The organism is Butyricicoccus porcorum (assembly GCF_002157465.1).
Taxonomy (GTDB): Bacteria; Bacillota; Clostridia; order Oscillospirales; family Butyricicoccaceae; genus Butyricicoccus_A; species Butyricicoccus_A porcorum.
Genome location: NZ_NHOC01000001.1, coordinates 172,314 through 229,984, shown reverse-complemented (window position 1 = coordinate 229,984; position 57,671 = coordinate 172,314). Strand labels below are relative to the sequence as shown.

Below are 57,671 nucleotides of genomic sequence, written 5' to 3'. Positions count from 1 at the left end.
GGGGAAAATCCGTTTGGGCAGGGCCCGTTTGGGAATCAGCCGCCAAAGAAAAACTGGAAGGAACAGCTCCGCCAGTTCCGCGACAAAAAGAAGAACCACAAAAAACCGCAGGAGAAGACCAAAGCCAGCCGCATTGTGCTGACAGCCGTGCTGTTTGTCCTCCAGTTGCTGGTGCAGTTCTATGTCTCGCTGCCTGCGATCAATATTCAGAGCACAGGCTTCTGGGCGTTCGCAGGGGAAAACCTGCTTATCCTGATGGTGCTGACCAGTGCGCTGTGTAGGGGTTCGTTTGCGTCCAACCTGCGCCGGGTGTGCACGGCAGTGATCGGCGTTGGCGTTGTGGCCTTTTTTGCGCTGGCCCTGCTGTCCAGCCCGATTTTGCAGTCACATCAGTATGCATCGCTGATGCAGGATTCGATTGAACAGAAGCAAATCGAGGAATATACGCCGACGATTGACAATGTGCCGCTGCTGGACAAGGACAGCGCATCGCGTCTGGCAAACCGTGCGCTCGGTAATCTGGTCGATGAGGTCTCGCAGTTCGAGCTGTATGATACCTATCAGGTGACGGTTGCGGGTGCGCCGGTGCGCGTCCAGCCGCTGGATTATGTCGGCTTTGTCAAATGGTTTATGAACCGCAGCACCGGCATTCCGGCCTATATTACCGTCGATATGAAAACACAGAATACCAAAATTGTCCGGCTGGAAGACGGCAAGGGCATCAAATATTCCCAGCAGGCATATTTCAATGACAACCTGCTGCGGCATGTCCGGTTCAACTATCCATGTGACATGCTGGGCGACCCGCATTTTGAGCTGGATGAATCGGGCAATCCATATTGGGTTTACCCGGTGCTGGAGCATAAAATCATGCTGTTCAGCGGAACGGATGTCAAGGGTGTCATTACGGTCGACCCGGTGACGGGTGAATGCACGCGCTATGAACGGGGCGATATCCCCGACTGGATTGACAACGTATACAGCCCGCAAATTATCATGCAGCAGTATGACTGGTATGGCAGCTATCAGAACGGCTGGATCAACTCGGTGGTCGGTCAGAAGGGCGTTGTGCGCACGACAGAGGGTTATAACTACATCCCGAAGGGCAATGACCTGTATATTTACACCGGCGTGACTTCGGTTGTGAGCGATGAATCCAATATCGGCTTTATCTTTACCAATTTGCGCACGCGCGAAACGGAATTTTATGAAATCGCAGGCGCGGAGGAATTTTCCGCAATGGAGAGCGCAGAGGGCGTCGTACAGCACCTCAATTATGACGCGACCTTCCCGATTCTGCTGATGATCGAAGGCCAGCCGACGTATACCGTCGCGCTCAAGGACAATGCGGGACTGGTCAAGCAGTACGGCATGGTCAACATGGCACAGTATCAGATTGTCGCCACCGGTTCCACCATCAAGGACTGTCAGGCGAATTACCGCAAGCTGTTGGAGAGCAATGGCGCAGAGGTTACACAGTCCGCAACGGAGGAAATGACCGGCGTGATTGACGATGTCCGCACCGCGGTTATCAGCGGCACGACATATTATTATATCCGCTTGCAGGGTGGGGATGTGTATTATATCCTCAGCGCGGCGGACAACGAGCAGGCTGTCCTGCTGGGTACGGGCGATACCGTTACACTGAATGTCGAAACGGCAGACGAGGGCAAGCAGCTGCAAAAGGCAGGGCTGAAGGGTGCGACAGCGTCCGAGGCCGCACAGCCCGACCCGGAAGAAGAGAGTTCCGCCGAGCCGGACGAAACCGCAGGCGAAGCACAGCCGGAGGCATAACAGACGCGAAAAAAGCAGAGAATGGAGCGCTCCATTCTCTGCTTTTTGTATGTGCGGGCAAAATTATTTTGCCTTGACTTTAATCCACAGCTCGGAGAGCTTTTTCCGCAGCACTTCATTGTCGCGGAATACTTCATCCTTGTCGTAGCCGGAGCGCGGGATATACGCCTCATTGCCTTCGTAAATGCCGCCTTCGCCGTAGGCATCCGCCATGACTTCCGCATTGGAGGACGTATAGCCGACCGTTTCCGTGTTGTCCATCGACGCGTCATACGTCAGGACATAGTTGATAAACAGGTTGGCAAGCTCGGGATTGGAGGCATTTTTCGGAATAACCATCGCATCACTCCAGATGTTTGTGCCCTGGTCGGGACAGTAATACCCCATATCCGGATTTTCCGACAGGATATAGGCTGCATCGCCGCTGTAGACAATGCCGATGTCCTTGATGCCGTTAATCATGTTGTCGATGATTTCATCGGTGACATAAACCGGCTTCATCGTGTTGTTGACGTTGCACAGCCATTCATATGCCGCATTGATCTCATCCTCGTTGTCGGTATTCATCGAATAGCCGAGCGCCTTGAGCGCCATCATGAAGGAATCGCGCTCGGAATCATAGAGATACAGTCTGCCGGCATATTTGGTGTCCGCGAGGATGTTCCAGCCTTCGCGCTCGAGGTCATCGCGGGAGACTGTGTTTTTGTTGTAGACGATGCCGACCGAGCCCCAGAAATACGGGATGGAATAGGTGTTGTCCGGGTCGTAATCCAGCCCGCGGCAGTCATCCGCCAGCAGATCGATGTTGGTGATAATCTCTTTGTCGAGCGGCTGGAGATAGTTTTCCTTTATCAGGCGTTCGATCATATAGTCGGACGGAATGAGTACGTCATAGCTGTCGCCCGCGCTGATCTTGGTGTACATCATCTCATTGGAATCGAAATATTCCATGATAACATGGCAGTCATATTCGTCCTCGAAATTATCAATGAGGTTTTCTCCGGTGTATTCGCCCCAGTTGTAAATTTTAAGCGTGTCGGAGCTGCCGGAGGTCTGGTTGGTGCCGTCAAATTCCGTGCCCGGGCCGCCGCAGCCGGTCAGCAGGCCGAGCAGCAGTGTACCGCTCAGGGCGGCGGAAAGCCATCTGTGTTTCATGCGGTTTCCTCCTTTTTGCGGCGCCCCATGGCGCGGTCGCGGATGATCGGAATCAGGTTGAACAGGATGAGCACCGCCGTGATGATGACGATAACCAGCGTGGAAATCGCATTGATGGACGGATTGATGCGCTTGGACATCGTGTAGACGAGAATCGAGATGTTCTGCACGCCGTTGCCCGTGACGAAATAGGAAATGACGAAGTCATCGAATGACATGGTGAAGGCAATCAGTGCACCGGAGACAATGCCCGGCATCAGCTGCGGGATAATCGCATGCCACAGCGCCTGCCAGGGATTTGCACCGAGATCGAGTGCCGCATCCGCGAGATTTGGATCGAGTGTGCGCAGCCGCGGCGTGATGGACAGCATGACATAGGGCGTACAGAATGCAACATGTGCGAGCAGCAGTGTGACGAAGCCCTTGCTGATTTCCATCGTTGCGAAGAACATCAGCAGACCGATGGCCGTGACGATATCCGGGTTCATAATCGGCAGGTCGTTAATCATACTGACAGCTGAGCGCAGCGGGCGGCTGCATTTGGACAGGCCGATGACTGTAATCGTGCCGATGATCGTCGAAAGAATGGTCGCCAGAATTGCGATGACAAATGTCATCCAGATTGCGTTCATGGTCGTGGACGAGGCGAACATCTTTTCATACCAGCGCAGGGAAAAGCCGGAAAAATGGGTCAGCGAACGCGATGAGTTGAACGAAAAGACGACGGTATACACAATCGGGATATAAAAGAACGCGATCACAGCTGCCAGAATGACGCGCGTCAGCGGAAATTTTTTCTTTTTCATACTTCAATCCCCCTGTTGCGGTCAAGTCGGCGGGTCAGGAACATGGACAGCATGATGATAATCGCCATGATGAGCGACAGTGCACTGCCGAAGCTCCAGTTGCCCGAGGTGAGAAACTGTGATTCAATGACATTGCCGATGAGGACATATTGTCCGCCGCCCAGCAGCTTCGGGATAAAGAAGGAGGATACAGCGGGCAGGAATACCAGCGTGATGCCGGAGACAATGCCCGGCACACTCATCGGCAGCGTGACCTTGAGAAATGCCTGTGTGCGGTTTGCACCGAGATCGCTTGCCGCCTCTAAAAATGACGGGTCCATTTTGGACAGCGAGGTGTGGATTTCCAGAATCATGAACGGCAGGAAGTTGTAAACCATGCCGAGTACAACGGCGAAATCGGTGTACATCATCTGGAGCGGGCCGATGCCGAACAGCCCGAGCAGATGGTTCAGCAGACCGTCATCCTGCAAAATGCCGACCCATGCATACGTGCGCACGAGCATGTTGATCCAGGTCGGCAGTGTGATGACGAGGATGAGGAAGGTGCTGCGTTTGCCCGCGCGCGCAATCGCATACGCCGCGGGATAGCCCAGAAGCAGACAGACAATGGTGGTCAGGATGGCGACGCGCAGCGAACGCAGCAGTACCTGGATGAACACCGCATCGCTGAAAAAGCGCGCGAAATTTGCCAGCGTGAACTGTCCCTGAAAGAATGCCGTGCCCTCGACGGTGAACGCATATGCGATAATCAGCAGCATTGGGACGACGATGAGGACGGAAATCCAGGCGACATAGGGATAGGCCATCGAACGGAATTGTTTCATATGCTCACCCCTTCTTCATGATGTGCAGATCATCCGGTGTAAATTGCAGGCCGACGATGTCACCCGGCTCGGTGCGGTCGGTGGTGTCCACCTTGTATTCCATGCCCTGCGTGGCGAAGGTGATGTCATAGACGCCCGGCGTGATGGTTTCCCAGTCGAATGTGTAGATGACGTCGGTGATGCGGATGCGCGCGCCGTCGTCCTCCGGGGCGAGGCTCCATGCCGAAGCGTCCGCCCATACCATCAGGTCGTTGTCCAGCGTCATCGATTCCTTGATGTCATCGACCGATTTGGAGAAGTTTACGGCGTAAATTTCCTCCTGATATTCCTCCGACTGCACGCGGTTTGCATCCTCGACGATCATATCAACCGTGATGGAGGTGCCCGCCGCCGTGCGGAATGTCACCGGATAGCGGCCGTTTTCCGGGCGGATGGAGTAGGAAATCTTGCTGATGGACACGCCCCCTTCGGTGTCCTTTTTCCACGCCTGTGCATTTGCACGGGCGATGATTTTTGCGTCCGTCAGTTCCTCGACGTCCTCCGCGTCCAGATAGAAGCTGTCCGCATCGATCAGTTCGCCGGCTTCTTCGTTGACAACCGGCTGGTCGGTCGAGACATTCATCTTGACGGTGATCGATGTGCCGCGGCGTGTTTCAACGATGGTCTCATAGTGCACGCCCTTGAACAGGACGGATTTGACCGTGCCGCGCAGCTTGCCCTGTTCCGGCGGGACGATGTCGAGATCCTCCGGACGGATGACAACCTCGACCTCTTCGTTCGGCGCAAAGCCGGCGTCGACGCATTCAAATGGATGCCCGTCGAAAATGACGCGGCGGTCACACGGCATGACGCCGTCGACAATGTTGCTCTCGCCGATGAAGTTTGCGACATAGCGGTTGATCGGTTCGTTGTAAATATCGACCGGTGAGCCGATCTGCTGAATCGAGCCTTCCTTCATGACAACGATTTTGTCCGACATGGTCAGCGCCTCTTCCTGGTCATGCGTGACAAAGATGAACGTGATGCCGACCTCCTGCTGGATTTTTTTCAGCTCGCGCTGCATGTCCTTGCGCAGCTTGAGGTCGAGCGCGCCGAGCGGCTCGTCGAGCAGCAGCACCTTCGGCTCGTTGACCAGTGCGCGCGCAATGGCGACGCGCTGCTGCTGTCCGCCGGACATCTGGTTGATGCGGCGCTGTTCAAAGCCCGCAAGACCCACGAGGCGCAGCATACGGCTGACCTTCTGCTCGATGATATCCTTCGGTTCCTTTTTGAGATTCAGGCCGAAGGCGACGTTGTCATATACGTTGAGGTGCGGGAACAGCGCATATTTCTGGAATACGGTGTTGACCTCGCGCTTGTACGGCGGCAGGCCTGAAATGTCCTGGCCGTCAAAAATAACCTGCCCGTCATCGGCGTCCAGAAAGCCTGCAATGATGCGCAGCAGTGTGGTTTTGCCGCAGCCGGACGGGCCGAGCAGCGTGACAAATTCGTTTTCATAAATGTCCAGCGAGATGCCGTCGAGCACGCGCTGGCCGTCGAATTCCTTGACGATGTTTTTGATTTCAATCAGTTTGTTCATATCCCTCTCCTAACCCGGGCGGAAGGCTGCCCTAGAATAGCGGCGGGGTGCTGACCCACAGCACCTGTGCCGTTGTTTTTCTGTCGTTGCGAAGATAATGACCGCGTTTCCCGTCCAGATAGAAGGTTTCCCCCTTGTGGACGGTATAGGCGGCGGTATCGGTGACCAGTGTGACCGTGCCGGCGATCACATAGCCGAATTCCTCGCCGCCGTGCGGGCCGGACGGGAACGATTGTCCGCCCTGCGGCAGTTCGACGAGGATGGGCTCCATTTTATTTTTCTGGGTATTGGGCACGATCCAGCGGATGGTGCAGGCGTCGCGCGCGTCTTCAAAAAAATCCGCCTGCCCGAACACAATCTGTTCCTCCGGCGTGTCACTGAAAAATTCCGACAGCGATGAACCGAGCGCTTCGAGAATATCTGCGAGCGTGGCGATGGACGGACTGGTCAGGTCGCGCTCCAGCTGGGACAGGAAGCCTTTGGTCAGCTCGCAGCGGGAGGCAAGCTCTTCCAGCGTCAGCCCCTGCTGTGCACGCAGCCGCTTGATTTTTGAACCGATTTCCATTTTTTTGCCGGCATGCCGCCGGCGCGCCTCCTTTGCCTGTTCTTTACAAATACTAAACTTTTTATGCTTGTTTATCAAACTCGCAATACCTATTATACACATCCTGTGCGGGAGCGCAACAGTTTTTTACACCGAAACAGAAAAATTTCGGAATGGACTGCAAAAAATTGGTATAGCTCCGCGCATTTTGGGCCATACTGGGGGTACTGGAGGTGCTGAGATGAAAAAAACGAACGAAGCTGCGCGGTGGTGGAGTGAGGACAGGGGCTTTTACATGATTCTCCTGCTGTGTGTGCTGGCGGTTGCAGTGGCGGCCTATGTGCTGTTTGCGTCGCCGCAGACGGTGGAGGCAGATCCGATGGACGGATACCTGTATGAAGCGGATGACAGCGTGAGCGCATCCGAGCCGCTCGACCGCGTCCCGGCGATGGAAACCGAACCCGCAGAGGATACAGACGACAGTGCCGACGCGCAAGCTGCGGAAGCAGCTGCCGACACGGAGCAGGAGAAGGACGAGCCTGCGGAGCAGACCGCTGCCGCACCGACCTTCACGCCGCCGATGGATGCGGATGTATCGCATGCCTTTTCCGGCGATACACTGGAATACAATGAGACCACGCGCGACTGGCGCACACATGAGGGTGCAGATTATGCGGGCGAGGAGGGCGATGCCGTGCGCGCGATCGCCGACGGCACAGTGCTCCGCGTCGGTGACGACACCATTTATGGAAAATATGTCATCCTCAGCCATACGCAGGATATGAATAGTTTGTATGCCGGACTGGACAACATTACCGTCTCCGAAGGCGACAGCGTGAAGGGCGGCGATCAACTCGCGGAGCTGGGCAGCCCGATGCCATTGGAGCAGGCGCTCGGCGTGCACCTGCATCTGGCTGTCACGAAGGAAGGCGATGCCGTTGACCCGGCAGGGCTGTTTTAACCGCCTTTTGTGCGCTGATACGTGGCAAATGAAAAATATTTTGCGGATGTATTGACTTCTTCCGATACAATGCGTTATAATAATGCCAGAATCGTTCAGAGATGGGCGGTTTCAACAAAATCCAATTTTGTTTAAAGCACGGTCACATCCCCCAGATAGTGCTTTATATCATCCCCAATTTTGCATGTTGTGTTTATCATCCCCCAAAACTTCCACGACATGCAGAAACGCCGAATGCCTCCCCGCGTTCGGCGTTTCTTCTTTTCCCCACGTGGGGGAAAAGAGCAGAAAACAGCCCCTCCCATGCGGGAAGGGCTGTCGCTGTTTTATCGGACGATTATCTGCTCCATGACCGCGCCGATGGGCGCGTCAATCGTCAGGTTTGCGCCGGTCGAACGCTGGGTCTGTCCCTTGTTGATGACGACAAGGTTTTTGCCGTTGAAGTAGTGGATCAGGCCCGCGGCGGGATAGACGGCGAGCGATGTGCCGCCGATGATGAGCATATCCGCTTTGGCGAGATGACGCACGCTGTCGTTGAGTGTCTGTTCGTCGAGCGATTCCTCATACAGCACGACATCCGGCTTGAGTGTGCCGCCGCATTCGCATTTGGGCACGCCGCCGCACTGTTTGACATAGTGTGCATCGTAGAACTTACCGCAGCGCTGACAGTAGTTGCGGTGTACCGAACCGTGCAGCTCAAGCACGGTTTTGCTTCCGGCTGCCTGATGCAGCCCGTCGATGTTTTGGGTGATGACGGCGGTCAGCTTGCCGGCCTGTTCCAGTTCCGCCAGCTTGCGGTGCGCGGCGTTCGGCTTCGCGTCCAGCGCGAGCATCTTATCCTGATAGAACCGGTAAAATTCCTCCGGCTGCGACACGAAAAAGGAGTGGCTGAGGATGGTTTCCGGCGGGAATTTGTATTTCTGGTTGTACAGGCCGTCAACACTGCGGAAATCCGGGATCCCACTTTCCGTGGAAACGCCTGCGCCCCCGAAAAAGACGATGCGCTTTGATTCGTCAATCATCTGCTGTAAGGCAGCAATTTGCTTTTGAAGATCCATAAATAGCCTCCTTTTCCGAAACATGTGTTGGTTTACTTGACGATGGAAACGGTATTTTCCGCGCGCTCGTGCACATTGGCCGGTGCGGCAGCATAGCCGAGCGAAGCGGCGGCGTTGACAATATGTGTTTCCGGCACGCCGAACTCCGTCAGCAGTGCACGAACCTCGGGCGCGTCACAGGTGTCGCGCACCTGATTGATCCAGCAGCTGCCCAGGCCGAGCGAGGTGGCAGCCAGCAGGACATTTTCCAGTGCGGCCGCGCCGTCGAGCATGCTGTTGCGGTTGTCGCGCTCGCCGGAAACAATAAAGAATGCAGTCGGCGCGTAGAAATTGTAATTCGCCGGACGGTTGTCCGCCTTGCGGATGGCAGCAGCGAGCTGCTGAATTTTTTCGGTATCGGTAATCAGTGTGAAATGCCAGGTCTGTTTGTTCATGCCGGACGGCGCCCAGACAGCGGCAGTAATCAGATCGTCCAGCTTTTCCTGTTCAATCGGCTGGTCGGTAAAGCTGCGGCAGGAATGGCGGTCGAGCATATTCTGAATGATAGCGTTCATGGAAACAACACTCCTTTGGGAAAAGTTAATTCTGCTTTCAGTATAATGCACTGCGCCGCCGGATGCAAGGGCTCAGACCGGCATCGCCCTCCGCACGCTAAAATTGCGGGCGCAACCATGCGGAAAGCCATTGCCCGCCGATGTGCCGCGTGATATAATAAAATACTGATATGGCGGCACGGATTGTCCACCGTGTTCCGGTCGGACAGGCGCGCGGCAGCCGCAAAATCGGACAAAATTTCCGAAATATGACGGATTTTTTTGATTCGGCCAGGTGTCCGCCATATTTCCGGATATGTAAATTTATGAGATCATGCGGCAGGCAGCCCACCCTGGACTGCCGGGCGCGGAAAACGAGGGGATTTCACGATGTATCAAAAGGTGTTCAAACGGCTGCTCGATATCGTGCTGTCGCTTTGCGGGTTGGTCTGTCTGTCGTGGCTGTATCTGATTTTAATCGTTGCGGTCAAAATCGACGATCCCGGCCCGGCTTTTTTTTCACAGAAGCGCGTCGGCAAAGACGGGACATATTTTCAATTACATAAATTCCGCAGCATGAAGATGAGCACGCCGCACGATGTACCGACCCATCTGCTGGAAAACCCGGAGAGCTACATCACCCGGGTGGGCGCATTTCTGCGCAAGTCCAGCCTGGATGAGCTGCCGCAGATTTGGGATATCTTTGTCGGGCATATGTCAATCATCGGCCCGCGCCCGGCGCTGTGGAACCAGTATGACCTGATTGCGGAGCGCGACCGGTACGGCGCAAATGCCGTCCGCCCGGGTCTGACCGGCTGGGCACAGATTCACGGCCGCGATGAACTGGCGATTGACGAAAAGGCGCGGCTGGACGGCTATTATGTCGAGCATCTGAGCTTTGGCATGGATGTGAAATGCTTCTTTGGCACGATTTTCTCCGTCCTCCGACAGGATGGCGTTGTGGAGGGCGGCACGGGTGCCATCGGGGACAGGGAGAATGGAAAATGAAAAAAATTCTGATCCTGACCAACCATTCGTATATGCTGTGGCGGTTCCGCCGCGAGCTGATTCAGGAGCTGGCAAAGGAGCATGAGGTCGTCCTCAGCATGCCGTTTGTCGGGCATGAGGACGACTTTCAGGCGCTGGGCCTGCGCTGTATCGACACCAAAATCGACCGGCGCGGCATCAATCCCGCGACCGACAGCCGGCTGATTGCGGCATACCGCAGGCTGCTGCGGCGCGAGAAGCCCGATCTGGTCATCACCTATTCCATCAAGCCGAATATCTATGGCGGGCTGCTGTGCGGCGCGATGGGTATCCCGTTCTGCGCAAACGTACAGGGATTGGGTACCGCTTTTCAGAAGCCGGGACTGGCGCAGTTCGTGACGCTGCTCTATCGGCTGGCATTCAAAAAAGTCCGCACGGTATTTTTTGAAAACACGGGTAACGCGGCGGAATTTCAGGCGCGCCGCATTATTCCGCAGGAAAAACAAACTATTTTGCACGGCGCGGGCATCAATCTGGAGCAATACGCTGCACAGCCGTATCCTGCACAGGAAATGGTTCATTTCCTGTATCTGGGTCGCATCATGAAGGAAAAGGGCATGGATGAGCTGTTCGCGGCGGCGCAGAAGCTGCATGCGGAGCAGCCGGGGTTTGTACTCGATCTGGTCGGCTTTTTTGAAGACGAATACAAGCAGCAGGTGACACAGTTGGAGCAGGAAGGCGTCGTGGTTTTCCACGGCTTTCAGCGGGAGCCGCGCCCGTTTTATGCGGCGGCAGACTGCGTTGTCCTGCCGAGCTGGCATGAGGGCATGAGCAACGTCCTGCTGGAGGCGGCAGCCACCGGCAGACCGGTGATTACCAGTGATATTCCGGGCTGCCGCGAAGCGGTGGATGACGGGGTATCCGGCATTCTGGTGCCGGTGCGCGACAGAGAAGCGCTGTATCAGGCGATGAAGCGCATGCTCGGCATGTCCGCAGATGCGCGTGCCCGGATGGGGCGCGCGGGACGCCGGAAGATGGAACAGGAATTCCGCAAGGAAGCTGTCGTTGCGGAGACCATCCGCGCGCTGGGACTGGGGATCCGGGAGGAAGTGCGATGAGGACGTACAGGAAACTCTGGATTGCCGCAGCGGTGGTGCTGGTGTTTGCCGCACTGGCTGTCGCCTGCGCGGCGGAGCTGAACCGGTCGGCGCACAGCCTGACGGTGACGAATTACCGGATCCCGACCCGGAAGCTGGACACGCCGGTGCGCATTGTCCAGCTGACCGACCTGCACAACAGTGTGTTTGGAGAACACAACGCGGAGCTGGTGGACACCGTAAACGCGCAAAACCCGGATCTGATTGTCATTACGGGCGATTTACTCGATGCCGGCAGTGCGGATACGGACATTGCCACGGATCTGATCGCACAGCTGTCTGTCATCGCTCCGGTCTATGTCTCACTGGGCAATCATGAACTGGAACACGAACAGACTTACGGGACGGATGTGACGGCGTTGTATGAAAACGCCGGTGCGATTGTGCTCGACCTTTCATATGCCGATATCACGGTCAACGAACAGTCCTTTCGACTGGGCGGTATCTATGGCTACTGCCTGCCGGAGCAATATCTCGACACCGGGGAGGCGGACGAAGAGGAATGCGCGTTCCTGCGCGATTTTCAGGACACGGATTTGTACACCGTCCTGCTGTGCCATATGCCCGCCTGCTGGATTGTCAACGACGGCATCAACGCATGGGAGATCGATTGTGTGTTTGCGGGGCATGCACATGGCGGACAGATTCGCCTGCCATTGATTGGCGGCCTGTGGGCACCGGATCAGGGCTGGTTCCCCGGACAGGAAGCCGGTTTATATTACGCTGACGATCAGCAAAAGGTCATGGTGCTGTCCCGCGGACTGGGCAGCACGGAAAAAATCCCCCGGTTCAACAACATCCCGGAGGTCGTCACGACAGAATGCATTCCCGCGGAATAGGAGCTGTATGAATACAAATGAAACACGCTTTCTGCACGCACTGAAGGCGTCCCTTGAAAATCAGACCGTCGAATGGACGGATGAACTGTCGCCGCAGGACTGGGCTGCCCTGTTCCGGCTGGCAGATGCGCACCGCGTCCTGCCAATGGTCTATGAGGCGGTATACCGCAGCCCAACGGCACAGCAGGCCGATCCGCAGCAGTTCCGGGCGATAAAACGGCGTACCGTGCAGGCAGTTATGCTGCAAACCATTCGGACAAGTGAATTCCTGCGGCTGTCTGTGCATCTCGCGCAGGCAGGGGTTACGCCGTGTGTAGTCAAGGGGATTGTATGCCGCAGCCTGTACCCGAAACCGGACTGCCGTATGTCCGGCGATGAGGATGTACTCATTCCGGCAGAGCAGTTTCAGCTGTGCCATGAGGCGCTGCTGGCATATGGCATGACACCCTGTCAGCCGGAGCAGGTGCCGGACGATGCATATGAGGTGTCGTATGCAAAGCCGGGCAGCCCGCTGTATCTTGAAGTGCACAAAAGTCTGTTCCCACCGGATTCTGAGGCATATGGCACGCTCAATCAGCTGTTTGCCGGTGCGTCAGAGCGGATGACGGAGTTGACCGTACAGGACACAGTACTCACCACCATGGGGCATACAGACCATCTGTTGTATCTCATCTGCCATGCCTTCAAGCATTTTTTACACAGTGGCTTCGGCGTGCGGCAGGTGTGTGATATCGCGCTGTTTGCCAATGCCTATGGCGCGGACATCGACTGGCAGCGGCTGCTGCACAGTTGTGAGCAGATCCATGCGGTACCGTTTGCCGCAGCACTGTTCCGCATCGGGCAAATGTACCTGACGTTTGACCCGGAACAGGCATGTTACCCGGCGGCATGGCAGGCTATTTCCGTTGATGAGACCGCCATGCTGGAGGATATGCTGGCGAGCGGCATTTATGGTGATGCCAGCATGAGCCGTAAGCACAGCAGCAATATGACGCTCGATGCAGTTTCTGCCGACCAGCGCGGCAAAAAAGCCGGTCAGACGGTGCTCAAATCGCTGTTTCCCGCGCCGGGCAAGCTGGAACGGCGCTATCCATATCTGAAAAAACACCCGTATCTTGTGCCTGCCGCGTGGGCAGACCGTCTTCTGCATTACCGAAAGGAGATCAAAACAGGTGCGGACAATCAGGCGATGGAGGCGGTGCGCATCGGCAACCGGCGCATCGCGCTGCTCCGACAATACGGCATTATCAAATAGGCAAAAACAGATACTCCCGGCGTGCAGCGCCGGGAGCTTTTTGTGTGCGCTTGTCATGTCCGCGCACATGCACTATAATACTATCATATGATACTTGAATCAGACGACAGGAGGAACGGAAATGAGCATGGATCAGCAGGCGCGTGCGCTGTGGCAGCGGGTGAAAGCGCCGCAAAAGGCCGCGTTTTTCAGCTGCTTTGTGACGGGCTATCTTGTGCATCTCTATGCATTTACCAATACCATTCCCAATTCGGACGGGCTTGACCGCGTCTATGACACCCAGCAGATGACGATTTCCGGCAGGTGGTTCCTGCATTTCGTATCGGCACTCAATGATTACACACAGATGCCGGCGGCAATCGGATTGCTGTCCCTGTTGTTCCTGAGTCTGGCGGCGGTGTTGGTGACGGCGCTTCTGTCGTTCAGAAGCAGCGTACTCGCCGGGCTGGCGGGCGCACTGATGGCGGCATTCCCGTGCACCGGGTACATGTTCCTGTATATGTTCACAGCATCCGCGTACAGCGTTGCGATTTTCCTCGCAGTGTTGTCAGTCTGGCTCGCCGCACGGCGGGGAAGGGGCGGCTGGCTGCTCGGTATTCTGTGCCTTGCCTGCTCGATGGGTATTTATCAGGCATATGTCACGGTTGCGATTTCGCTGTCGCTGCTGCTTGTGCTGCGGGAAACGCTGCGGCCAAAGGCGCAGCGTCAGAAGACAATCGCCTTCGGCGTGCGCATGGCGGCCTATCTTGCTGCGGGTGCGGTGCTGTATTACGCCATCCTGATGATCTTTCTCAAGGTCAAGCATCTCACCCTGCTGTCCTATCTGGGCATGGATGCGGCCAGCTCCGGGTATCCGTTTGCACAGCTTCCCCGGCTGCTGCTGTCGACGTATGCACAGGTTGTTCAGTTCTTTTTCTGTGCGGGTGCGGATAACACCTTTGCCAATGGCTTTCTCGTCGCGGTGGACATTCTGGCGCTGTTGGCCGGTGTGTATTTCCTCGTGCGGTATGTGACAGACCGAACGCTGCACCGGGACGGCTGGCGCATTGCCATTGCCGCCGCGATGCTCGCGCTGCTGCCGCTCGGCATGAATTTTGGGCAGCTGCTCAGCCCGTTTTCCACACCGACACCGCTGATGAAATATTCCTTTGTCACGGTGTACCTGCTGGTATTATTTGCCGCCGATCTGTGCGACAGCAGACAGCCGGGCTGGCATGCGGGCGCGCTGGCGGCGGGCACAGCGGCCTTGCTACTGTTGTTCTGCCTCAATACAGACAACCTGCTGTACACCGCTTCCGCGCAGGCACACCGCGCAACGGAGAGCTATGCGACGCGGCTTCTGGCGCGCATTGAGAGCTGTCCGGGCTATGAAACCGGCATGGAAATCGTCATCATCGGCACGATACCGGAGGAACAGCTCTGCGCAGATATTCCGAGCTATGCGCAGGTGCGGCATTACAGCGTGCCGGAAAACTCCGCGCTGCTGCGCAACAAGCACCTCTATTATTACCTGAACGACTGGCTCAATTTCCCGGCGGAGGAGCCGGACGAGGAAACCATGATTTCCGTTTCCGCGTCGGAGGAATTTGCCGACATGCCGCTGTATCCGGCGCAGGGCAGCGTGCAGGTGGTGGACGGGCGCGTTGTCGTCAAGCTGCGCGACAGCTACACGCCCAAGGAAGACTATGAAATTGCCTACGAACAGCGCAGATAAACGAACAAAACCGGGTGCGTGAAAAAACGCACCCGGTTGATTTTTGAGGCAAAAAACAAAGAAACAGCCGCATTCCGAAAGGAATACGGCTGTTGGTGGCTCATCGGGGGTTCGAACCCCGGACCCTCTGCTTAAAAGGCAGATGCTCTACCTACTGAGCTAATGAACCGGATGGCAGGGGCGGCAGGAGTTGAACCTGCGATACTAGAGTCAAAGTCTGGTGCCTTAACCACTTGGCCACGCCCCCGTAACGCAGGAAAAAACGAATAGCCCCTGTATAAAAATGTTCTTCACAACGCGGCAGCACTGTGAAGAAGAAAAATGGGGTGAGTGAAGGGAGTCGAACCCTCGGCCTCCAGAGCCACAATCTGGCGCTCTAACCAACTGAGCTACACCCACCATATTCAACTTTGCTGTGCACAGTGAGACTCGTTTGAATGGTACGCCAGGAGGGATTCGAACCCCCGGCCTACTGCTTAGAAGGCAGTTGCTCTATCCAACTGAGCTACTGGCGCATAGGAATCTGTGCCTGCATGTGACCGATCAAATGGAGCGGGTGATGGGAATCGAACCCACGTGTTCAGCTTGGAAGGCTGACATTCTACCATTGAACTACACCCGCAGGTTTTTCACAATGCTTATATAGTATACCAACCGACCGGGCGGTTGTCAATACTTTTTTCGATATTTTTTTGTGAAAACCTGCGGAAGAAGCTCAGGGGCATCAGGCATTGAGAAGTGCGCCGTAATGCTGGTACATACTGATTGCGAGCGTGACGAGAAAAATGGCGATGAGCAGGCGGGTGCACCACTTGAGCATCTTCTGTTTTTTCTGCCGTTCTGCGCTGTCGCTCTTGCCGCCCTTCTCGACCTGATTCATCAGGATGACTGTCGGGATAAGGACGATGATGAGCGCAATGATTAAAATAAGTCTCCAGGACTGCATGTTTGATACCTCTGTTGATGAAATGGATCGGGAAATTCCAAACAGCGGGCTGAGAGGACATATGGTTTGCCCTCTCAGCAATGCTGCAATTTAAATCGTGTCAATCTTCACGCCGGATGCATCCGCCGTGACATGCGCGCCGGAGAGCGGGCGCTCCCATGCGGCAATGATGCGGTTTGCCAGCTCGTCCTCGACCTGCTTTTCAATCGTGCGGCGCAGGTTGCGCGCACCGAATTTGACAGAGAACGACTGCTCGACCAGATAATCGACCAGAGCATCGTCCCATGTCAGGCGGATGCCGGTATCCGCGAGGGAATCACGCAGTTGACTCAGCATGATCGCTGCAATGGCGCGGAAATCGTCCTTTGTCAGATGGTCGAACGAAATAATATCATCAATGCGGTTGAGGAACTCCGGCCGCATGATTTCCTCCAGTGCCTTGAGCGCGCGGTCTTGATTCTGCTCGGAGAGCGACTTGCCGAAGCCCACCGAACCGCCGGAGCGGTCAGAGCCCGCATTGGACGTCATGACAATGATGGTGTTTTCAAACGATACGGTGCGGCCCTGTGCATCGGTAATGCGTCCGTCGTCCAGTACCTGGAGCAGGATATTGAGTACATCCGGGTGCGCCTTTTCGATTTCATCGAACAGCACGACGGAATACGGGCGGCGCCGGATTTTCTCCGTCAGCTGACCTGCCTCATCAAAGCCGACATAGCCGGGAGGTGAACCGATCAGACGGGAAACCGTGTGCTTTTCCATGTATTCCGACATGTCCAGACGGATGAGCGATTCCGGCGTGTCGAACAAGTCTTCCGCCAGTGCCTTGACCAGCTCGGTCTTGCCGACACCGGTTGGGCCGACAAACAGGAAGGAAACCGGCTTGTGCTTCGGGCTGATGCCCGCACGCGAACGGCGCACGGCATGTGCCACGGCAGAGACTGCCTTTTCCTGTCCGACAACGCGCCGGTGCAGGCGCTCCTCCAGACCGGTCAGGCGGGAAAATTCCTGTTCGCAGACCTTGGAGGCGGGCACACCCGTCCAAAGCTCGATGACAGAAGCGAGATGTTCGCCTGTCAGCTCCGGCGCCGGGATTTTGCGCAGTTCTACCAGCTTGTTCTCTGTCTGGAGCTCCAGGCTCTTCAGCTCCGCCATGTGCTCATAAACTTCGTTGTTCTGCTCCTGCTGTAACAGATCCTCCTGCTCGCGATGGATGGATTCCAGCTTGTCCGTGAGTGCAGGAATTTCTGCCGTCGCCGGGCTGTCCAGATTCAGGCGGGAGCATGCCTCATCGATGAGGTCAATCGCCTTGTCCGGCAGATAGCGGTCGGTGATATAGCGCTCGGACAGGGCAGCTGCCTGCTGGCAGATTGCGTCCGAAATGTGTACGCCATGGAAGTCTTCATAGTAGCCGCGCACACCCATCAGGATTTTTGCGGTGTCTGCAACCGACGGTTCGTTGATGGAAACCGGCTGGAAGCGGCGCTCGAGTGCGGCGTCCTTTTCGATATATTTGCGGTATTCCGCGAAGGTTGTCGCGCCGATCACCTGAATCTCGCCGCGCGAGAGTGCCGGCTTGAGGATGTTTGCGGCGTTCATCGAGCCTTCGGCATCGCCTGCGCCGACGATGTTGTGCACTTCGTCGATGACAAGGATGATGTTGCCGAGCGCCTTGACCTCGTTGATGAGGCCCTTCATGCGGCCTTCAAACTGTCCGCGGAACTGCGTGCCCGCGACAAGTGCCGTCAGGTCGAGCAGATGGACTTCCTTGTTTTTCAGCTTATACGGCACCTCACCCTTCGCAATGCGAATGGCAAGCCCCTCTGCGACCGCCGTCTTGCCGACGCCCGGCTCGCCGATGAGGCACGGATTGTTCTTCTGTCTGCGGTTGAGAATCTGGATGACACGTTCGGTCTCGCTTTCGCGTCCGATGATGGCATCCAGCTGACCCAGCCGTGCGCGCGCCGTCAGATCGGTGCAGTACGCGGACAGGTTCTTGCGTTTTTTCGCCTCTTTTTTCTTGCGGCGGCGGTCTTCTTCCGTTTCCGCAGCACTGCCGTTCTGGGCAGCGCTGCCGGTAGACGGGTCGCCGTTCTGCGAGAACATCTTTTCGAGGAACGGGAAGGTATGGGTGCGCCCGAAATCAAAGGCGTCATCCGCTTCCTGCTGTGCGCTGACCTCGTCATCGTATTCGGGTTCGTCGTCGTATTCGTCGTCCGAATCGGTGTTGGCGAGCGCGTGCATGTTGGTCATTTCACTGGTAATCTGGTCGAGGTCGTCATCTGTAATGCCCATCTGGCGCATCAGGCCGTCAATCGGCTTGAGACCCAGCTCACGGGCACATTTCAGGCAGTAGCCTTCATTGGATGCGGAACCATCCTCCATCTTGGAAATAAACACGACTGCCACGTTTTTGTGGCAGCGGGAGCAAAGTGGCATATGCATAGGGATATTTTTCCTTTCCGGAGCGTGTGCGGAATATAGAATAGCGGCACGCTCACATAAAAACGGCAGGGCGTGTTAGGCTTCTGTCGGATTGGCTTCAAACAGGGAAACACCGTCATTCCAGCCCACCAGATAACGGGCAATGGAGGAATTTTCCATCACAGACGGTGAGAGAAAACCGACGTCGGAATAGACGGCGGGAACAAACAGCTTGAGTGCCCACATGACGCAGGTACACAGCACAAGACCGGTCGCCGCGCCGAGCACACCGCCCAGCAGTGCGTTGCAGGAATGCAGCACCGGGAGATTGGTGAGCACGCCGAGTGCGGATACAATCACATGAATCAGCAGCTTGGCGAGGAAAAATGCGACGATGAACACGAGAAGATACGCGATGGTCTCACTCACGGAGCGGGAGATGGCGTTGGTCAGTGTCTGCTGGGGATCGCTGCTCGACTGGAGCACATCGAGGGAGACACCATGCGAGGTGAGAATGCCCTGCAAATAACCGGAGATGCCGTTCCAGGTATCCTCCACGGAGCCCACAACCTGTGTCAGCTCAGGCATGCGCTCCACCACGGAGCCGGAGGCGTAAGGCAGGAGCAGTTCACCCACGGGCTGCTTGAAATGCGAGGCGGCGATGAGCGCTGCAACCAGAGAAATCAGGGAGCCAAAGGTGTACGCAACCGTGGCCACAAAGCCTCGCCGCACGCCGAAAAAGGCATACAGGGCGATGATGAGCAGGATAATCCAGTCAATTGTGGTCATAACAGATTCCGTCCTTTCTGAAAATTCCCGGCGGTCAGCTGCGGCTCAGCCGCCGTCGGAATTGAGATCTTTGAGGGGATTGCCAATATTCAGCACGCGTGCCTGGCTGCCAAACAGTGCAATGGCGGAGCCGCCGGAACGCATGTAAACGCGGGATACGCCCGCGAGATTGGTCTGCTGGTCAATTTCGCGCAGGCTCTTGGAATAGAACGTCACCGTGTCGCCCGTCAGCACGGCGAGCCGCCCGTCACAATAGCTGATGGAATCCGGCTCCGTAGAGAGGCTGAGCGGTTGGCGCGAGGCCGTGCCGCGCGCGTTAATCAGCACGATATCCGCGCGGCTGGACTGGGAATACGATTCGGTTGCCAGCGCGACACAGTCATCCGACAGGTCAAACGCAATGAGTGCATCCGCCTGATATTCGGTGTGGTAGCGGATCTGACCGCCGCGCGAGACAACATAGGTCGCGTTGTCACAGACGACGCAGACGGTGTTGTTGCCGAGGTATTTCATGCCGAGCACAAGGCTGCCGTTCATATCCACATTGGTGATGGTTTCGCTTTCGCTCGGTTTTTCGGTCGAATCGATGTCGGTGAAAAACAGTTTCGAGCTGAGTGTCAGCCCTTCCTGTCGGAAACAGAACAGCGCGAGGCGTTTGCCGTCGGGCGAGAGCACCGCCGACATAATATAATAGTCAGGAGACGACCATTTATACAGCTGTTCGTTGTCGATGTTGTAGACGGTGACGGCGCTTTTGTAGCCCGCCTCGTCGGTCACAATGGCAACGCTGCCGTTGGAGGAAATGTCTGCGTTGGTCACGGGGGACTGCATGGTTTGTGAATACAGCTCGGACAGCGTATTGGTCACGGTAAAACGATAGGCGCCGCGGTCAAATACCAACAGGTATTGATTGGAGGCGCGCATGACCGGGTTGGCATAGGAGAGATTCATCTCCATCTGTGAATAATTGCTCGGCAGCTCGAAGGTCAGCGTCTTGTCGTTGCAGATTGCGAGCCCGTTGCCGAACGGCAGCATGCATTTGTTTGTACCGGACGGATAGGAGATCACCGTTGTGTCGCCTGCGGAAACACGCGACGCCGCTTTGAGCGACGAGCGGATGTTTCTCAGGCTGGTCGGTGTGAACAGCTGTAAATTGAGCACGAGGAACAGCGCGGAAACGAAGACGAGCAGCCAGCCGGTATAGTGGCGGACGCGGTAGATCATCCGGAGATGGGGGTCTGCGCTGGTCGACAGCAGATAATCGCGCCGGGATTTGCGGCGCGGGAAATTGCGTTTGTTTGTCATAACAGACCTCCCGGTGCGCCCCATTCCTCCGCCAGATGGAAGGCATCCAGCTCCGGCGTGCTGTCATACCACAGCCGGCTCATGTACAGTCCCTGCGGCGGCAGGGTTGGCCCGGCCTGTTCGCGGTCACAGCTGTCGAGAATGCGCCGGACGTCGTCCGGCGGGAATTTGCCCTGGCCCGCATACAGCAGCGTGCCGGAGATGGCGCGCACCATATTGTACAGGAAGCCGTCCGCCGAGACGCGGATGCGCACAAACCGCCCGACAGAATCCACCGAACAGGTAAAAATTTCGCGCACGGTCGATTTGACCGGCGTACCCATCGAGCGCACGGCGGCAAAGTCCTGCCTGCCGATGAAGTGCGCGGCCGCCTGCTGCATGGCGGAGACATCCAGCGGATAGGGGTAAAAATAACTGCGGCTGATCGCGAACGGGTCACGAATCCTGCCCGGGCAAATCAAATAGGTATATTCCTTGCGCGTGCACGAAAAGCGCGCGTCGAACGAATCCGGGACGACGGCAGCACCGGACACCGCGATATCCATCGGAAGATGGGAATTGATGGCGAGCGGGAGCCGGTCCATGGGAATCGTGCAGTCGGCGTGGAAGTTGGCCACATACCGTCGGGCATGTACCCCCGCATCGGTGCGCCCGACGCCGGAAACGGAAACGTCCTGCCCCAGGACAGACGCGACCGCGTCGGTCACCGTCTGCTGGACAGTGGCGGCGTTTTTCTGGGTCTGCCAGCCGTGGTAGGCCGTGCCGTCATAGCTGAGAATGATGGCAATATTCAAAGGACTGTTTTCCTTTCTCGAAAAGTATAACAGGCGGCTATTACAAAAGTATGAACAATTGTAAACGCCTTAAAAATTCTTTTGCCATATCGGTAAAAAATACAGAATTTTTGGGCTTTTGCTCCCTGTCTATTATAGAATACAGACCTCGGGGCAAAAATGCAACGGGCAATATGGCAATTTTTCCGGTTTTATGATACGATAGCAGTGCATTGTTCAGAAAGAGTGCCGTGCAATGGCGCTCTCAGAGGATGCTTTTGATTTAGGAAAAGTAGGTGTAATCTTTTTTGGCAGCAACAAAGAAAACTTCAACAAAGAAAAAGAGCACATCCACCCGCAAAAAAACAGGCAGCGGCACGGGCACGCGAAAGCGGACGTCCTCCGGCAGCACCGCGCGCAAAAAAAACGGGACAGCATCGTCACGGGCGCGTTCGACAGGCCGGACGCCTGCTGCAAAGCAGCAGACCGGTTCGGTCTGGAACCATATGACGGTCGGCTTCGGCCTGCTGCTGCTGGCGGTTTTGCTCGCACTGGCACTGTGCCGCATGGACGGTGTGCTGCTCGACGGACTGCTGCGGCTGTGCGGCGGTTTGATTGGCTGGGGCACACAGGTGTTCTGGGTTGCGCTGTGTCTGGCGGGCGTGTTTGTGCTGTGTGATATGCAGCCGGTGCGTCTGCGCGTGCTGTGTATCCTGACGTTCCCGGTTTTGTGGGGGGCACTGGCGCAGTGCATCCTGCTCGAACCGATGTCCATTTCGTTTACCACCATCCTTCATCTGTGGCAGGAGGGCATGGCACTGCGCACCGGCGGTGTGCTCGGCGGCATGATTGCCGTGATTCTGTCCTTCCTGCTGAGCGCGACCGGCGCAAAAATCCTGCTGGTGCTAGTCATGCTGGTTTATGTGTTCATCGTATGCAATACGACGCCCGCACGCCTGTATCACTGGCTGGTGCGCATGATTGCGGAGGATACGGAGGAGCTGCGCGAGCAGGATATGACGGTCACGCCCGCAAAGCGCGCGAAAAAAGCCGCACAGAAACCGAAACCGGAGAAAAAACGCGGCAATCTGTTTGCCTTCCTGCGCGACCAGCGCGCAAAGCGCAAGGCGGCAAAGCTGATGGCGGAGCAGCAGGCAGCGGAGGAGGAAGACATTCCCGTACAGGAAACAGACACTGCACCGCAGCCATCACCGGCGGAATCGGCGGCCGCAGCCAATGCGCGCGAGCGCTATCAGCGCCGCATGGAGCAGCGCCGCCGTCTGGCGGATGTTCTGCCGGAGGAGCCGGGCGATGCGGAGGATACGCCGCCATGGGATGACGACACACCACCCTGGCATACCGACAGTGAGGTGCCGCCCGCGCCGCCGGAGGAGGACGAGCCAAACAAGCCGTCCGACCACGAGGTACAGGCACAGGTGCACCGCGAAATTGCCGATGCCATGGAGACCCCGGTGCAGGAATACAGCTTCCCACCGCTGGAACTGCTCAAAGCGGCTCCGCGAACCTCCACGGCGGGCGTGCGCAGCGAGCTGAAGGACAGCTCGGAACGTCTGGTGGATACCCTCGCTTCGTTTGGCATCGAGATGCAGATTATCAACATCGTGCGCGGCCCGTCGGTCACGCGCTTTGAAATGCAGATGGAGCGCGGCATCAAGTTTTCGCGCATCACGGCGCTGTCGGATGACATTGCGCTGGCGCTCGGCGCGGATTCCGTGCGCATTGCGCCCATCCCGGACAAGCTCGCCATCGGCATCGAGGTGCCGAATAAACATGTGCAGACGGTTGCCCTGCGCGATGTTATTTCCTCGCGCGGCTTTGAGCAGTCGCCCGCAAAGCTCGCCGTTGCACTCGGCAAGGACATCACGGGCAGTGCACAGGTCATTGACCTGGCAAAAATGCCGCATCTGCTCATTGCCGGTACGACCGGCTCGGGCAAATCGGTCTGCATCAATTCGATTTTGATTTCCCTGCTGTACAAATCCTCACCGGAGGATGTGCGGCTGATTATGATCGACCCGAAAATGGTCGAGCTGGGCAATTACAACGGCATCCCGCACCTGCTCATCCCGGTGGTCACCGACCCGAAAAAGGCATCCGGTGCACTCAGCTGGGCAGTGGGTGAGATGGAACGGCGGTATGCGCTGTTTGCCGCCGCAGGCGTGCGTGATCTGGGCGATTACAACCGGCAGGTGCGCATGCAGGCAGAACAGGCAGCTGCCGCACCGGAGGACAGCGAAGCGACGCCGTCCGGACGCAGGCTGGAGGCACTGCCGCAGATTGTCATTGTCATCGACGAGCTGGCAGACCTGATGATGGTCGCCGCGAAGGAAGTGGAAACCTCCATCTGCCGCATTGCGCAGAAGGCGCGTGCCGCAGGCATGCACCTCGTCGTCGCAACACAGCGTCCGTCTGCTGACGTCATCACGGGCATCATGAAATCGAATATTCCGTCGCGCATCGCGTTCGCGGTCGCGTCACAGGTGGAATCGCGCATCATTCTGGATACAACCGGTGCGGAAAAGCTGATCGGCAAGGGCGATATGCTGTACTCTCCGATTGGAATGAGCAAGCCGGTGCGCATCCAGGGCTGCTTTGTCAGTTCGGAGGAAATTGAGCGTGTCATTGCACATGTGAAATCCACCTCTGCCGTGGAATATTCGCAGGAGGTCATGGAGCACATCGAACGGCAGGCGGATGCAGACAGCTCATCCGGCGGCTACAATGCCGCAGAGGATGAAGATGAGCTGCTCCCACAGGCCATTACGATTGTCGTCGAATCGGGGCAGGCCTCTGTGTCCATGCTCCAGCGCCGACTGAAGCTGGGCTATGCGCGCGCGGCGCGCCTGGTTGACCAGATGGAGCAGCGCGGCATTGTCGGCCCGTTTGAAGGCTCCAAGCCGCGGCAGGTACTCATCACAAAGGATGACTGGATGCAGATTCAGCTGCGGCAAAAAATATGACAGCGGCAAAACGGGCGAATCAAGGACATGTCCTCGCATCGTTCTGTTCGGACGGGGCCTCGCTCTCGCTGCGCTCGCATGCCACGATCTCTTGCATATTCATGTAGTTTTGTAGTACTATAATAAAAATAACAAAATGTGGAGGTATTTTTCTTATGTCTTTCCGTAAAATCGAGCCGACCGAGCTGCCGGGCAATATTATCGACGAAGTATGCAACAAGTGGATGCTGCTTTCCGCAGGCACGGAGTCGGATTTCAATTTCATGACCGTCAACTGGGGCATGATGGGTGAGCTGTGGTTCAAGCCGGCTGTCACCGTTTATGTCCGCCATTCGCGCCATACCATGAATTACATGGAGAGCAGCGACACGTTTACGCTGACCGCACTCAAGCCGGGTCATGAGGATGCACTCAAGCTGGCAGGCTCCAAGTCCGGCCGCGATATCGACAAGCTGAAGGAATCCGGTCTGACTGCTGCGGTTGTGGACGGCTGCCCGACCTTTGAGGAAGCCGCTTACACCATCGTCTGCAAGAAGATGTATGCCGACGAGATGCCGCCGGAAAACTTCCTCGACAAGGAAGTCTTTGACAAGGCATACACGGATGAAGATTATCATAAGATGTACATCGGACAGATCGTTGCCGCTTACGTCAACGACTGAGTTTTGCACGGAATTTTCCACAGGCTGTGGAAAACAGTGAGCAAAAGCCTCCCGCAAGGGAGGCTTTTGTGCTGTCTGGACGGATTTGCTCACAGTGTAATCGTGACATGCGTGCCGTCGGCGGCATGCACCTCGACCATCCGCAGACCGCGGTGCTGTGCAAAAATATCACAGCACTGTGCCAGCAGGGCGGTGATGTGCTTGCCCAGTTGATTCATACCGGATTCCTCCTTTTTTTGTGTGCCCTTATTGTACCGTCCCGGCGGACGGAACACAAGCGAACAGCAGTTGGTTTCGGCTCAACCATTTGGCGGAAATACAACCGATTGCTTCAACCGGCGGTTGAGACAGATGGGAAAATATTACAAAAAGTATATCTGTTAGATAATTATACAAATATTTGCGCCGCGTGGGATGCGCACCGGGCGGTGGCTGCGCAGATTTCACCGGTCTGTCACAGGCGTGGGAAAAATTTCGGAAAACTATGGTAAATTCGTGATAAAATCCCGTATCATCTTGCGCCCGGCTGTGGTATGATAAATACTGTATCAGAATGTTTACCGGAAATGAGGATTGTATGGCAACAACGCATGACGGCTTTCTGCCGATTTCAAAAGAGGATATGGTGGAGCGCGGCTGGTATTACTGTGACTTCCTGCTCGTGACGGGCGATGCCTATGTCGATCACCCGTCGTTCGGCACGGCGGTCATCTCGCGCGTGCTGGAGGACGCGGGCTATCGCGTGGCGATTTTGTCCCAGCCGGATTTCCGTTCGGAAGCGGATTTTGTGGCGATGGGACGCCCGCGCTATGCCGTGCTGATTAACAGCGGCAACATCGATTCGATGGTTGCGCATTATACCGCCGCGAAAAAACGCCGCCACGATGATTCCTATTCCCCCGGCGGAAAGGCCGGACGGCGGCCTGACCGCGCAGTGACCGTGTATGCCAAGCTGGCGCGCCGTGCATTCCCGGATGTGCCGGTTTATCTGGGCGGACTGGAGGCGAGCCTGCGGCGCTTTGCGCATTACGACTACTGGGCAGACCGCATTTTGCCGACGGTATTGCAGGACGCGGGCGCCGACGGCCTGATGTTCGGTATGGGTGAGCGCTCCGTGCTGGAGATTGCGGCGAACCTCAAGGCGGGTAAGCGCGGTGCGGATGTTGTCCGGCACGTGCGCGGCACAGCATACCTGACGCAGGACAAGGAGGATATTTCCTTTCCGGCAGTGTGGTGCCCGTCGCTCGACGAGGTGCTGGCAGACAAGGTAAAATATGCCGAGTCGGTCAAAATCCAGTATGACCAGCAGGATCACATCACCGGCAAAGCGGTGGTGCAGAAGCATGGACACCGCCTGCTCGTACAGAATCCGCCCGCACTGCCGTTGACCACGGAGGAGATGGACAAGGTCTATGGCCTGCCGTACCAGCGCACCTATCACCCGTCCTATGAGGCGGAGGGTGGTGTGCCTGCGATTGCGGAGGTACAGTTCTCGATTATTCACAACCGCGGTTGCTTCGGCGGCTGCAATTTCTGTTCGCTGGCGTTCCATCAGGGGCGGTTTATTTCCTCCCGTTCGCATGAATCGGTCATCGAAGAGGCAAAGCGCATCGCACAGCACCCCGATTTCAAGGGATATATCCACGACGTCGGCGGCCCGACGGCGAATTTCCGCTTCCCGGCCTGCAAAAAGCAGGAGAAGCATGGGCTGTGCCGTGACAAACGCTGCCTGTTCCCAAAGGCATGCGCCAATCTGGAGGCCGACCACACGGATTATCTGACGCTGCTGCGCAAGCTGCGCGAAATTCCGGGCGTCAAAAAGGTATTTGTGCGTTCCGGCCTGCGGTATGATTATATGATGGCGGATCACAACGACGAATTTTTCCTCGAGCTGGTGAAATACCACATCAGCGGACAGCTCAAGGTTGCTCCGGAGCATATGAGCGACCATGCATTGTATTATATGGGCAAGCCGTCGTTTGATGTATATGAACGGTTCAAAAAGCGCTATGAGCGGATCAATGAAAAGCTGGGCAAAAAGCAGTATCTTGTGCCCTATCTGATGTCCTCGCATCCGGGTGCGGAGCTGAGTGACGCGGTGCATCTGGCAGAGTACCTCAATTCCATCGGCTATATGCCGCAGCAGGTACAGGATTTTTATCCGACACCGGGCACGCTGTCGACCGCGATGTATTATTCCGAAATCGACCCGCGCACCATGAAGCCGGTTTATGTCGCAAAGACCCCGGAGGAAAAGGCGATGCAGCGCGCATTGCTGCAATGGCGCAGACCGGACAAGCGTGCACTCGTCATCAAGGCGCTGATGCAGGCGGGACGGGAGGATTTGATCGGTTACGGCAAGGAATGCCTGATTCATCCGCGTCCGGATGAACATTTCCCGCACCTGCATGACAGGAAAAAACAGGCGGGCTCCGCGCGGCATGGCGGTGCGAAGCCGCGCAAAACGGTCAGCCCGTCCGCGCGCGAACAGAAGCGTCCGGCACCCCGCCGCAAGGCAGGTTGGGCAAAGCCGAAGAAAAAACGGTAAAACAGATGGAGATTTACTATGTGGATTGCAGATAAATGGAAGGAATTTGAAGTGCTCGACTGCGGCCAGGGCGAGAAAGTCGAGCGCTGGGGAAAACAGGTGCTGGTGCGCCCCGACCCGCAGGCCATCTGGCCGAAGCAGAAGGGCGTTTCCGCATGGACACATGCCGATGCGACCTATCACCGTTCGTCATCCGGCGGCGGAAAATGGAACATCAAAAAGCTGCCGCCGCAGTGGGATATCCATTACCGCGAGCTGACGTTCCACATCAAGCCGATGAGCTTCAAGCACACCGGTCTGTTCCCGGAGCAGGCGGCAAACTGGGATTTTATCGACGGGCTGATCCGCCAGTCGGATAAGCCGGTGCGTGTGCTCAACCTGTTTGCCTATACCGGCGGCGCGACGCTCGCAGCTGCTGCCGCCGGTGCGAGCGTGTGTCATGTCGATGCGTCCAAGGGCATGACCCAGTGGGCGCGGGAAAATGCGGCGGCATCCGGTCTGGCAGACCGTCCGATCCGCTGGATTGTCGACGACTGCAAGAAATTTGTCGAGCGCGAAATCCGCCGCGGCAGACGGTATGACGGCATCATCATGGACCCACCGAGCTATGGCAGAGGGCCGACGGGTGAGGTCTGGAAGATTGAAAACGACATTGCGGATTTTATTTCCCTGGTCGCCTGTGTGTTGTCGGATGACCCGCTGTTCTTCCTGGTCAACAGCTATTCCACCGGTCTGTCGCCATCGGTCATGGGCTATCTGCTCGGCACGACGATTGTCCCGCGCTTCGGCGGGCACATTGATTGCCAGGAGCTTGGTCTGCCGGTCAAATCGACGGGGCTTGTCCTGCCGTGCGGCAATACGGCGCGCTGGGTCAACCCGAACCGGTAAACACCTCCCCCTTTCATGGGAACCATCACGATGTTATAGATTCAGAGGTATTAGTATCATGTCGGAAATGATTCAGGCGGAGAATCTGACCTTCCGCTATACGGATTTTTCCCATACGACGCATCTGGCGCTGGATGGGGTGAATCTGACCATCCCATACGGGCAGTTTGCCGCGATTCTCGGACGCAATGGTTCGGGAAAATCGACGTTTGCCAAAAACTGCAATGCCATTGCCCTGCCGTCCGGCGGGCGCGTGCTGGTGGACGGCATCGATACCATGCAGCCCGACCGCATATGGGACATCCGCCGCGCGTGCAGCATGGTGTTTCAGAACCCGGATAATCAGATTGTCGCAACCGTTGTCGAGGAGGATGTGGCATTCGGTCTGGAAAATATGGGCGTTCCGCCGAAGGAGATCCGCCGCCGTGTCAATGAGGCGCTGCGCATGGTAGGTATGTATGAATACCGCATGCATGCGCCGCATCTGCTGTCCGGCGGACAGAAGCAGCGCGTTGCCATTGCAGGAGTGCTTGCCATGGAGCCGAAATGCATCGTGCTCGATGAGCCGACCGCGATGCTCGACCCGCGCGGGCGCGCAGATGTCATGCATGTGCTGCACCGCCTGCATGAGGAAAAGGGCATCACGATTGTATTGATTACCCATCACATGGATGAAGCGGTACAGGCACAGCGCGTTGCCGTGCTCGACAGTGGGCATCTGATTCTCGACGGCACGCCGCGTGAAATCTTCGTGCAGACGGAAAAGCTGCATTCGCTCGGACTGACTGCGCCGCAGAGCGTCCAGCTGCTCGAAGCGCTCAACCGGCAGGCACATGCCGGACTGGAGACCGATGCGCTGACAGTGGAGGAATGTGCCGACCGTCTGGAGGCATGGCTGAAGGGAGGACGCACATGAACGAAAGCAAGCGGGAAGCCCCGATTCTGGAAGTGCGCGGCCTGAGCCATGTGTACAGCGCAGGCACGCCGTTTGAACAGAAGGCACTGGATGATGTCAGTCTTTCGGTGCGCAGGGGCGAGTTTATCGCCATCATCGGGCACACCGGTTCGGGAAAATCGACACTGATTCAGCATCTCAACGGCCTGCTGCGCCCGACGGCCGGACAGGTGCTGTTCCATGGGAAGGATATCTTTTCAAAATCCGCTGACCTGCGCGGTGTGCGGTTCCGCATAGGTCTGCTGTTTCAATATCCGGAATACCAGCTGTTTGAGGAAACCGTCGGACAGGATATTGCGTTTGGCCCGGCGAATATGGGGCTGGGAAATCATGAGATTACCCGGCGCGTCGCGGATGCGCTGGAGGCAGTCGGATTGCCGCAGTCCATCGCGGAAAAATCGCCGTTTGAGCTGTCCGGCGGACAGAAGCGCCGTGTGGCGCTGGCGGGCGTGCTTGCCATGCAGCCGGAAATCCTTGTGCTCGATGAGCCGACGGCAGGGCTTGATCCCGCAGGACGCGAAGAAATGTTTGACCTGATCCGCGGCCTGCACGACAGGCGCGGCACAACGGTTATCCTGGTCACGCATTCGATGGAGGACGCCGCCCGCGTGGCGTCCCGGCTGGTGGTCATGCGCGCGGGGCGCATTTTCCTGACCGGTGCGCCGTCTGAGGTGTTTGCACAGGCGGATGCACTGGAGCGCTCCGGGCTGACCGTGCCGCAGGTCACGAAGATTTTGCTGGAGCTGCGCAGGCGCGGCATACCGGTGGATACCGGATGTTATACCGTTGAGCAGGCGGTGCAGAAGCTGCTCGCCTGCCGGAAGGAGGTGCGCGGATGCTGAAGGATATCACACTGGGACAATATTTCCCGGGCAATACGCTGATGCACCGCATTGACCCGCGCACGAAAATCCTGCTGGTCATGGCGATCATTGTCGCATTGTTTGTATGCAGCAGTGCGCCGGCATATCTTGTTCTTGCCGTGTATATTTTCGGCTTGATTGCAGTTTCCAAACTGAGTCTGCGCATGGTGCTGCGCGGATTGAAGCCGCTGCTGGTGATTATCGTGTTCACAGGCGTGCTCAATCTGTTCCTGACGCCGGGGGATGATATCCTGTGGCGTGCGGGCTTTGTGAGCATTACAATGGCAGGTGTCCGGAAAGCAGCGCTGATTGTGGCGCGGCTGGTGCTGCTGATTGCAGGCGCATCGCTGCTGACCTATACGACCTCGCCCATCCAGCTGACAGATGGTCTGGAACGCCTGCTTGCACCGCTCAAAAGGCTGCATCTGCCGATTCATGAGCTGGCAATGATGATGTCACTTGCCCTGCGGTTTATTCCCACACTGGTGGAGGAAACGGATAAAATCATGAGCGCCCAGCGCGCACGCGGTGCGGACTTTGATTCCGGCAATCTGCTGCACCGGGCAAAGGCGCTCATTCCAATTCTTGTCCCGCTGTTTGTCTCGGCATTCCGGCGGGCAGATGAGCTGGCGACGGCAATGGAATGCCGCCTGTACCGGGGAGATATCGGGCGTACCCGCCTGCGTCAGCTGAAATTTGGCCGCGATGATGTGATTTGTGCGGCATCTGCCGTCCTGTTTCTGGGCGGTGCGATTGTACTTCAGGTGCTGCCCTGACCGAAGTACGACAGGTTGAAAGGAGAGGAATTATGTATCGTTTGATTGCACTCGATCTGGATGGCACTGTACTGACGAGTAATGTGGACATTCTGCCGTCTACGGTGGAAGCGGTGGCATATGCCCGCAGCAAGGGCGTCAAGGTCATCGTCTGTACCGGACGTATTGTGGGGGAAGCGGCTGTTTTTTCCAAAGAAATCGGTGCATCCTCCCTGCTTATTTCTGCGGGCGGCGCAGCGATTTCTGATGTGCGCAATGCGCGCAATGTGAAGGAATGGGCGATGCCGTGGGATATCGGGGCAAGGGTTGTGGAGGCGGTGCAGAACCGTCCGGTGACTGTCATGATTTATGTCGGTGACCGCCTGTATTTAAATCCCTATTCGGATGAGATTCTGTGCAATACCAAGCGCACAGAGGGCTTTTGGGCGAGCAAAGTTGTGCTGCCGGATGTGGCGGCGGCCATCCGTGAGCACAGGTTCCCGGTTTCCAAGGTATTCGCGCGCGGAGATCAGAAGATACTTGCTGAGGCGCTCAGTGAGATCAATCAGCTGCCCGGCATACATATCACACGCTCAGCGGAAAACAATTTTGAAGTCATGCCGGAGGGCGTCAACAAAGGTCTGGCGCTGCGTGAGCTGACGCATGTCATGGGTATTTCCATGGATGAGGTCATGGCCATCGGCGACAGTGACAATGATTCTGATATGCTGAAAATTGTCGGCATGCCGGTTGTCATGGGCAACGGAGATGAAGCGGTCAAGCAGCTGGCGAAATATGTCACCGACACCAATGACAATGACGGTGTCGCCAAGGCGATTTATGAATTTATATAACGATTTCGGGCAAAGCGAAACCGCCGTCCGCAGGGTGCGGAACGGCGGTATTTTTGTGCTGTTTGGCGGTTCATGCCGGTTCATTTCTGCTTTCGGTACTCCGACAGCCGCAGGTATTCATACTGGTACAGCGGCATGTCCGAACCGGTCACATCCACCTGTAAAATTTCTCCGGATTTTTTATCATAGGTATAACGCCAGGCACATTCCTCCGTGCCGTCGGCACTGTACTGCGTGTCTGAGGATTTGCGGTTGTCGTCATCATAAGTCAATTCATGCCAGCCGGTGCAGATATCGCCTGTATAGCTGGTTATTTTTGTGTTGTTGCCATTCCCATCGTACTCAAATTCAGTCACAAGATCGGGCGAGCCGTCGGCAAAATGGAAGGTCCGCCTGGTTTCATTTCCGTTTTCGTCGCGGGTGATGTCACACCATGCGGTCAGCTTGTTGTCTGCGTCATAGGTGCATTCTTTCACCGACCAGTCGTTCTCTCCGTAATCAGTTTTGACTGCCTGCGTCTGTGTTCCGTCCGCGCCATAGGTTGTCCGGCTGATGCACATGCCTCCGTTGTATTCCAGTTCGGCACGCCATTCAAGGGTATCGTCGGCCGCATAGCGGCTTTCTTCCACCATCCAGCCGCTGTCGTGACTGTATTTGTACTCCGTGCGGTACTGTACCGTGCCGTCTGCGGTGTATGCGGTTTCCTGTGTGCGGTTCCCCTCGCCGTCATAGTCATAGGTCAGATAGCTGCCGTCCGCATTGGCCTGTCTGACACAGACATATGGGTTTGGCCTGTCAATCCACCGCGACACAGGCGTTTCACAGCCGCACAGCACGATGCAGGCGACTAACAGGACAAAAAGCAGCAAAAAACGTTTTTTCATTTCCATCCCCTCCGTTTTGTACCATCTGGAATGTATGCATAGTATACCATAGAATGACATGACATGCGGTTACAATATGGAAAATATTGGTTGCAGGATGGAAACAAGAAGAAAGTTTGATTTAATACAGCCAATCGCTTTCAATGCGGTGAATTTCTGTGAAGCATACGATGCGATATGGAATATGGAAATGCAGGAATCCATTTATCTGAAAGCAAAAAACAACCCCTGACAATGGGTCAGGGGTTTGGGCGCATTGGAAGTTATCCCTTGCGGTTGCGCTTCTGCCATTCGCGCGGCGGAATGCCGAATACCTTGTGGAAGGCGCGGGAGAAATGCAGCTGGTTCGGATAGCCGACCGAACGTGCGATGGTTGCAATCGGTGCGGCAGCGTGCTCCAGATAGCTGCATGCGATGCTCATGCGATGGCGGATGAGATATTCCTGTGTGGTCATGCCAGTCGCATCGCGGAACAGCTTGCCGAGATAGCTGCGGTTCAGGCCGCAGTATTCTGCGACGTCCTCAACCGAGATATCCTGCGGGTATTTTGCCTTGATGAAGCGGATGGATTTGTCAACATAGTAGCGCTGGAGGTTGGCAATCTTCGGCTGGCACGGGCGCGGGGTCTCGCGCAGCAGGCAGTCGAGCAGCTCCAGAGCCAGACCGGTCGCACGCAGCGGGCCATACTGTGCCTCCGGATCGGTCAGCCGGGTGAAGGCTGCGACCAGCTCGGACTGGTCAGCCGGAACGGTAGGCGTCAGAATCGGCTTTTGCGGCGTCAGGCCGGCGCGCATCAGGACGGACGACAGCGCTTCGCCGCTCAGCTCTGCCCACATGGCAGAAATCTGCGTGCCTTCCATGGCGGTGCAGTTGACACACTGACCCGGGAACAGCACAACGATCATACCTGCCTCGACGGAGTGAACCGACGAGCCGAGCTTGATGGAGCCGGAATCTCCGGTGAAATATGTGAGAACCGTCTTCTCATTCAGGAAGGGCAGCAGGGGCTTGTCAGCATCGCCGGTATACCGTCCGTACTGACTGAGGGTGACCTCTGCGAATCCTGTCGATTCGCAGAACTGGTTTGTAAGTTCAGCCATAAAAATCTCTCCTTGTTTTCGCGTATCGGCAGTGGGGGGGATCGTGCCGATATATGCAGTTATTCGATCATAATTCTCTCAATTGTATTCATTATACGGAAAAATGGTACATATTTCAAGAGGAAACCTGTAAAATTATTTTGACCATATAAAATTTGCATAAGGGAATAATTTTCGCGTGATATCAGGATGAATGCGAGATTGGGGCAGGGCGGTGGGAGGTTCGCTGAATGTAAAAAAACGGGAGAGAAAAGGAAAAAGAGAAATATCGAATTAATGTGAGTGAAAGTGTATATTTGCGCAAAAAGCGTGGAAAAAAGCCGATGCATGAGACAAAAAGGAACATGAAGAAGGGGGACGCGGGTGCGAATATTTTTTTCTGCTGTTCTATATGGTCTGCACGTGCACGCAATGCGCACGGGAAAGACAAAGGGATATATTTTTACGAAAATCGAGAAAGATTTGCCGGAATTTTTGTTAAAAAAACAGCGGAAAAACACGGAACTTTTGCGCGGAAAGGCTTGTCTCATGGGGATGGTTGTGATAAAGTAAACGGGACGGGTGGTATTGATACGGAAAGCAAAATGTTATGCGGCTCCGACAAACTGCACCGGATGTTTTTTCTTCTTACTTTTTTCGGCACGGTTCATATCGCAGGCAGGCGAGTGAAACCGGTGCACAGGGAATCGCCGACGGGAACTTTCACGGAGGTGGTTCGCATGAAAATTGGATTTATCGGCGCGGGAAAGGTCGGTACATCGCTCGGAAAGCTGTTTGTACAGCACGGCATGACCGTAACCGGCTATTTTAGCAAAACCCCGCAGCACGCCGAACAGGCAGCAGCATTCACACAGTCCCAGTGTTTTTCTTCATTGGATGATGTTATGAACGCGAGCGATACCCTGTTTGTGACCACGCCGGATGGCGTGATCGGACGCATGTGGAACGACATGGCGGCGCTGCCGATCAAAAGTAAATGTATTTGCCATTGCAGCGGCGCGCTGCCCAGCTCGGTTTTCGCTTCGGCGGAGGAGCTCGGCGCGCGGGTATGCTCCGTGCATCCGCTGCTGGCAGTCAGCGACAGGTTCTCGTCCTGGGAGCAGCTGGAAGGCGCGTTTTTTACGCTGGAAGGCAGTGGCTCCGCAGAGATGGCGGCACTGCTGCACGCCTGCGGCGCGCAGACCGCGACCATCGGCGCCGCGGACAAGGCGCGCTACCATCTGGCGGCATGTGTCGTGAGCAATCTGGCAGTCGGGCTGTCCCATTGGGGCATGCAGCTGCTGGAGCAGTGCGGCTTCACAGCGGAGCAGGCACAGCAGGCGCTCACCCCGCTCATCCTGGGCAATGCACAGGCTGTCTGTGCAAAGGGCCCGCGCGATGCGCTCACCGGCCCCGCCGAACGCGGCGATCTGGGAACCATCCGGTCGCATATGGCATGCCTGAACCGGGAGGATCAGGCGCTTTATGCCCTGCTGACACGCAAGCTGTGCGATCTGGCACAGGAAAAGCATCCTGACAGAGATGATACCGCCCTCAGAACATATTTGGAGGGATTGTCATGAAAAACACAGTACTCACGTTTGGACAGGCAAAAAAGGAACATAAGAAGCAGACCATGCTCACGGCCTACGACTATTCGACCGCCAAGCTGATTGACGAAGCGGGCGTGAATTCTATCCTAGTCGGCGATTCCCTGGGCATGGTCTGTTTGGGCTATGAGGACACGCTGTCCGTCACGATGGAAGACATGATCCATCACACCAGAGCGGTCACCCGAGGTGCAAAAAATGCGCTGGTTGTCGCGGACATGCCGTTTATGTCCTATCAGACCTCGACCTATGATGCAGTCGTCAATGCCGGCCGCCTGATTAAGGAAGGCCATGCACAGGCCGTTAAGCTGGAGGGCGGTGCAACCGTCTGTGAACAGATTCGCGCCATCGTCAATGCATCCATTCCGGTCTGCGCGCACATCGGAATGACCCCGCAGTCGGTCAACGCCTTCGGCGGCTTCAAGGTACAGGGCAAGGGCGAGGAAGCAGCGCAGAAGATTCTGGACGATGCGCGCCGCGTGCAGGAAGCGGGCGCATATGCGGTCGTTCTGGAATGCGTTCCGGCAGCACTGGCGAAGAAGATCACCGAAACGCTGGATATCCCGACCATCGGCATCGGCGCGGGCGCGGACTGCGATGCGCAGGTACTGGTGTATCAGGACATGATTGCAATGTTCTCCGATTTCACGCCGAAGTTTGCAAAGACATTTGCCAATGCGGGCGCTGTGATGATGGAGGGCTTCAAGGCATATATCAAGGAAGTCGAGGAGGGCACCTTCCCGGCAAAGGAACATACGTTTAAGATGGATGAAACCATCATCGACAAGCTGTATTAAGAGCAAAAGGGGAGCGAATACAAATGACTATCGTAAAAACCATAGAAGAAGTGCGCGCACAGGTCAAGGCATGGCGTGCACAGGGTCTGACGGTCGGACTGGTACCGACCATGGGCTATCTGCATGAAGGTCATCAGAGCCTGATTGCGCGCTCGGTCGCAGAGAATGACCGCACGGTTGTCTCTGATTTTGTCAATCCGATTCAGTTCGGCCCGACGGAAGACCTGGCAACCTATCCGCGCGACATTGACCGCGACGCAGCATTGTGTGAATCGACCGGCGCCGATCTGATCTTCCATCCGGAAGCAGAGGAAATGTATGCACCGGATTTCTGCACCTATGTTGACATGGATCATCTGACCAAGGGACTGTGCGGCAAAACCCGCCCGATTCATTTCCGCGGCGTGTGCACCGTTGTCAGCAAGCTGTTCCATATTGTCCAGCCGGATCGCGCGTACTTCGGTCAGAAGGATGCCCAGCAGCTGGCTGTCATCCGCCGCATGGTGCGTGACCTGAACATGCCGCTCGAGATTGTCGGCTGCCCGATCATCCGTGAGGAAGACGGTCTGGCAAAGAGCTCCCGCAACACGTACCTGAGCGCGGAAGAGCGCCAGGCGGCACTGTGCCTGTCCCGCGGCCTGAATAAGGGCAGAGCAGCCATTGAAGCAGGGGAAACCGACGCGGCAAAGGTGCGCCAGATTATTACAGAGGAAATCGAAGCAGAGCCGATGAGCCGCATCGATTATGTCGAAATTGTCGACTGGAACAACCTCGAGCCGGTAGACAGCACCGAAGGCTCGATTCTCGCTGCGGTCGCAGTCTATATCGGCAAGACCCGCCTGATTGATAATTTCATTATTGAACGCTGATTTACGGAGGACGTACATGACTATCCAGATGCTCAAAAGCAAAATTCACCGCGCGGTTGTCAAGCAGGCGGAGCTGAACTATGTCGGCTCCATCACGGTTGACAGCGAGCTGCTGGATGCAGCCGGCATTTACGAGTACGAAAAGGTACAGATTGTAGATGTCAACAACGGCAGCCGCTTTGAAACTTATACCATCGCAGGCGAGCCGGGCAGCGGCATGATCTGCCTGAACGGCGCGGCAGCGCGCTGTGTCTCCGAAGGCGACCGCATCATCCTCATGGCATATGCGGATGTAACACCGGAGGAAGCGAAGACGCACAAGCCGAAGGTTGTCTTTGTCGATGACAACAACGGCATTTCCCGCGTCACGCATTACGAAAAAGCCGGCGCCCTGTACGACGACGAACGGCTGTAAGGCTTTGATACAGTTGCAAAAGGCATGACCCTGTGGTCATGCCTTTTTCGCGACGGTTTGATGTACAGGGTGTGGAAAAAACGGGGGATTTGTGGTACTCTACTGGATATGGGGCGAACATGCCCGAAATCCATCGAAAAGACGAAAAAAAGTCCTGCGGCAGTGCAGGACTGTGGAGGAGGCTGAAACGGTGCAAGGATTGCTGTCTGTCGTTATCCCTGCGTACAATGAAGAACAGATGATAGAAAAAGCCGCAGCTGTCATCGGCTCTGTGTTGCAGGGCGCGGACATTCCGTATGAGCTGATTTTTGTGGACGATGGCTCGTCCGACAGCACATGGCGCAGGCTTTCCGAGGCGGCACAGCACGGCAGCCATGTGCGCGGCGTACATTTTTCGCGCAATTTCGGCAAGGAAGCGGCCATTATGGCGGGACTGGCACAGGCACGCGGCGATTGTTGTGTTGTCATCGACTGTGATTTGCAGCATCCGCCGGAGAAAATACTCGAGATGTATGCGCTGTGGCAGCAGGGCTATGAGGTCGTCGAGGGTCAGAAGAGCAGCCGCGGCACGGAAAGTGCGGCACATGCCTGGGCAGCAAAGTGGTTTTATGCGCTCATCAGCCGGGCGACCGGGTTCGATATGTCGAGCGCATCCGATTTCAAGCTGCTCGACCGCAAGGCGGTCAATGTGCTCATCAATATGCAGGAACGCAATGCGTTTTTCCGCGCGCTGTCGTCATGGATCGGCTTCAAAACCACGAGTATTTCATTCGATGTACAGGAGCGTGAGGCGGGGGAATCCAAATGGTCGACCAAAGCGCTGGTCAAATATGCGGTGAGCAATATTTCCTCCTTTTCCACCGCGCCGATGCAGCTGATTACTGCGCTGGGCGTTGTGATGCTGGTGATCTCCGTCGTGCTCGGCGGTATTGCACTGGTACAGAAATTTATGGGACAGGCCCTCGAGGGCTTCACGACGGTGATCCTGATCCAGCTGTTTTCCAGCAGCATTATCATGATAAGCCTCGGCATCATCGGCTATTATATTGCCCGCATTTATGACGAAATCAAGGGCAGGCCGCGGTATATCATTGCGGACACCTGCGGGGAGGATCCCGAGTCATGAGACAGGAGACCGCCATGCTTCAGAAATTTTTTGATAAAACATTCTGGAAATTCATTCTGGTGGGCATTGTCAACACGCTGTTTGGAACTGCGATTATGTTTGTCTTTTACAATGTCCTTCACCTGAGCTACTGGATTTCCTCCGCGTCCAATTACTTTTTTGGCAGCATCCTGAGCTATTTCCTCAATCGGACAGTTACGTTCCGCAGCCAGGGCAGCCATTTGAAGGAAATTGCACGGTTTGCCGCGAATATCACGGTCTGTTATCTGTGTGCCTATGGCGTTGCCAGACCGCTGGTGCGCTGGGTGCTGTCCGGCGCGACACAGAGCATACAGGAAAATGTCGCCATGCTGGCAGGCATGTGCTTCTTTGTGGCGCTCAACTACATTGGACAGCGGTTCTTTGTGTTCAAAAAAGCCGACTAACGCAGCAAAGCTCCTCTCCATTGACGGCTGTGCAATGAGATCGCCAGGTATTTTTGCTGTTTGTCCCTTACTATGGAATGAATAAGTAACTCATAAACTTGCTAATATCTTGTCCGCTATGAGTCAATTCCCTATAATGAGTATGCTGAAGCAAGCAAATACTGTTATGGATGAATTGTCAATGCTGAATGTTCATGTTGTAAAGCTGCTGAAGTCCGGCATGTGGGATCTGGCTACCTGCGCCAATGGAGAACCCAACGTGGTGCCCGTTGCTTTCAAGGATGTGACCGATGACGGCAAGCTGGTAGTGGGCGATGTGTTTTTAGAGACTACTCTGAAAAATCTTGAGGCAAACGGCGGAAGGATTGCTATTTCCGTCTACGATGCCCAGAATCTGGAGGGATATCAGATCAAGGGCACTGCCCGGTATGTCACCGAAGGCGAGGTCGTGGAAACTTTCAAGACTATGGTGGAGCAGATGTTCAACGGCGCTGCCACTGCCAAGGGTGCACTAATCATCACCCCCGAAAAGGTAATCGTCACCACTCCCGGCGCAGATAACAAGAAAGTCCTGTGAGCCTTTTGCCGCGGATGCGGGAATCACCGCATCCGCGACTGCATTTTTAGGGGGCCTCAATCAAACTGAAAAAAATACCCGAAAGCTCCAATACATTTCACAAAATATATTGGCTGCGGCGCCTGTATTGCAGTCTGTCCCGTTCGGGCAATCTATATGCTGTCGGGATGGGTCCGTACCGTGGATCCTACCAAGTGTAGCGGTTGTGGGAAATGCGTATCGCTTTGCCACAGGCAGGCTCCCTCTGGGAAACGCCTTTGGAACATCACTACTATTAAATTCCATAGTAACTTGCGGCTGCGTAGTTTTTACGGTAAAATGATACGGAATTCCATCAAGAAAGGGCGAAAGATGCATGGCGTATCAAAGAAAACGGGACAAAGACATCCGCTGTCCTCTGGAATATGGCATGGAGCTGTTTGGCGGAAAGTGGAACTCCCGAATCATCTGCGTGCTGGCAACTTTGGGGACACTGCGCTACAGCGAGCTGCGGAAGGAAATGGGAAATATTACGGATGCAGTGCTGGCTTCCACGCTGAAGGGGTTGATTGCCAACGGGATCGTTCTGAGGAAGTCCTACGATGAGATTCCTCCCAGGGTGGAATACTCCCTCTCAGAAAAGGGGCAGTCTGTGGTTCCGATTTTGCAGAGCATCTGCCAGTGGGCAGGACTCTTTTATAAAGAAGATACCGGCACGACTATGGTGCAGTGTCAGAAATGCGATCACCGGGGGAAAACGACGGAATGAAAATCACATATACAGAGGAAAAGAAATTCACGCAGGATGCCATTCAACGGCTGTTTCTGTCCGTGGGATGGGTGTCTGGTCAATACCCTTCTCGGCTCTATAAGGCCCTGATGCATTCATCTACGGTTATCACAGCCTGGGATGGAGATCGGCTCATTGGACTGGCAAGGCTGCTTGATGACAGCGAACTGGTTGCTTATATGCACTATGTTCTGGTTGACCCAGCCTACCACGGGCAGGGTGTCGCCAGTGCCATGATGGAAATGGTTAAGGAAAAATATAAAGATTATCTCTACATTGAGATCATGCCGGAGGAAAGCAAAAATGCCGCATTTTATGAGCGGTTTGGTTTCCAAATCATGTCAGACGGCGTGGCAATGCAGCTGTGTAATTTTGGAAACCAGCGATAATGCCTGACATGGTCCGGACTTATCACGAATCATGGGGATTTCCTGCAAATAACGATTGCCCTCCAAAGGGGGCGTAGCAGCTTTGCTGCACAAGCCCGAAGGGCGCTTTTCCATACGCTCCTGTCGGAAGTATCGTGCATTCTGCGGAGCGGAATTCTCTGTCAGCGGAAGAAAATTGACAGACCAGAAATGTTGTATCACGAGCTTCTGCCTGGGTGGCTGCACCCCGTTGCACCGCTAAAGCGGATATCGCCCTTGAGGGGTTACCGCCGGCAAATTTTCAAACCAAGCATAACAAAATCCTCCGTATGATTGCGTTCATATGGAGGATTTGCTGTTTTATGAGTACCTGCCATTGGAAGGGAGCTCTTTTCATGGGCGCATCTCTATTTGTTTTTCAGGGGGCGGGAATCACCCCTTTTTCTCCTGAAAGCTGCGCACAATGCGCAGGAGTGGCTTGTCCGGGACAAGGCGTGATGCGGCGGCGCCCAGACGAACCATTTTGCCGGGGAAAATCAGCAGCTTTCCGGTGAGCGTCTGCTCGACCGCCTGCTTTGCCACCTGTTCGCAGGAGATGCCCTTTGCGGCACTGTTTGCCCCTGCAACCTGATTGAACTCGGTCTCTACCGGGCCGGGACACAGGCAGCTGATGGTGACCGGGCTGCCCGCTTCGCGCAGCTCTTCATAAATTGCCTCGCTCAGGCGTACCACATAATTCTTGGTCGCATAGTATGTGGACAGCAGCGGGCCGGGCAGGAATCCGGCAGAGGATGCGATGTTCAGGATACGGCCTTCGTTTTTCTGCATGAAATCGCGCAGGAACAGCTTGGTCAGGATATGCACCGCCTTGATGTTGACGTCGATCATTTCCAGTTCCCGGTCGAGATCTGTCTCCGCGAATTTGCCATATAAGCCGAAGCCTGCGCCGTTCACCAGCAGCGTGACGTCCTGCTCCTTGGCGCGTTCATGCAGCCAGTAACAGTTTTCTTCGCGGGAAATATCACAGACATACAGGCGGCAGGGCGTGCCCAGCTGTTTTGCAAGCTCTTCCAGGCGGTCGCGGCGGCGCGCAACCAGCAGCAGCCGCCAGCCGCGGCGGCTCAGCTCACGGGCAATTTCACGCCCGATTCCGGACGATGCACCGGTAACCAGTGCAGTTTTCATAGCAAATTCCTCCTATGCATACATCGAAATATATCTTATCTTTTAGTATAGCATATTTCCCGGCAGTTGTTGCATCATTCGACAAAATCCGCTATACTGTGTCAATATAAAGGAGGTGTGATATGCACATCTATTCATTGGAGCAGTGGATGCTGCTGTTTTATATCTACTGCTTTTTTGGCTGGTGCTTTGAATCCGCCTATGTTTCCCTGCTGGAGCACCATTGGGTCAACCGTGGCTTCCTGCGCGCGCCGCTGCTGCCGATTTACGGTTCCGGTGCGCTCTGCATTCTGCTTGTCTGTCTGCCGGTGAAGGAGAATTCATTTGCCGTATTTGTACTCGGCGTTGTCTTCCCCACTCTTCTGGAATATATTACCGGATATGTCATGGAACTGCTGTTTAAAATGCGATACTGGGATTATACCGGCAAAAAGGGCAATATCAATGGGTATATCTGCCTGCAATCGTCGATTGCATGGGGCTTTCTCTCCCTGCTGCTCATCCATTTCATTCATCCGCCGATCGGGCGCTGGGTGGAACGCCTGCCGCACCTTGCCTTGCTCATCGTGGTCATTGTCATCAGCTGTGTCTTTGTCAGCGATGTCATTGTTTCGTTCCGTGCTGCATTTAACCTGCGTCATGTGCTCGAGGAAATGGAACGCGTGCGCATGCAGCTGGAGGAAGCGCGTGTTCAGCTTGAGCTGGCCCGTGCAGAAGCGCGTGACCGGCTGGAGGAGCTGGGCGAGGATATCCGTGAGGACAATCGCCGCCGTCAGAAGGCACAGGAGGAGCGCGCAGAACTGCTGCGCCTGGAATTTATGCGCCGACTGGAGCATCAGAACCGTTACTTTAACCGTGCCATCCTGAAGGCACATCCGTCCGCGAGCAGCCGCCGTTTTGCCGAATCGATGCGCCAGCTGCGTGCGGAACTGGAAAAGAAAAACTGGAAAAAGTGAAGCATTCTCTGTTTTGGGGCAGAAAAATCCGCAGGCACATTGCCTGCGGATTTATATTTGAAATCAGTGCCGGACTGCGAAGGGCAGATGCAGACGATGTGTCTGCTGCTTCTGTTCCTCCTCCGCACGGCAGATCGGATGGAGGACAAAGCCCTGCTGTTTGGCCTGACGCATATATTTCGGAATCCAGATGTTGGAAATGTAAAAGATAATGGAAATAGAAGTGCCGATGATCCAGCCGAGCGGATAGGCATAACAGATGCCAGCGAAGCCGCAGATCGGCATCAGTGCATAGGCGAGTACGACGCGCAGTACGAGGTCAGCCAGCGTGGTGACCATAAACGGCCCCATGGCACCGCCGCCGCGCAGGACGCTGTCACAGCAGTTTTTGACGCCGACCAGCGGATAGAACGGTGCGACAATCAGCAGATATTGTACGCCGATGTTGATGACGGAGCCGTTGGCATCGCTGCCCATAAACAGACCGAGAATCTGATCTCCGGCGAAGAAGAACAGCGCGATGATACTGCAAATAATGATCTCAGACATGAGGACGCAGGCGCGGATACCCTGACGCACGCGCGGGATATCCTGTGCGCCGATGTTCTGTGCCGCATAGCTGGACAGTGCATTCGGCAGCGAGTTCATCACCATCAGCGCAAAGGTGCTGACCTTGAGCGCGGCAGAAAAGCCTGCGACGGTAAACGGCCCGAGCGAATTGACGAGGCCCTGTACAAAAAATACGCCGATTGAGACAAACGACTGCTGGCAGATGGACGGAATGGCAATCAGACTCATGCGGCGCAGCAGATGCGTGTCAAAGCGCGCCGGCTTGCGCTCGGTCTTGATGCGGGACAGGCGGCGCACCAGTGTGAGGATTGCCAGAATGGAGGACAGACCCTGTGCGATCAGGGTTGCCCAGCCGACACCTGCAATGCCCATATCAAATGTAGTGACAAACAGAACATCGAGAATGACATTGAATGTCGTGGAAAAAGCGAGGAAATACAGCGGCGTGCGGCTGTCGCCGAGGCCGTTGAAAATGGCCGTCGCCGTATTATAGAGGAACAGGAACAGCAGGCCTGCGATATAAATGCGCAGGTAAACCATGGTCGGCTCAAAGATATCCTTCGGCGTGTTGATGAAGGACATCAGTGCCGGGCAGGCGATCTGTCCGGCAACTGTCAGCACCAGCGACAGTGTAATGAGCGTGATGACTGCGGTGTTGACTGCTGCGCGCATGCGCACATGGTCATGTGCGCCAAACAGCTGAGAAATGACAACCGAGCTGCCGAGACTGGCGCCGGTGGCAACGGCGAGAAACAGTACGGTAATCGGGTACGCCGCACCGGTTGCCGCCAGTGCATCGACACCCAGATACCGTCCGGCAATGACACTGTCTGCCAGATTGTACATCTGCTGAAATACCATGCTCAACAGCATCGGAAGGACAAATTTCAGCAGAATTTTGAATGGTGACCCCTTGGTCATATCTGTCATCATGATGGTATATCTCCCTTAGTTTGTGTGAAAAATGTATGCGATTGCATGACCCTTTTTTATGCATTGAGATTGTAGCACACCGTACTGCATTTGGATAGCGCAAAGTTGAACAGGTTTTGAATGAATTTTGTTCGCCGTTTTATACAAAATTCTTTGTGATTTTTTGGACAAAATAACGAATAAAATCATGCAGAAATTTCCAGATGTGCAGGAAACTGGGCGCAATCAAAAACACCCTTCGCCGAAGCGAAGGGTGCAGTGCGGGAATGTTCACCGCATATCAGAATACATGCTATATAGTTCTTTGTAGATACCACCTTTTGCAATCAGTTCGTCATGGGTACCCTGTTCGGCGATGCCGTCGGCAGTCAGCACAAGAATACGGTCTGCGCCGCGGATGGTGGTCAGGCGGTGCGCAATGGTGAACACAGTGCGCCCGCGTGCGAGTGTATCAAGTGATTGCTGAACAATGCGTTCGCTCTCGTTGTCGAGCGCGCTGGTGGCTTCGTCGAGGATGAGAACCGGAGGATCCTTGAGGAATACGCGCGCGATGGAGATGCGCTGCTTCTGTCCGCCGGAGAGCTTGACGCCGCGCTCACCGATAAATGTGTCATAGCCATTCGGCAGGGCGGAGATAAATTCATGTGCGCCCGCGAGCTTTGCCGCGCGGATGATATCCTCACGCGAGGCGCCCGGACGGCCATATTCGATGTTGTGCAGTACTGTACCGGAGAACAGATAGTTGTCCTGCTGTACAACGCCGATGTGGGAACGCAGGGAATGCAGCTGGAGGTCGCGCACATCCGTGCCGTCCAGACGGACGGAACCACTTGTCACATCGTAAAATCTCGGGATTAAATTACAAAGAGTAGTTTTTCCGCCGCCGGATGGACCGACAATTGCGATGTTCTGTCCGGCATCGACATGCAGGTTGATGTGTCCGAGCACTTCGCCTGCATCGTCTTCATAGGAGAACGATACATCGTCGAAGTCGATTTCACCGCGCACGTGCTCGCATGGGATGGCATGGGGGGAATCGGTGATATCCGGCTGTTCGTCCATGATTTCGAGAAAGCGGTCAATGCCGGTCATGCCGCGCTGGAACTGCTCGGCAAATTCGACAATGCGGCGGATGGAGGTCAGCAGTGTCTGAACATACAGCAGATAAGCGACAAAGTCGCCGGGGACAATCGCACCGCGCAGCAGGAACAGACTGCCGCAGACCAGCACGACGAGGTTCATCAGGCCGTCAAAACCGCGGGTTGTCGCCTGAAAACCGCCCATCCAGAAATAATTAAGTTTTTTCAATGCCAGCCAGCGGCGGTTGCCCTCGTCAAATTTCTGCTGCTCGGTTTCCTCCTGCGCGAACGATTTGACGACGCGGATGCCGAGCAGGGAATCCTCAACCTGTGCATTGATTTCACCGACCTGCCAGCGCGATTCCTTAAAGGTTTCGCGCATTCTGCGGTTGAATTTGTAGCAGCACAGCAGCATAATCGGCAGCACGGCAAAGGTAACCAGCGTCAGCGGGACGTTGACCGACAGCAGGATGACAAAGGATACGGCGATTTTGACGCCCGCAATGAAAAATTCCTCCGGGCAGTGATGGGCAAATTCCGTGACATCAAACAGGTCAGAGGTGATGCGCGCCATCAGCTGTCCGACCTTTGCGTTGGCATAGTACCGGAAGGAAAGCGTTTGCAGGTGTGCAAATAATTCACGGCGCATGTCGGTTTCAATGCGCGCGCCCATGACATGGCCGATGTTCGCCATGAAATAAGCACCTGCGGTGTCGATGATGCGCAGCACGAGATACAGCAGGCCGATGCGCACGATGACAGAAACTGTGAGTGCGGACAGGTTGTACTGCGCGAGGTTGGTGACATAGCGGACAATGACCGGCAGTGCGAGCTCACAGATGGTCGTGAGGGCGGCGCAGAACAGGTCAAAAATCAGAACCGGCAGATACGGCCGGAAATACGGGACAAAGCGGCGCAGCAGCTCGCGGGTGGAGCGGGTGCGTCCGTGGGAATCGGTCAAGGGATATCGCGTCCTTTCGATCAGATTTTTTTTGGCAGCTTTTAGCATACCCCAAAACCGGGCGGTTTGGCAAGTGAGAATGCGTGCAATCAAATGGAAAAACTTTTAAAGCTATTGATTTTTTTGAGAATTCATCATATAATAATAATACAAAAGAGGTTGAAAAACTTCCTTCGCCAGAAGATGACGAGTGACGGTTCTGACTCGTCGGTAAAATAAAAACTGACCGCGCGAAGATGACGAGTGACGGTTCTGACTCGTCGGTAAAATAAAAATTGACCGGGCGAAGACAAGTGCGAGAGAGCTGATTTCTCGGCTCTCTCGTTTTTTGTATCAGGAAGTGTCAAAAAATGGAATTTGATGTAGATGTTCGTTTATTATCCCAACAATTTGTGGATGATTACCCTTCGTCTTTATATCCGGAGTTTATGCACAAACATGCGAGGCCATATGCATGCCTCTTAATCGATACGCACGAAGATTATATCATCAGCATTCCATTTCGTTCTTCTATTCATCATAATCATGCATTTTTGTTTTCTGGTACGCAGCGTTCAAAATCAACGCGGTCGGGGCTGGATTATACAAAACTTGTTTTGATACAAAAGCTGGAATACATAGATAACTCGGCGGCTCTGGTTGATAATGACGAATATAAGGAAACACGAACCAACATTGTGAAGATTGTCAATCAGATGAGTAAGTATATAGATGATTATGTCAATCACATGAAAGGAACACAACTCCTGCATCCGAGAGAGTTTTCCAGACGGTATCGATATCCAACACTGAAATATTTTCATGATATTTTAGGCATAGAATCCTCCGCAGAACCATAGAGGATGAAATGAAAAGGCGACCGGATATAAGGTGACCCCTCAAAGTTAGACTTTTTTCGAGACGGCTTTGGCCGTCTCGTTTTTTATGCAGCTAAAAGATGGAGCCTATATTGGACAGGATTCCTGCACGCCGTCTTGCAAATGCGGACGAATGTGGTATAATATTACGGCACATAGTATTATGGAAGTTCACAGCCGCTTTTTTGAACAAACGGCGGCATAACGAAAAGGAGTTGACTATTATGGGCTGTAATCATGACTGCGAGAGCTGCGGCGGAAGCTGCGGCGAGCCGGAGTCCCTGCTCAAGGCTCCGCATCCGCTGTCCAGCATCCGCAAGGTGATCGGCGTTGTCAGCGGCAAGGGCGGTGTCGGCAAGAGCTTGTGTACGTCCATGCTGGCGATTGCCATGCAGCGCCGCGGCGCACACTGCGCGATTCTTGACGCGGATATCACTGGACCGTCCATCCCGAAGGGCTTTGGCCTGACCGGTACGCTGGGTGCGACCGAAGAGGGCGTGTTCCCGATGGCGACCAAAACCGGTATTGATGTCTGTTCGATCAACCTGCTGATGGAAAACGCGAGCGACCCGGTCATCTGGCGCGGGCCGATCATCGCCGGTGCAGTACAGCAGTTCTGGACGGATATCATCTGGAAGGACATTGACTATATGTTTGTCGATATGCCTCCCGGAACGGGCGATGTTCCGCTGACGGTGTTCCAGTCCCTGCCGGTCGATGGCATTGTTGTCATGACTTCCCCACAGGAGCTGGTTTCTCAGGTTGTCACCAAGGCGGTCAAGATGGCGGAAATGATGGAGATCCCGATTCTCGGCATCATTGAAAACTACAGCTATATTCAGTGCCCGGACTGTGGCAAAAAGATTTCTGTCTTCGGCGAGAGCCATGTGGAAGAAATCGCACAGGAGCACAAGCTGGATGTCCTGGCAAAGCTGCCGATTGACCCGGCACTGGCTGCCGCCTGCGATGCCGGTACGCTGGAGGACGCACAGCTGCCTGATCTGTCGAAGGCATGCGATAAGATTGCAAAGCTGTAAGTCAATAAAAAACGGACAGGAACGCGCTGCGGGAGGGAACTTCTGCGGCGCGTTTTTTTGCGCCGAGGGGGGGGAGGTGCGGACTTTTCCGCGGCCCCTGCGGTATGTGGAATGGAAAAAGAAATAACAGCATAAAAACAGACGGCTCCTTCCGCTCCGGCGTAGGGAGCCGGTTTCATACCGTGTGCGGGAAATCAGAAATTGTTCCCGGAAAGTACATTCTGTCGTGATTTCTCCAAAAAACATCGACTTTTTACGGGAAAAAGGGTTGCAATGCCTTCGTCTTTTGTGGTATGATATCGTTGCTGCACAAAAACAAATGTTTTTCAGAGAAAGACACGGCGGAGTGAAACCCGTCACGAAAGGAGCCGCAGGCAATTGGAACAGCAGCCGAAATATTATATTGTGGAAGCATCCCTGCTGCCGGAGGTATTTCTCAAGGTCGCGCAGGCAAACCGCTGTCTGCAAAGCGGGGAGATCCGCACCGTCGGCGAAGCCACCCAGAAGGTCGGACTCAGCCGCAGCGCATATTATAAATATAAGGACGGCATCAAGCCGCTGTTTGAAGCGGCAACACAGAGCATCATCACGTTCAGTCTGATGGTTTCTGACCGGGCAGGCGTGCTGTCCGGCATTCTGTCGGTATTTGCCCGTTCGGGGGCGAATATCCTGACCATCAACCAGTCCATCCCCGTCAACGGGCAGGCTGCCGTGACCATCGCCGCGCGCACCGGCGGCATGGATCGTTCGGTCGAACAGCTGATGGCAGAAATTATGTCGATTTCCGGTGTCGCCCGCATGGAGATTCTGGCAAGAGAGTGACCGTCTGTTGACAAAAAAGGAGGAAAACCACGATGTTTAAGGCCGCAATTATGGGATTCGGCACAGTGGGTTCCGGCGTATATGAGGTGCTCGACCGCAATGCGGACGTAGTTGCCAAAAATGCGCGGGATGCCATTGAAGTAAAATATATCCTCGATCTGAGGGATTTCCCGGATGCACCGCATCAGGAGAAATTTATCAAGGATTTTTCTATCATTGAAAATGACCCGGAGGTCAGCATTGTCGCGGAGACAATGGGCGGCAAGGGCGCAGCATATGAATTTACCAAGCGCTGCCTGCTTGCCGGAAAGCATGTTGTCACCTCCAACAAGGAGCTCGTCGCCACGCATGGCGCGGAGCTGCTCAATATTGCAAAGGAGAGCGGCGTCAATTATATGTTTGAGGCATCTGTCGGCGGCGGTATCCCGATCATCCGCCCGATGCTGCAATGCCTGACGGCAAACCATATGACGCATGTCACCGGCATTCTCAACGGCACAACCAACTACATCCTGACCCGTATGATTGACGCGGGCCTGACCTTTGAAACCGCGCTGAAGGAAGCGCAGGAGAAGGGCTATGCCGAGGCAAATCCGGCAGCGGATGTAGACGGCATTGACGCCTGCCGCAAAATCTGCATTCTGTCCGACATCGCCTATGGCGACCACATCCATCCGGAATATGTCGAGACCGAAGGCATTTCCAAAATTACGCTGGAGGATGTCAGCTATGCCGCACAGGCGGATTGCGTGGTCAAGCTGCTCGGCCGTGCCGTACTCAATGAGGACGGCAGCATTTATGCCTTTGTCGCACCGCATCTGGTCTCCAAAAAGAGCCCGCTGGCGGATGTCGATGACGTATTCAATGCGATTCTCATCACCGGCGACATGCTGGGTGATGCCATGTTCTATGGACAGGGTGCCGGTAAGCTGGCAACCGCTTCCGCTGTTGTCGCGGATATCATCGACTGTGCCCGCCACAATGAGCACCGCCGCATGGTCAGCTGGGGCGATGGCAGCAAAAACCTGGTGCGCCCGCTGGACAGCTTTGCATCCCGCTGGTATGTCCGCCTGGAGGGTGCAGATGCGGCAAAGCGCCTGATTGATACCTTCCCGGGCTGCGATATGCTCAAGGCCGCAAAGACCGGCGAAGAGGCTGCCTGCATCACGGCAGAATGCACAACGGCAGAAATGAAGGAGAAGGCTGCGGCACTCGGTTCGGTAACCGGCTGCATGCGCCTGCTGTAACCTGCTGATGATTACTGTAACTGTCCCCGCAACGAGCGCAAATATGGGCCCGGGCTTCGATTCGATTGGCATTGCGCTCAATCTCTATAACCGCTTTTCTATGGAGGAATGCGACTGCATCGACATTTCCGCCACGGGAGGCGAACGCATTCCGAATGATGAGACCAATCTGGTTTACCAGTGCGCCAAGCGCGTTTATGACATCTGCGGCAAGCCGATGCCCGGCCTGCGGCTGATTGAGGATTGCAGCATTCCGCAGACACGCGGACTCGGTTCCTCCTCTGCCTGCACGGTTGCCGGATTGCTGGGTGCCAATGCACTGCTCGGCGGCCCGCTGCATCAGGAAAACATCATTGATCTCGCGGCAGCCATCGAAGGACATCCGGACAACTCTACGCCGGCCATTCTCGGCGGCTTTTGTACCGCATTGCTGGAATATGGCAAGGTGTGGAGCGTGCGCGTCCCGATTGCGGACAAAGTGGATTTTGTCGCATTCATCCCGAACTTTGAGCTGTCCACCGAAAAGGCGCGCGGCGCGCTGCCCAAAACCATCCCGCATCACGACGCCGTCTTCAATCTGTCGCGTGCGGCACTGCTGACCGGCTCGCTGGTCACAGGTGACCTGCATAACCTGCGTGTTGCGGTCGGCGACTGCCTGCATCAGCCGTATCGCTTCGGCCTGATTCCGAACGGCGAAGAGGTTGTGCGCAGTGCAAAGGGACTGGGCGCCCTCGGCGCATTCCTGTCCGGTGCAGGCCCGACCATCATTACGATGGTCGACAAGGAGGATAAAACCTATTACAGCCGTGCCTGCATGTATTTTGCCGACCGTTTCCCTGACTGGACACCGGTGCTGCTGGCATGTGATGAGGTCGGCGCAACCGTCACACAGACGGAATAATTTCATTTGTCAGAAACCCTGTGTGTATGGCAGAGGTATGCAACGCACACAGCGTTCTATAGAATCCCGACCCGCGCGCGGCGCGGGAAAACCGATAGGAGGAACACAGCACATGGCTTTAATTGTGCAGAAATTCGGCGGTACGTCGGTTGCGAACACCGAGCGTATTTTCAATGTTGCCGATATTGTAACCAAGACGGCACAGGCTGGAAATCAGGTTGTTGTTGTCGTATCCGCACAGGGCGACACCACCGATGATTTCATTGAAAAGGCCGCAGAAATCACAGATAACCCGCCGGCACGTGAAATGGATGTCCTGCTGAGCGCAGGCGAACAGATTTCCATGGCTCTGCTGGCAATGGCGATCAATAAGCTCGGCTTCCATGCAACCAGCCTGACCGGCTGGCAGGCTGGCATCAAGACCGACCTGAACTATGGCTCGTCCCGCATCCGCACCGTCAGACCGGAGCGTATCCAGAGCCTGCTCGACAGAAACCGCATTGTTATCGTCGCAGGTTTCCAGGGCATCAACAGCCACGACAGCATTACGACGCTCGGCCGCGGCGGTTCGGACACGACAGCTGTTGCGATTGCGGCAGCACTGCATGCAGATCTGTGCCAGATTTATACCGACGTTGACGGCGTATATACCGCTGACCCGCGTGTTGTTCCGGGCGCAAAGAAGCTCGATGAAATCACATACGACGAAATGCTGGAGCTTGCGACGCTGGGCGCACAGGTTCTGCACAACCGTTCGGTTGAAATGGCGAAGAAATACAACATTGACCTTGAGGTTGTCTCCAGCCTCACGAGAAATCCCGGAACCAAAGTCAAGGAGGTTACTTCTGTGGAAAAGATGATTATCAGCGGTGTTGCCTGCGATAAGGACGTAGCCCGCATTGCCGTTATGGGCCTGCCGGATGAGCCGGGGAAGGCATTCCGTCTGTTCTCCCTGCTGGCAAAGAACAAGATCAACATTGACATTATCCTTCAGTCCATCGGACGCAACAACACCAAGGATATCAGCTTCACTGTATCCAGAGGCCAGCTGGATGAGACTGTCCGTCTGCTCGAGGAGAACAAGGACAAGCTGCATTGCGACAGCATCACCTATGAGTCCAAGATTGCAAAGGTCTCCATCGTCGGCGCAGGTATGGCATCCAACTCCGGCGTTGCTGCGAAGATGTTCGAGGCACTGTCCAATGCACAGATCAACATCCGCATGATTTCCACCTCTGAAATCAAGATTTCCGTCCTGATTGATGAGGAGGACGCACAGCGCGCTGTCCGTGCCGTACACGACAAGTTCTTCGATTGATTTTTTCTACATCGCTTGATCCGGCTTCCCAGCAAACGGGAAGCCGGTTTTTTGTGCGGAAAAATATGGTACACTGTCGGGGCGGATGAAAAATGAGCACAATCTTCAAACAGATTGCAAAGAGCGCATGCGCGAGGGCGAAATCCATCGAATCTACGAATATGACAGCTGAACCGGCGGACAGGCAGGCGCATGGATTGCACCCGCTTTTTTCGTGCCCGTTCGACATTCCCGCGGAAAATACCGGAAACCGCAAGGAACTTTGTTTTTTTGCTGTCAGGCACAGCGGATTTGTGTTATACTGATATCATCTGAAATTGACGGTATGGAGAAGATCGCATGAGCCAAAAAAACAAGAAAACTTATCAGAAACGCCCGGCGCGTGAGGAAGAACGTGAAACCACGCTGTATGAGGGCAGAAATGCGGTCATGGAGCTGCTTCGCGCAGGCAGGACCGTGGATAAATTGTTCGTCGCACCTGACCAGAATGGGCGCATGGCGGATATCATTGCCCTGGCAAAAAAGTCCGGTGCAGTTGTCACACAGGTTGACCGGCGCAAACTGGACGCGATGAGCGAAACCGGCGTGCATCAGGGCGTCATCGCACAGGCGGCGGCACATGAATATGTATCGATAGATGATATTTTGCAGGTCGCACGCGACCGCGGGGAACAGCCGCTGATTTTGGTGTGTGACGGCCTGACTGACCCACATAATCTGGGTGCAGTCATCCGCTCAGCCGAAACCGCAGGTGCCCACGGTGTGGTTATTCCGAAACGCCGTTCGGTCGGCCTGACGGCAACTGCTGCAAAGGCATCTGCCGGAGCAATTGAACACATCGGTGTGGCGCGTGTTACCAATCTTGCCGCTGCCATTGATGAACTCAAGGAAAATGGCGTGTGGGTGTTCGGTGCAGATGCAGGCGGTGACAAGCAGCTGTATGAAGCGGATTTTGCAGGTGCAGCGGCAATTGTCATCGGTTCGGAGGGCAATGGTCTGAGCCGCATTGTACATGATAAATGTGATTTTATCGTGAGCATCCCGATGAAGGGCAAGGTAAATTCACTCAATGCATCCGCCGCCGCCGCGGTGCTGCTGTATGAGGCAGTCCGGCAGCGGCTTGGGGAGGAACGTCATGGATGATCTGGATCTGGAAAAATTAAAACAGGAACTGGATGATGTTTCCGGCGGCAGCCGGTATGATGTTGAAGATATCATGCGGGAAGCCGGTGCATCTGAGCCGGAACAGGATAAGGAATCACTGGAACAGCTGATGCAGCGCTTTGGCATTCGTGTGGATGAACCGCAGCCCGCTGCCCCAGTACAGACAAAAGCAACCGGACATGCTGCCCCTGTTACAGAGGATGAGATGCCGAAGCTGCCGGAAACAGAAGACCTTTCTGCCCTGTTTCGTGCGGCGGAGCAGACACAGGATGTCATTGACCAGCAGAATGAGCTTGCAGCCGATGCGCAGGGTGAACCGGAACAGCCTGACCCGCTGGAGGAACAGGAGGATGTTTTTGCCCGGCTGTTTAACCAGCTCGGACAGATTGAACAGGATCCGGTCGATATGGTATTTTCCAAACCGGAAGGACATACACAGACAGAATTTATTGACCCGCGCACGGAAATGCTGGAAGAACCGGAGGAGGAGCCGGATTTGATGGCGCGTCTGTTTGACAATCCTCCGGTATCGCAGACGGAACCGGACGAAGCACCGTCCTATGAATCGGAGACGACGGAACCGGAGGAGGAACAGACGGTACATATCGATGCGGAATCCACCGTGCATTGGGAAATGCCGGAAACGATAGCAAACGATGCGGAGTTGTTTACCTCTGCGGTTGGACGCACGCAGGTACTGGAAGACGTCGAGCCGGAACCGGTTGAAGAAGCCGAGCCGGACGAAGAACCGGAGGAAAAGCCGGAAAAGAAGGGCTTCTGGTCGAAGTGGTTCGGCGCGGACGACGAAGACGATGAAACCGACGCGGACGAAGATGCAGAAGAACAACCTTCTGATGCAGAACCGACCGAGGTGTTCGAACCGGTAGACGAACAGGAAACGCAGGTGCTGGAAGACGTCGAGCCGGAACCGGTTGAAGAAGCTCAGCCGGACGAACAACCGGAAGCGCCCAAAACAGAACCGGAGGAAAAGCCGGAAAAGAAGGGCTTCTGGTCGAAGTGGTTCGGCGCGGACGATAATGACGCGGACGACGAAGACGATGAAACCGACGCGGACGAAGATGCAGAAGAACAACCTTCTGATGCAGAACCGACCGAGGTGTTCGAACCGGTAGACGAACAGGAAACGCAGGTGCTGGAAGACGTCGAGCCGGAACCGGTTGAAGAAGCTCAGCCGGACGAACAACCGGAAGCGCCCAAAACAGAACCGGAGGAAAAGCCGGAAAAGAAGGGCTTCTGGTCGAAGTGGTTCGGCGCGGACGATAATGACGCGGACGACGAAGACGATGAAACCGACGCGGACGAAGATGCAGAAGAACAACCTTCTGATGCAGAACCGACCGAGGTGTTCGAGCCGGTAGACGAACAGGAAACGCAGGTACTGGAAGACGTCGAGCCGGAACCGGTTGAAGAAGCCGAGCCGGACGAAGAACCGGAGGAAAAGCCGGAAAAGAAGGGCTTCTGGTCGAAGTGGTTCGGCGCGGACGACGAAGACGATGAAACCGACGCGGACGAAGATGCAGAAGAACAACCTTCTGATGCAGAACCGACCGAGGTGTTCGAGCCGGTAGACGAACAGGCAACGCAGGTGCTGGAAGACGTCGCGCCGGAACCGGTTGAAGAAGCCGAGCCGGACGAAGAACCGGAGGAAAAGCCGGAAAAGAAAGGCTTCTGGTCGAAGTGGTTCGGCGCGGACGATGATGACGCGGACGACGAAGACGATGAAACCGACGCGGACGAAGATGCAGAAGAACAACCTTCTGATGCGGAACCGACCAAGGTGTTCGAACCGGTAGACGAACAGGAAACGCAGGTGCTGGAAGACGTCGAGCCGGAACCGGTTGAAGAAGCCGAGCCGGACGAAGAACCGGAGGAAAAGCCGGAAAAGAAAGGCTTCTGGTCGAAGTGGTTCGGCGCGGACGATGATGACGCGGACGACGAAGACGATGAAACCGACGCGGACGAAGATGCAGAAGAACAACCTTCTGATGCAGAACCGACCGAGGTGTTCGAGCCGGTAGACGAACAGGAAACGCAGGTACTGGAAGACGTCGAGCCGGAACCGGTTGAAGAAGCCGAGCCGGACGAACAACCGGAAACGCCAAAAACAGAACCGGAAGATGCCGAGACGGTTGAACTTCCGGAGGAAGAGGCTGCACCGGACAACTGGAAAGCAGAGGAGCCGGAGAACATCACCGCACCGGAGGAAGTTTATTTCGAGCCGGAACCGGATGAAATCGAGGACGAACCGCAACAAGAGCCGCAGGAGGAACCGGAAGATGCCGGTGTGGCGGCCTTTGCAGAGGCAATGGCACAGGAAGAAGCCGTCGGTGCGACGGAGGAAACACCGGAGCCGCCGCGGCGCCCGCAGCCGGAGGATATTCCGGTTATCAGCGAAGAGGAGCTGGCGGAATTCCTGTCCGGCGTAGAGCAGGAACCGGAAGAGCCGATTACCAGCTTTGAACAGATTCTGCGCGAGGGCGGCATGCCGCCGGAGCCGTCTGAATCGAAACCGCAGAAGCTCTCATTGGAAGAATTCCCGGAAGAGGAAACCACCGTATATGTTGATATTCCCGTGAGGGGAAAAAGGGAACCGCAGGCACATGAGCCGGAGCTGTTTGATGCGGAAGCGGAGCTGGAAACGAAAGCCACAGATACAGAAGCAAAAACGGAGAAACCGGCATCCGCAGCAAAGGCTGCTGTAAAACCGGCATCGAAGGTGAAAAAACGCCCGAAGCCGGAGCCTGATCCCGAATGGCTGGGGCTGCCGCTGGAAGAACTGTGCAAAACAGCCCCCGCACTCGAAGAGCTGCGGCGGGAAGGCCCGGTTATGCAGCGTGAGGTTGCGCGACAGCGCGAATGGATTATGGAACGCCATCGCGCTTATATGGAAGCACGGCATCCTGCTCCGAAGCAGGAGGAACCGGAAGAGGAAGAAGCCCCGGAGGACACGGAACCGTCTGCCATTGATGCGGCAGGCGAGCTGCGTGCCCTGCTGGAGCAGGAACAGAGCGAAGAAGGAAGCGGCGCGGTTTTTAACGATGGGTCGGACGGTACACCGGAAACGGAGCCGGCCGACCGGGAAGAAGAACGGACAGAGCCGGAAGAAACAGCGGAGCCGGAACCGGTGGAGCAGCCACAGGAGCCTCTGCCGGAAATTCCGGATATGCCCGAGCAGGCAGAACCGGCAGAGCAGCCGGAACCACAGGTGCGCCGCAAAGCGGCACAGGTGTCTGCAAGTCGGAAGCCTGCGAACAAGCGGGCTGTTTGGCCGAAGGAAGAGGTACCACGTGATTTGCGCAAGGCGGCGGGCAGCTGGAAGCAGCGCGCCCGGGTACAGGCACAACGCTCCATCGTGGTGGCTGTGCTCACCGTCATCGCAGTTTATCTCTCCTGCGCGGCGGATTTTTCACTGCCGCTGCCCGCTTCGATGGATTATGTGGACAGCCCCAGAGTGGTGCTGATTTCGCTTATTGTATTGCAGCTGGTTGCCATGGTGGCGGCGTTTGACGTCATCAAAGACGGCATATTGTCTGTCGTACATCTCAGCCCGAATTTTTCCACACTGGTGGATTTGGCACTGGTGCTCAATTTGGTACACTGTATTGTCCGCCTGATCTGGGATGGAGAGGAAATGCCGTATACCTGTGCGGCCATGCTGGCACTGTTTGCCCAGATGCGCGCGCGTGTGTCCGATGCGCGCACACGGCATTATGTCTATAAGGTCGCGGTAAGTACCCCGCAGCCGGTCGGCA

Annotated in this window: 51 protein-coding genes, 5 tRNA genes and 2 pseudogenes (2 of these 58 cut by a window edge); 35 read left to right on the top strand and 23 right to left on the bottom strand. The window is 55.5% G+C overall.

Annotated features, from left to right (window positions below; all coding sequences use genetic code 11):
* Positions 1 to 1,794 carry the 3' portion of a CvpA family protein gene (locus tag CBW42_RS01130; protein ID WP_133058239.1) on the top strand. Its footprint begins 42 nt before the window's first position, so 1,794 of the gene's 1,836 nt are visible here — the last part of the coding sequence; its start codon lies beyond the left edge, outside the window; its stop codon occupies positions 1,792 to 1,794.
* Between the two features lie 63 nt (positions 1,795 to 1,857).
* Here the strand turns inward: CBW42_RS01130 and CBW42_RS14895 are convergent, their stop codons facing one another.
* The 5 genes and pseudogenes from CBW42_RS14895 to CBW42_RS01110 all read right to left on the bottom strand — a co-directional run bounded on the left by CBW42_RS14895 (position 1,858) and on the right by CBW42_RS01110 (position 6,723).
* The gene (locus CBW42_RS14895) at positions 1,858 to 2,949 is read right to left on the bottom strand and encodes an ABC transporter substrate-binding protein (protein ID WP_165760996.1); all 1,092 of its coding nucleotides are present in this window, start codon (positions 2,947 to 2,949) and stop codon (positions 1,858 to 1,860) included.
* Positions 2,946 to 3,755, bottom strand: coding sequence for an ABC transporter permease (locus CBW42_RS14890; protein ID WP_165760995.1), 810 nt, complete (start codon positions 3,753 to 3,755; stop codon positions 2,946 to 2,948). Before CBW42_RS14890 ends, CBW42_RS14895 begins: the two co-directional genes overlap by 4 nt.
* A complete protein-coding gene (locus CBW42_RS01120; protein WP_087016897.1) occupies positions 3,752 to 4,579 on the bottom strand; it encodes an ABC transporter permease in 828 nt (275 codons plus the stop codon). Before CBW42_RS01120 ends, CBW42_RS14890 begins: the two co-directional genes overlap by 4 nt.
* 631 nt (positions 4,580 to 5,210) lie before the next feature.
* Positions 5,211 to 6,158 (bottom strand): annotated as a pseudogene (locus CBW42_RS15305) (ABC transporter ATP-binding protein); the annotation flags it as partial.
* A gap of 31 nt (positions 6,159 to 6,189) precedes the next feature.
* The gene (locus CBW42_RS01110) at positions 6,190 to 6,723 is read right to left on the bottom strand and encodes a helix-turn-helix domain-containing protein (RefSeq protein ID WP_087016893.1); all 534 of its coding nucleotides are present in this window, start codon (positions 6,721 to 6,723) and stop codon (positions 6,190 to 6,192) included.
* A gap of 220 nt (positions 6,724 to 6,943) precedes the next feature.
* Here CBW42_RS01110 and CBW42_RS01105 point away from each other — a divergent pair, with 220 nt between their 5' ends.
* Positions 6,944 to 7,663: a M23 family metallopeptidase gene (locus CBW42_RS01105; RefSeq protein WP_087016891.1), complete on the top strand. Its 720-nt coding sequence runs from the start codon at positions 6,944 to 6,946 to the stop codon at positions 7,661 to 7,663.
* A 326-nt stretch (positions 7,664 to 7,989) separates the two neighbouring features.
* Here the strand turns inward: CBW42_RS01105 and CBW42_RS01100 are convergent, their stop codons facing one another.
* The gene (locus CBW42_RS01100; RefSeq protein WP_087016889.1) at positions 7,990 to 8,721 is read right to left on the bottom strand and encodes an NAD-dependent protein deacylase; all 732 of its coding nucleotides are present in this window, start codon (positions 8,719 to 8,721) and stop codon (positions 7,990 to 7,992) included.
* A gap of 32 nt (positions 8,722 to 8,753) precedes the next feature.
* Positions 8,754 to 9,275: a nitroreductase family protein gene (locus CBW42_RS01095; protein WP_087016887.1), complete on the bottom strand. Its 522-nt coding sequence runs from the start codon at positions 9,273 to 9,275 to the stop codon at positions 8,754 to 8,756.
* A 369-nt stretch (positions 9,276 to 9,644) separates the two neighbouring features.
* Here CBW42_RS01095 and CBW42_RS01090 point away from each other — a divergent pair, with 369 nt between their 5' ends.
* From CBW42_RS01090 to CBW42_RS01070, 5 genes are all read left to right on the top strand, one after another.
* Positions 9,645 to 10,262: a sugar transferase gene (locus CBW42_RS01090; protein WP_087016885.1), complete on the top strand. Its 618-nt coding sequence runs from the start codon at positions 9,645 to 9,647 to the stop codon at positions 10,260 to 10,262.
* Positions 10,259 to 11,359, top strand: coding sequence for a glycosyltransferase family 4 protein (locus CBW42_RS01085; protein ID WP_087016883.1), 1,101 nt, complete (start codon positions 10,259 to 10,261; stop codon positions 11,357 to 11,359). Before CBW42_RS01090 ends, CBW42_RS01085 begins: the two co-directional genes overlap by 4 nt.
* The gene (locus CBW42_RS01080; protein ID WP_087016881.1) at positions 11,356 to 12,237 is read left to right on the top strand and encodes a metallophosphoesterase; all 882 of its coding nucleotides are present in this window, start codon (positions 11,356 to 11,358) and stop codon (positions 12,235 to 12,237) included. The genes CBW42_RS01085 and CBW42_RS01080 overlap by 4 nt, the downstream gene beginning before the upstream one ends.
* A gap of 7 nt (positions 12,238 to 12,244) precedes the next feature.
* On the top strand, positions 12,245 to 13,492 hold the full coding sequence (locus CBW42_RS01075) for a nucleotidyltransferase domain-containing protein (protein ID WP_087016879.1): 1,248 nt from the start codon (positions 12,245 to 12,247) through the stop codon (positions 13,490 to 13,492).
* Positions 13,493 to 13,613: 121 nt separating this feature from the next.
* Positions 13,614 to 15,206: a glucosyltransferase domain-containing protein gene (locus CBW42_RS01070; RefSeq protein ID WP_087016877.1), complete on the top strand. Its 1,593-nt coding sequence runs from the start codon at positions 13,614 to 13,616 to the stop codon at positions 15,204 to 15,206.
* A gap of 93 nt (positions 15,207 to 15,299) precedes the next feature.
* Here CBW42_RS01070 and CBW42_RS01065 read toward each other — a convergent pair.
* From CBW42_RS01065 to truA, 10 genes are all read right to left on the bottom strand, one after another.
* Positions 15,300 to 15,375: transfer RNA gene (locus CBW42_RS01065), tRNA-Lys, on the bottom strand.
* Positions 15,376 to 15,378: 3 nt separating this feature from the next.
* Positions 15,379 to 15,453, bottom strand: a tRNA-Gln gene (locus tag CBW42_RS01060).
* A 75-nt stretch (positions 15,454 to 15,528) separates the two neighbouring features.
* A tRNA-His gene (locus tag CBW42_RS01055) sits at positions 15,529 to 15,605 on the bottom strand.
* A 39-nt stretch (positions 15,606 to 15,644) separates the two neighbouring features.
* Positions 15,645 to 15,721, bottom strand: a tRNA-Arg gene (locus CBW42_RS01050).
* Positions 15,722 to 15,754: 33 nt separating this feature from the next.
* Positions 15,755 to 15,828: transfer RNA gene (locus tag CBW42_RS01045), tRNA-Gly, on the bottom strand.
* Between the two features lie 102 nt (positions 15,829 to 15,930).
* A complete protein-coding gene (locus CBW42_RS01040; RefSeq protein ID WP_087016875.1) occupies positions 15,931 to 16,152 on the bottom strand; it encodes a hypothetical protein in 222 nt (73 codons plus the stop codon).
* Positions 16,153 to 16,242: 90 nt separating this feature from the next.
* Positions 16,243 to 18,597 carry an ATP-dependent Clp protease ATP-binding subunit gene (locus CBW42_RS01035; protein WP_087016873.1) on the bottom strand — a complete coding sequence of 785 codons (2,355 nt, stop codon included), beginning with the start codon at positions 18,595 to 18,597 and terminating at the stop codon, positions 16,243 to 16,245.
* A gap of 75 nt (positions 18,598 to 18,672) precedes the next feature.
* Positions 18,673 to 19,365, bottom strand: a complete 693-nt coding sequence (locus tag CBW42_RS01030; RefSeq protein ID WP_087016871.1) for a CvpA family protein — start codon at positions 19,363 to 19,365, stop codon at positions 18,673 to 18,675.
* Positions 19,366 to 19,410: 45 nt separating this feature from the next.
* A complete protein-coding gene (locus CBW42_RS01025) occupies positions 19,411 to 20,670 on the bottom strand; it encodes a DUF5711 family protein (protein WP_087016869.1) in 1,260 nt (419 codons plus the stop codon).
* On the bottom strand, positions 20,667 to 21,464 hold the full coding sequence (gene truA, locus CBW42_RS01020; protein ID WP_087016867.1) for a tRNA pseudouridine(38-40) synthase TruA: 798 nt from the start codon (positions 21,462 to 21,464) through the stop codon (positions 20,667 to 20,669). Before truA ends, CBW42_RS01025 begins: the two co-directional genes overlap by 4 nt.
* Before the next feature lie 287 nt (positions 21,465 to 21,751).
* Here truA and CBW42_RS01015 point away from each other — a divergent pair, with 287 nt between their 5' ends.
* Together CBW42_RS01015 and CBW42_RS01010 are read left to right on the top strand one after the other, a co-directional pair.
* On the top strand, positions 21,752 to 24,424 hold the full coding sequence (locus tag CBW42_RS01015; RefSeq protein ID WP_108721034.1) for a DNA translocase FtsK: 2,673 nt from the start codon (positions 21,752 to 21,754) through the stop codon (positions 24,422 to 24,424).
* A gap of 155 nt (positions 24,425 to 24,579) precedes the next feature.
* Positions 24,580 to 25,086 (top strand): flavin reductase family protein, encoded by a 507-nt coding sequence (locus CBW42_RS01010; protein ID WP_087016865.1) that lies wholly within the window; start codon positions 24,580 to 24,582, stop codon positions 25,084 to 25,086.
* 89 nt (positions 25,087 to 25,175) lie between these two features.
* Here CBW42_RS01010 and CBW42_RS15130 read toward each other — a convergent pair whose 3' ends face one another.
* Complete coding sequence (locus CBW42_RS15130) at positions 25,176 to 25,304, bottom strand: hypothetical protein (protein WP_273349032.1); 129 nt, start codon at positions 25,302 to 25,304, stop codon at positions 25,176 to 25,178.
* A 359-nt stretch (positions 25,305 to 25,663) separates the two neighbouring features.
* Here CBW42_RS15130 and CBW42_RS01005 point away from each other — a divergent pair, with 359 nt between their 5' ends.
* From CBW42_RS01005 to CBW42_RS00980, 6 genes are read left to right on the top strand one after another with little or no spacing between them, the layout of a single operon-like run.
* On the top strand, positions 25,664 to 27,634 hold the full coding sequence (locus tag CBW42_RS01005; protein WP_087016863.1) for a YgiQ family radical SAM protein: 1,971 nt from the start codon (positions 25,664 to 25,666) through the stop codon (positions 27,632 to 27,634).
* A gap of 18 nt (positions 27,635 to 27,652) precedes the next feature.
* Positions 27,653 to 28,522: a class I SAM-dependent methyltransferase gene (locus tag CBW42_RS01000; RefSeq protein ID WP_087016861.1), complete on the top strand. Its 870-nt coding sequence runs from the start codon at positions 27,653 to 27,655 to the stop codon at positions 28,520 to 28,522.
* 58 nt (positions 28,523 to 28,580) lie between these two features.
* Positions 28,581 to 29,438: an energy-coupling factor transporter ATPase gene (locus tag CBW42_RS00995; RefSeq protein WP_087016859.1), complete on the top strand. Its 858-nt coding sequence runs from the start codon at positions 28,581 to 28,583 to the stop codon at positions 29,436 to 29,438.
* Entirely contained in the window at positions 29,435 to 30,319 is an 885-nt protein-coding gene (locus CBW42_RS00990; protein ID WP_087016857.1) for an energy-coupling factor transporter ATPase, read from the top strand. Before CBW42_RS00995 ends, CBW42_RS00990 begins: the two co-directional genes overlap by 4 nt.
* Positions 30,313 to 31,116 (top strand): energy-coupling factor transporter transmembrane component T family protein, encoded by an 804-nt coding sequence (locus CBW42_RS00985; RefSeq protein ID WP_087016855.1) that lies wholly within the window; start codon positions 30,313 to 30,315, stop codon positions 31,114 to 31,116. Before CBW42_RS00990 ends, CBW42_RS00985 begins: the two co-directional genes overlap by 7 nt.
* Positions 31,117 to 31,148: 32 nt before the next feature.
* Entirely contained in the window at positions 31,149 to 31,949 is an 801-nt protein-coding gene (locus CBW42_RS00980; RefSeq protein WP_087016853.1) for a Cof-type HAD-IIB family hydrolase, read from the top strand.
* An 80-nt stretch (positions 31,950 to 32,029) separates the two neighbouring features.
* Here CBW42_RS00980 and CBW42_RS00975 read toward each other — a convergent pair whose 3' ends face one another.
* Complete coding sequence (locus CBW42_RS00975; RefSeq protein ID WP_087016851.1) at positions 32,030 to 32,833, bottom strand: hypothetical protein; 804 nt, start codon at positions 32,831 to 32,833, stop codon at positions 32,030 to 32,032.
* Between the two features lie 76 nt (positions 32,834 to 32,909).
* On the opposite strand from CBW42_RS00975, the gene CBW42_RS14575 reads away from it, so the two are divergent.
* Complete coding sequence (locus CBW42_RS14575; RefSeq protein WP_165760994.1) at positions 32,910 to 33,065, top strand: hypothetical protein; 156 nt, start codon at positions 32,910 to 32,912, stop codon at positions 33,063 to 33,065.
* A gap of 31 nt (positions 33,066 to 33,096) precedes the next feature.
* On the opposite strand, the gene CBW42_RS00970 is transcribed toward CBW42_RS14575, so the two are convergent.
* A complete protein-coding gene (locus CBW42_RS00970; RefSeq protein ID WP_087016849.1) occupies positions 33,097 to 33,933 on the bottom strand; it encodes a helix-turn-helix domain-containing protein in 837 nt (278 codons plus the stop codon).
* A gap of 323 nt (positions 33,934 to 34,256) precedes the next feature.
* Between CBW42_RS00970 and CBW42_RS00960 the strand changes: the two genes are divergently transcribed.
* The 10 genes and pseudogenes from CBW42_RS00960 (at position 34,257) to CBW42_RS00920 (ending at position 40,889) form a co-directional block, all read left to right on the top strand.
* Positions 34,257 to 35,495 carry a Rossmann-like and DUF2520 domain-containing protein gene (locus tag CBW42_RS00960; RefSeq protein WP_330395830.1) on the top strand — a complete coding sequence of 413 codons (1,239 nt, stop codon included), beginning with the start codon at positions 34,257 to 34,259 and terminating at the stop codon, positions 35,493 to 35,495.
* Positions 35,492 to 36,319 (top strand): 3-methyl-2-oxobutanoate hydroxymethyltransferase, encoded by an 828-nt coding sequence (gene panB / locus CBW42_RS00955; protein ID WP_087016843.1) that lies wholly within the window; start codon positions 35,492 to 35,494, stop codon positions 36,317 to 36,319. The genes CBW42_RS00960 and panB overlap by 4 nt, the downstream gene beginning before the upstream one ends.
* A gap of 23 nt (positions 36,320 to 36,342) precedes the next feature.
* Positions 36,343 to 37,188 carry a pantoate--beta-alanine ligase gene (panC, locus tag CBW42_RS00950; protein ID WP_087016841.1) on the top strand — a complete coding sequence of 282 codons (846 nt, stop codon included), beginning with the start codon at positions 36,343 to 36,345 and terminating at the stop codon, positions 37,186 to 37,188.
* Positions 37,189 to 37,204: 16 nt separating this feature from the next.
* Positions 37,205 to 37,603, top strand: coding sequence for an aspartate 1-decarboxylase (gene panD, locus CBW42_RS00945; protein WP_087016839.1), 399 nt, complete (start codon positions 37,205 to 37,207; stop codon positions 37,601 to 37,603).
* 190 nt (positions 37,604 to 37,793) lie between these two features.
* Complete coding sequence (locus CBW42_RS00940; RefSeq protein ID WP_087016837.1) at positions 37,794 to 38,729, top strand: glycosyltransferase family 2 protein; 936 nt, start codon at positions 37,794 to 37,796, stop codon at positions 38,727 to 38,729.
* A complete protein-coding gene (locus tag CBW42_RS00935; protein ID WP_242969752.1) occupies positions 38,726 to 39,154 on the top strand; it encodes a GtrA family protein in 429 nt (142 codons plus the stop codon). The genes CBW42_RS00940 and CBW42_RS00935 overlap by 4 nt, the downstream gene beginning before the upstream one ends.
* Positions 39,155 to 39,335: 181 nt before the next feature.
* Complete coding sequence (locus tag CBW42_RS00930; protein WP_087016991.1) at positions 39,336 to 39,731, top strand: pyridoxamine 5'-phosphate oxidase family protein; 396 nt, start codon at positions 39,336 to 39,338, stop codon at positions 39,729 to 39,731.
* Between the two features lie 90 nt (positions 39,732 to 39,821).
* A pseudogene (locus CBW42_RS15125) lies at positions 39,822 to 39,962 on the top strand (4Fe-4S binding protein); the annotation flags it as partial.
* A 124-nt stretch (positions 39,963 to 40,086) separates the two neighbouring features.
* On the top strand, positions 40,087 to 40,479 hold the full coding sequence (locus CBW42_RS00925; RefSeq protein WP_087016835.1) for a winged helix-turn-helix transcriptional regulator: 393 nt from the start codon (positions 40,087 to 40,089) through the stop codon (positions 40,477 to 40,479).
* Entirely contained in the window at positions 40,476 to 40,889 is a 414-nt protein-coding gene (locus CBW42_RS00920) for a GNAT family N-acetyltransferase (RefSeq protein ID WP_087016833.1), read from the top strand. The genes CBW42_RS00925 and CBW42_RS00920 overlap by 4 nt, the downstream gene beginning before the upstream one ends.
* A gap of 411 nt (positions 40,890 to 41,300) precedes the next feature.
* Here the strand turns inward: CBW42_RS00920 and CBW42_RS00915 are convergent, their stop codons facing one another.
* Positions 41,301 to 42,053: an SDR family NAD(P)-dependent oxidoreductase gene (locus tag CBW42_RS00915; RefSeq protein ID WP_087016831.1), complete on the bottom strand. Its 753-nt coding sequence runs from the start codon at positions 42,051 to 42,053 to the stop codon at positions 41,301 to 41,303.
* Between the two features lie 122 nt (positions 42,054 to 42,175).
* Here CBW42_RS00915 and CBW42_RS00910 point away from each other — a divergent pair, with 122 nt between their 5' ends.
* Complete coding sequence (locus CBW42_RS00910) at positions 42,176 to 43,009, top strand: putative ABC transporter permease (RefSeq protein WP_087016829.1); 834 nt, start codon at positions 42,176 to 42,178, stop codon at positions 43,007 to 43,009.
* A gap of 63 nt (positions 43,010 to 43,072) precedes the next feature.
* Here the strand turns inward: CBW42_RS00910 and CBW42_RS00905 are convergent, their stop codons facing one another.
* Together CBW42_RS00905 and CBW42_RS00900 are read right to left on the bottom strand one after the other, a co-directional pair.
* On the bottom strand, positions 43,073 to 44,512 hold the full coding sequence (locus CBW42_RS00905; protein ID WP_242969751.1) for an MATE family efflux transporter: 1,440 nt from the start codon (positions 44,510 to 44,512) through the stop codon (positions 43,073 to 43,075).
* A 270-nt stretch (positions 44,513 to 44,782) separates the two neighbouring features.
* The gene (locus tag CBW42_RS00900; RefSeq protein ID WP_242969750.1) at positions 44,783 to 46,552 is read right to left on the bottom strand and encodes an ABC transporter ATP-binding protein; all 1,770 of its coding nucleotides are present in this window, start codon (positions 46,550 to 46,552) and stop codon (positions 44,783 to 44,785) included.
* A 350-nt stretch (positions 46,553 to 46,902) separates the two neighbouring features.
* Between CBW42_RS00900 and tenpIN the strand changes: the two genes are divergently transcribed.
* From tenpIN to CBW42_RS00855, 8 genes are all read left to right on the top strand, one after another.
* Complete coding sequence (tenpIN, locus tag CBW42_RS00895; protein ID WP_087016825.1) at positions 46,903 to 47,391, top strand: type III toxin-antitoxin system TenpIN family toxin; 489 nt, start codon at positions 46,903 to 46,905, stop codon at positions 47,389 to 47,391.
* Between the two features lie 242 nt (positions 47,392 to 47,633).
* Positions 47,634 to 48,446 (top strand): Mrp/NBP35 family ATP-binding protein, encoded by an 813-nt coding sequence (locus CBW42_RS00890; RefSeq protein WP_087016823.1) that lies wholly within the window; start codon positions 47,634 to 47,636, stop codon positions 48,444 to 48,446.
* A 378-nt stretch (positions 48,447 to 48,824) separates the two neighbouring features.
* Entirely contained in the window at positions 48,825 to 49,268 is a 444-nt protein-coding gene (locus CBW42_RS00885; RefSeq protein ID WP_087016821.1) for an ACT domain-containing protein, read from the top strand.
* A 32-nt stretch (positions 49,269 to 49,300) separates the two neighbouring features.
* Complete coding sequence (locus CBW42_RS00880; protein WP_087016819.1) at positions 49,301 to 50,515, top strand: homoserine dehydrogenase; 1,215 nt, start codon at positions 49,301 to 49,303, stop codon at positions 50,513 to 50,515.
* A 7-nt stretch (positions 50,516 to 50,522) separates the two neighbouring features.
* Positions 50,523 to 51,416 carry a homoserine kinase gene (gene thrB, locus CBW42_RS00875; protein WP_242969749.1) on the top strand — a complete coding sequence of 298 codons (894 nt, stop codon included), beginning with the start codon at positions 50,523 to 50,525 and terminating at the stop codon, positions 51,414 to 51,416.
* A 112-nt stretch (positions 51,417 to 51,528) separates the two neighbouring features.
* Positions 51,529 to 52,734, top strand: coding sequence for an aspartate kinase (locus CBW42_RS00870; RefSeq protein ID WP_087016815.1), 1,206 nt, complete (start codon positions 51,529 to 51,531; stop codon positions 52,732 to 52,734).
* Positions 52,735 to 53,073: 339 nt separating this feature from the next.
* On the top strand, positions 53,074 to 53,877 hold the full coding sequence (rlmB, locus tag CBW42_RS00860) for a 23S rRNA (guanosine(2251)-2'-O)-methyltransferase RlmB (protein ID WP_087016811.1): 804 nt from the start codon (positions 53,074 to 53,076) through the stop codon (positions 53,875 to 53,877).
* Positions 53,870 to 57,671: the 5' portion of a hypothetical protein gene (locus CBW42_RS00855; protein WP_087016809.1), read on the top strand. The gene runs 1,157 nt beyond the window's last position; 3,802 of the gene's 4,959 nt are visible here — the first part of the coding sequence; it begins with the start codon at positions 53,870 to 53,872; the stop codon falls past the right edge of the window. Before rlmB ends, CBW42_RS00855 begins: the two co-directional genes overlap by 8 nt.

Coding starts and splice junctions, on each gene's coding strand:
- CBW42_RS01040 (WP_087016875.1), bottom strand. CDS start 16,152: ATGCAGTCCTGGAGACTTATTTTAATCATTGCGCTCATCATCGTCCTT.
- CBW42_RS00905 (WP_242969751.1), bottom strand. CDS start 44,512: ATGATGACAGATATGACCAAGGGGTCACCATTCAAAATTCTGCTGAAA.
- CBW42_RS01090 (WP_087016885.1), top strand. CDS start 9,645: ATGTATCAAAAGGTGTTCAAACGGCTGCTCGATATCGTGCTGTCGCTT.
- CBW42_RS01005 (WP_087016863.1), top strand. CDS start 25,664: ATGGCAACAACGCATGACGGCTTTCTGCCGATTTCAAAAGAGGATATG.
- CBW42_RS01025 (WP_087016869.1), bottom strand. CDS start 20,670: ATGACAAACAAACGCAATTTCCCGCGCCGCAAATCCCGGCGCGATTAT.
- panC (WP_087016841.1), top strand. CDS start 36,343: ATGACTATCGTAAAAACCATAGAAGAAGTGCGCGCACAGGTCAAGGCA.
- CBW42_RS14575 (WP_165760994.1), top strand. CDS start 32,910: ATGGAAAATATTGGTTGCAGGATGGAAACAAGAAGAAAGTTTGATTTA.
- CBW42_RS01120 (WP_087016897.1), bottom strand. CDS start 4,579: ATGAAACAATTCCGTTCGATGGCCTATCCCTATGTCGCCTGGATTTCC.
- CBW42_RS00890 (WP_087016823.1), top strand. CDS start 47,634: ATGGGCTGTAATCATGACTGCGAGAGCTGCGGCGGAAGCTGCGGCGAG.
- CBW42_RS00920 (WP_087016833.1), top strand. CDS start 40,476: ATGAAAATCACATATACAGAGGAAAAGAAATTCACGCAGGATGCCATT.
- CBW42_RS01075 (WP_087016879.1), top strand. CDS start 12,245: ATGAATACAAATGAAACACGCTTTCTGCACGCACTGAAGGCGTCCCTT.
- rlmB (WP_087016811.1), top strand. CDS start 53,074: ATGAGCCAAAAAAACAAGAAAACTTATCAGAAACGCCCGGCGCGTGAG.
- CBW42_RS01035 (WP_087016873.1), bottom strand. CDS start 18,597: ATGCATATGCCACTTTGCTCCCGCTGCCACAAAAACGTGGCAGTCGTG.
- CBW42_RS00925 (WP_087016835.1), top strand. CDS start 40,087: ATGGCGTATCAAAGAAAACGGGACAAAGACATCCGCTGTCCTCTGGAA.
- CBW42_RS00935 (WP_242969752.1), top strand. CDS start 38,726: ATGAGACAGGAGACCGCCATGCTTCAGAAATTTTTTGATAAAACATTC.
- panD (WP_087016839.1), top strand. CDS start 37,205: ATGACTATCCAGATGCTCAAAAGCAAAATTCACCGCGCGGTTGTCAAG.
- tenpIN (WP_087016825.1), top strand. CDS start 46,903: ATGGAATTTGATGTAGATGTTCGTTTATTATCCCAACAATTTGTGGAT.
- CBW42_RS01085 (WP_087016883.1), top strand. CDS start 10,259: ATGAAAAAAATTCTGATCCTGACCAACCATTCGTATATGCTGTGGCGG.
- CBW42_RS01070 (WP_087016877.1), top strand. CDS start 13,614: ATGAGCATGGATCAGCAGGCGCGTGCGCTGTGGCAGCGGGTGAAAGCG.
- CBW42_RS00870 (WP_087016815.1), top strand. CDS start 51,529: ATGGCTTTAATTGTGCAGAAATTCGGCGGTACGTCGGTTGCGAACACC.
- CBW42_RS01000 (WP_087016861.1), top strand. CDS start 27,653: ATGTGGATTGCAGATAAATGGAAGGAATTTGAAGTGCTCGACTGCGGC.
- CBW42_RS01095 (WP_087016887.1), bottom strand. CDS start 9,275: ATGAACGCTATCATTCAGAATATGCTCGACCGCCATTCCTGCCGCAGC.
- CBW42_RS00960 (WP_330395830.1), top strand. CDS start 34,257: ATGCATGAGACAAAAAGGAACATGAAGAAGGGGGACGCGGGTGCGAAT.
- CBW42_RS00880 (WP_087016819.1), top strand. CDS start 49,301: ATGTTTAAGGCCGCAATTATGGGATTCGGCACAGTGGGTTCCGGCGTA.
- CBW42_RS00910 (WP_087016829.1), top strand. CDS start 42,176: ATGCACATCTATTCATTGGAGCAGTGGATGCTGCTGTTTTATATCTAC.
- CBW42_RS01110 (WP_087016893.1), bottom strand. CDS start 6,723: ATGGAAATCGGTTCAAAAATCAAGCGGCTGCGTGCACAGCAGGGGCTG.
- panB (WP_087016843.1), top strand. CDS start 35,492: ATGAAAAACACAGTACTCACGTTTGGACAGGCAAAAAAGGAACATAAG.
- CBW42_RS00985 (WP_087016855.1), top strand. CDS start 30,313: ATGCTGAAGGATATCACACTGGGACAATATTTCCCGGGCAATACGCTG.
- CBW42_RS00970 (WP_087016849.1), bottom strand. CDS start 33,933: ATGGCTGAACTTACAAACCAGTTCTGCGAATCGACAGGATTCGCAGAG.
- CBW42_RS01100 (WP_087016889.1), bottom strand. CDS start 8,721: ATGGATCTTCAAAAGCAAATTGCTGCCTTACAGCAGATGATTGACGAA.
- CBW42_RS14895 (WP_165760996.1), bottom strand. CDS start 2,949: ATGAAACACAGATGGCTTTCCGCCGCCCTGAGCGGTACACTGCTGCTC.
- thrB (WP_242969749.1), top strand. CDS start 50,523: ATGATTACTGTAACTGTCCCCGCAACGAGCGCAAATATGGGCCCGGGC.
- CBW42_RS00915 (WP_087016831.1), bottom strand. CDS start 42,053: ATGAAAACTGCACTGGTTACCGGTGCATCGTCCGGAATCGGGCGTGAA.
- CBW42_RS01030 (WP_087016871.1), bottom strand. CDS start 19,365: ATGACCACAATTGACTGGATTATCCTGCTCATCATCGCCCTGTATGCC.
- CBW42_RS01105 (WP_087016891.1), top strand. CDS start 6,944: ATGAAAAAAACGAACGAAGCTGCGCGGTGGTGGAGTGAGGACAGGGGC.
- CBW42_RS15130 (WP_273349032.1), bottom strand. CDS start 25,304: ATGAATCAACTGGGCAAGCACATCACCGCCCTGCTGGCACAGTGCTGT.
- CBW42_RS01080 (WP_087016881.1), top strand. CDS start 11,356: ATGAGGACGTACAGGAAACTCTGGATTGCCGCAGCGGTGGTGCTGGTG.
- CBW42_RS00995 (WP_087016859.1), top strand. CDS start 28,581: ATGTCGGAAATGATTCAGGCGGAGAATCTGACCTTCCGCTATACGGAT.
- CBW42_RS01010 (WP_087016865.1), top strand. CDS start 24,580: ATGTCTTTCCGTAAAATCGAGCCGACCGAGCTGCCGGGCAATATTATC.
- CBW42_RS14890 (WP_165760995.1), bottom strand. CDS start 3,755: ATGAAAAAGAAAAAATTTCCGCTGACGCGCGTCATTCTGGCAGCTGTG.
- CBW42_RS00930 (WP_087016991.1), top strand. CDS start 39,336: ATGCTGAATGTTCATGTTGTAAAGCTGCTGAAGTCCGGCATGTGGGAT.
- CBW42_RS00975 (WP_087016851.1), bottom strand. CDS start 32,833: ATGAAAAAACGTTTTTTGCTGCTTTTTGTCCTGTTAGTCGCCTGCATC.
- CBW42_RS00990 (WP_087016857.1), top strand. CDS start 29,435: ATGAACGAAAGCAAGCGGGAAGCCCCGATTCTGGAAGTGCGCGGCCTG.
- CBW42_RS00980 (WP_087016853.1), top strand. CDS start 31,149: ATGTATCGTTTGATTGCACTCGATCTGGATGGCACTGTACTGACGAGT.